Annotated in this window: 57 protein-coding genes (1 of these 57 only partly in view); 37 read left to right on the top strand and 20 right to left on the bottom strand. The window is 69.0% G+C overall.

Annotated elements, in window-relative coordinates; translation table 11 throughout:
- Positions 1-110: the start of a YceI family protein gene (locus MKK58_RS18725; protein ID WP_409565271.1), read on the bottom strand. 520 nt of this gene lie to the left of the window's left edge; the window shows 110 of its 630 coding nt (coding positions 1-110); the start codon lies at positions 108-110; its stop codon lies beyond the left edge, outside the window.
- A 193-nt stretch (positions 111-303) separates the two neighbouring features.
- On the opposite strand from MKK58_RS18725, the gene ruvA reads away from it, so the two are divergent.
- The 3 genes from ruvA to bfr all read left to right on the top strand — a co-directional run bounded on the left by ruvA (position 304) and on the right by bfr (position 2,017).
- A complete protein-coding gene (ruvA, locus tag MKK58_RS18720; protein WP_243913715.1) occupies positions 304-921 on the top strand; it encodes a Holliday junction branch migration protein RuvA in 618 nt (205 codons plus the stop codon).
- Positions 922-1,199: 278 nt separating this feature from the next.
- Positions 1,200-1,457: a bacterioferritin-associated ferredoxin gene (locus tag MKK58_RS18715; protein ID WP_082507666.1), complete on the top strand. Its 258-nt coding sequence runs from the start codon at positions 1,200-1,202 to the stop codon at positions 1,455-1,457.
- Positions 1,458-1,519: 62 nt separating this feature from the next.
- Positions 1,520-2,017: a bacterioferritin gene (bfr, locus tag MKK58_RS18710; protein ID WP_243913713.1), complete on the top strand. Its 498-nt coding sequence runs from the start codon at positions 1,520-1,522 to the stop codon at positions 2,015-2,017.
- A gap of 40 nt (positions 2,018-2,057) precedes the next feature.
- Here bfr and MKK58_RS18705 read toward each other — a convergent pair whose 3' ends face one another.
- The gene (locus MKK58_RS18705; RefSeq protein WP_243913712.1) at positions 2,058-2,642 is read right to left on the bottom strand and encodes a Uma2 family endonuclease; all 585 of its coding nucleotides are present in this window, start codon (positions 2,640-2,642) and stop codon (positions 2,058-2,060) included.
- A gap of 175 nt (positions 2,643-2,817) precedes the next feature.
- Between MKK58_RS18705 and ruvB the strand changes: the two genes are divergently transcribed.
- Both ruvB and ybgC read left to right on the top strand, forming a co-directional pair.
- Entirely contained in the window at positions 2,818-3,873 is a 1,056-nt protein-coding gene (gene ruvB / locus MKK58_RS18700; RefSeq protein ID WP_279578460.1) for a Holliday junction branch migration DNA helicase RuvB, read from the top strand.
- A 37-nt stretch (positions 3,874-3,910) separates the two neighbouring features.
- Complete coding sequence (ybgC, locus tag MKK58_RS18695) at positions 3,911-4,357, top strand: tol-pal system-associated acyl-CoA thioesterase (protein WP_243913708.1); 447 nt, start codon at positions 3,911-3,913, stop codon at positions 4,355-4,357.
- 70 nt (positions 4,358-4,427) lie between these two features.
- On the opposite strand, the gene MKK58_RS18690 is transcribed toward ybgC, so the two are convergent.
- Positions 4,428-5,615, bottom strand: a complete 1,188-nt coding sequence (locus MKK58_RS18690; RefSeq protein WP_243913706.1) for a methyl-accepting chemotaxis protein — start codon at positions 5,613-5,615, stop codon at positions 4,428-4,430.
- A gap of 492 nt (positions 5,616-6,107) precedes the next feature.
- Here MKK58_RS18690 and tolQ point away from each other — a divergent pair, with 492 nt between their 5' ends.
- From tolQ to tolB, 4 genes are all read left to right on the top strand, one after another.
- Entirely contained in the window at positions 6,108-6,824 is a 717-nt protein-coding gene (tolQ, locus tag MKK58_RS18685; protein ID WP_243913704.1) for a protein TolQ, read from the top strand.
- 28 nt (positions 6,825-6,852) lie between these two features.
- Positions 6,853-7,299: an ExbD/TolR family protein gene (locus MKK58_RS18680; protein ID WP_243913697.1), complete on the top strand. Its 447-nt coding sequence runs from the start codon at positions 6,853-6,855 to the stop codon at positions 7,297-7,299.
- A 12-nt stretch (positions 7,300-7,311) separates the two neighbouring features.
- Positions 7,312-8,691 carry a cell envelope integrity protein TolA gene (gene tolA, locus MKK58_RS18675; protein WP_243913695.1) on the top strand — a complete coding sequence of 460 codons (1,380 nt, stop codon included), beginning with the start codon at positions 7,312-7,314 and terminating at the stop codon, positions 8,689-8,691.
- 147 nt (positions 8,692-8,838) lie between these two features.
- On the top strand, positions 8,839-10,173 hold the full coding sequence (gene tolB / locus MKK58_RS18670; RefSeq protein WP_243913693.1) for a Tol-Pal system beta propeller repeat protein TolB: 1,335 nt from the start codon (positions 8,839-8,841) through the stop codon (positions 10,171-10,173).
- Between the two features lie 24 nt (positions 10,174-10,197).
- Here tolB and MKK58_RS18665 read toward each other — a convergent pair whose 3' ends face one another.
- The 6 genes from MKK58_RS18665 to MKK58_RS18640 form a co-directional block, all read right to left on the bottom strand.
- Positions 10,198-10,776 carry a hypothetical protein gene (locus MKK58_RS18665; protein WP_243913691.1) on the bottom strand — a complete coding sequence of 193 codons (579 nt, stop codon included), beginning with the start codon at positions 10,774-10,776 and terminating at the stop codon, positions 10,198-10,200.
- A 172-nt stretch (positions 10,777-10,948) separates the two neighbouring features.
- Positions 10,949-12,181 carry an MFS transporter gene (locus MKK58_RS18660; RefSeq protein ID WP_243913689.1) on the bottom strand — a complete coding sequence of 411 codons (1,233 nt, stop codon included), beginning with the start codon at positions 12,179-12,181 and terminating at the stop codon, positions 10,949-10,951.
- Between the two features lie 44 nt (positions 12,182-12,225).
- Positions 12,226-12,843: a thioredoxin family protein gene (locus tag MKK58_RS18655; protein WP_243913687.1), complete on the bottom strand. Its 618-nt coding sequence runs from the start codon at positions 12,841-12,843 to the stop codon at positions 12,226-12,228.
- 3 nt (positions 12,844-12,846) lie between these two features.
- The gene (locus tag MKK58_RS18650; RefSeq protein WP_243913685.1) at positions 12,847-15,009 is read right to left on the bottom strand and encodes a protein-disulfide reductase DsbD family protein; all 2,163 of its coding nucleotides are present in this window, start codon (positions 15,007-15,009) and stop codon (positions 12,847-12,849) included.
- 181 nt (positions 15,010-15,190) lie between these two features.
- The gene (locus MKK58_RS18645; RefSeq protein ID WP_243913887.1) at positions 15,191-17,017 is read right to left on the bottom strand and encodes an aminopeptidase P family protein; all 1,827 of its coding nucleotides are present in this window, start codon (positions 17,015-17,017) and stop codon (positions 15,191-15,193) included.
- A 23-nt stretch (positions 17,018-17,040) separates the two neighbouring features.
- A complete protein-coding gene (locus MKK58_RS18640; protein ID WP_243913683.1) occupies positions 17,041-17,979 on the bottom strand; it encodes a 50S ribosomal protein L11 methyltransferase in 939 nt (312 codons plus the stop codon).
- A gap of 158 nt (positions 17,980-18,137) precedes the next feature.
- On the opposite strand from MKK58_RS18640, the gene MKK58_RS18635 reads away from it, so the two are divergent.
- From MKK58_RS18635 to MKK58_RS18610, 6 genes are all read left to right on the top strand, one after another.
- Positions 18,138-18,341: a hypothetical protein gene (locus tag MKK58_RS18635; protein ID WP_243913681.1), complete on the top strand. Its 204-nt coding sequence runs from the start codon at positions 18,138-18,140 to the stop codon at positions 18,339-18,341.
- 61 nt (positions 18,342-18,402) lie between these two features.
- A complete protein-coding gene (gene modA, locus MKK58_RS18630) occupies positions 18,403-19,206 on the top strand; it encodes a molybdate ABC transporter substrate-binding protein (protein WP_409565270.1) in 804 nt (267 codons plus the stop codon).
- An 11-nt stretch (positions 19,207-19,217) separates the two neighbouring features.
- Positions 19,218-19,916, top strand: a complete 699-nt coding sequence (gene modB, locus MKK58_RS18625; RefSeq protein ID WP_243913680.1) for a molybdate ABC transporter permease subunit — start codon at positions 19,218-19,220, stop codon at positions 19,914-19,916.
- Between the two features lie 3 nt (positions 19,917-19,919).
- Positions 19,920-21,032, top strand: coding sequence for a molybdenum ABC transporter ATP-binding protein (modC, locus tag MKK58_RS18620; protein WP_243913678.1), 1,113 nt, complete (start codon positions 19,920-19,922; stop codon positions 21,030-21,032).
- Positions 21,033-21,223: 191 nt separating this feature from the next.
- Complete coding sequence (locus MKK58_RS18615) at positions 21,224-21,619, top strand: hypothetical protein (protein WP_243913676.1); 396 nt, start codon at positions 21,224-21,226, stop codon at positions 21,617-21,619.
- A gap of 216 nt (positions 21,620-21,835) precedes the next feature.
- Positions 21,836-22,243: a flagellar biosynthesis repressor FlbT gene (locus tag MKK58_RS18610; protein ID WP_243913674.1), complete on the top strand. Its 408-nt coding sequence runs from the start codon at positions 21,836-21,838 to the stop codon at positions 22,241-22,243.
- 82 nt (positions 22,244-22,325) lie between these two features.
- Here the strand turns inward: MKK58_RS18610 and flaF are convergent, their stop codons facing one another.
- Entirely contained in the window at positions 22,326-22,685 is a 360-nt protein-coding gene (gene flaF / locus MKK58_RS18605; RefSeq protein WP_243913673.1) for a flagellar biosynthesis regulator FlaF, read from the bottom strand.
- A gap of 174 nt (positions 22,686-22,859) precedes the next feature.
- Here flaF and MKK58_RS18600 point away from each other — a divergent pair, with 174 nt between their 5' ends.
- The gene (locus MKK58_RS18600) at positions 22,860-23,126 is read left to right on the top strand and encodes a hypothetical protein (RefSeq protein ID WP_243913672.1); all 267 of its coding nucleotides are present in this window, start codon (positions 22,860-22,862) and stop codon (positions 23,124-23,126) included.
- A gap of 115 nt (positions 23,127-23,241) precedes the next feature.
- Here MKK58_RS18600 and MKK58_RS26875 read toward each other — a convergent pair whose 3' ends face one another.
- The 7 genes from MKK58_RS26875 to MKK58_RS18570 all read right to left on the bottom strand — a co-directional run bounded on the left by MKK58_RS26875 (position 23,242) and on the right by MKK58_RS18570 (position 27,480).
- Positions 23,242-23,376, bottom strand: a complete 135-nt coding sequence (locus MKK58_RS26875; RefSeq protein WP_279578452.1) for a hypothetical protein — start codon at positions 23,374-23,376, stop codon at positions 23,242-23,244.
- A 109-nt stretch (positions 23,377-23,485) separates the two neighbouring features.
- Positions 23,486-23,797 carry a hypothetical protein gene (locus MKK58_RS18595; RefSeq protein ID WP_243913671.1) on the bottom strand — a complete coding sequence of 104 codons (312 nt, stop codon included), beginning with the start codon at positions 23,795-23,797 and terminating at the stop codon, positions 23,486-23,488.
- Positions 23,798-23,955: 158 nt separating this feature from the next.
- On the bottom strand, positions 23,956-24,486 hold the full coding sequence (locus MKK58_RS18590; protein WP_243913670.1) for a metallophosphoesterase family protein: 531 nt from the start codon (positions 24,484-24,486) through the stop codon (positions 23,956-23,958).
- Between the two features lie 20 nt (positions 24,487-24,506).
- On the bottom strand, positions 24,507-25,607 hold the full coding sequence (locus MKK58_RS18585; RefSeq protein ID WP_243913669.1) for an energy transducer TonB: 1,101 nt from the start codon (positions 25,605-25,607) through the stop codon (positions 24,507-24,509).
- Between the two features lie 4 nt (positions 25,608-25,611).
- Positions 25,612-26,100 (bottom strand): protein TolR, encoded by a 489-nt coding sequence (gene tolR / locus MKK58_RS18580; RefSeq protein WP_243913667.1) that lies wholly within the window; start codon positions 26,098-26,100, stop codon positions 25,612-25,614.
- Between the two features lie 148 nt (positions 26,101-26,248).
- Positions 26,249-26,941: a MotA/TolQ/ExbB proton channel family protein gene (locus tag MKK58_RS18575; protein WP_243913665.1), complete on the bottom strand. Its 693-nt coding sequence runs from the start codon at positions 26,939-26,941 to the stop codon at positions 26,249-26,251.
- A gap of 98 nt (positions 26,942-27,039) precedes the next feature.
- Positions 27,040-27,480, bottom strand: coding sequence for a Tat pathway signal protein (locus MKK58_RS18570; RefSeq protein ID WP_243913885.1), 441 nt, complete (start codon positions 27,478-27,480; stop codon positions 27,040-27,042).
- Positions 27,481-28,023: 543 nt separating this feature from the next.
- Here MKK58_RS18570 and MKK58_RS18565 point away from each other — a divergent pair.
- Both MKK58_RS18565 and MKK58_RS18560 read left to right on the top strand, forming a co-directional pair.
- Complete coding sequence (locus tag MKK58_RS18565; protein ID WP_243913663.1) at positions 28,024-28,461, top strand: Hsp20 family protein; 438 nt, start codon at positions 28,024-28,026, stop codon at positions 28,459-28,461.
- A gap of 80 nt (positions 28,462-28,541) precedes the next feature.
- Positions 28,542-28,826, top strand: a complete 285-nt coding sequence (locus tag MKK58_RS18560; protein WP_243913661.1) for a DUF1150 family protein — start codon at positions 28,542-28,544, stop codon at positions 28,824-28,826.
- On the opposite strand, the gene MKK58_RS18555 is transcribed toward MKK58_RS18560, so the two are convergent.
- Positions 28,813-29,598: an alpha/beta hydrolase gene (locus MKK58_RS18555; RefSeq protein WP_243913660.1), complete on the bottom strand. Its 786-nt coding sequence runs from the start codon at positions 29,596-29,598 to the stop codon at positions 28,813-28,815. The two genes, MKK58_RS18560 and MKK58_RS18555, sit on opposite strands and share 14 nt — an antisense overlap.
- 183 nt (positions 29,599-29,781) lie before the next feature.
- Here MKK58_RS18555 and MKK58_RS18550 point away from each other — a divergent pair, with 183 nt between their 5' ends.
- Positions 29,782-31,008: a glycosyltransferase family 4 protein gene (locus MKK58_RS18550; protein ID WP_243913659.1), complete on the top strand. Its 1,227-nt coding sequence runs from the start codon at positions 29,782-29,784 to the stop codon at positions 31,006-31,008.
- A gap of 195 nt (positions 31,009-31,203) precedes the next feature.
- Complete coding sequence (gene infC / locus MKK58_RS18545; RefSeq protein WP_238280755.1) at positions 31,204-31,725, top strand: translation initiation factor IF-3; 522 nt, start codon at positions 31,204-31,206, stop codon at positions 31,723-31,725.
- A 197-nt stretch (positions 31,726-31,922) separates the two neighbouring features.
- On the opposite strand, the gene MKK58_RS18540 is transcribed toward infC, so the two are convergent.
- Together MKK58_RS18540 and MKK58_RS18535 are read right to left on the bottom strand one after the other, a co-directional pair.
- Positions 31,923-34,253 (bottom strand): glycogen debranching N-terminal domain-containing protein, encoded by a 2,331-nt coding sequence (locus MKK58_RS18540; protein WP_243913658.1) that lies wholly within the window; start codon positions 34,251-34,253, stop codon positions 31,923-31,925.
- A gap of 162 nt (positions 34,254-34,415) precedes the next feature.
- The gene (locus MKK58_RS18535) at positions 34,416-35,549 is read right to left on the bottom strand and encodes a glycosyltransferase family 4 protein (protein WP_243913657.1); all 1,134 of its coding nucleotides are present in this window, start codon (positions 35,547-35,549) and stop codon (positions 34,416-34,418) included.
- Positions 35,550-35,973: 424 nt separating this feature from the next.
- Here MKK58_RS18535 and MKK58_RS18530 point away from each other — a divergent pair, with 424 nt between their 5' ends.
- From MKK58_RS18530 to MKK58_RS18450, 17 genes are all read left to right on the top strand, one after another.
- Complete coding sequence (locus tag MKK58_RS18530) at positions 35,974-36,339, top strand: NADH-quinone oxidoreductase subunit A (RefSeq protein WP_238280752.1); 366 nt, start codon at positions 35,974-35,976, stop codon at positions 36,337-36,339.
- Between the two features lie 60 nt (positions 36,340-36,399).
- Positions 36,400-36,987: a NuoB/complex I 20 kDa subunit family protein gene (locus MKK58_RS18525; RefSeq protein WP_238280751.1), complete on the top strand. Its 588-nt coding sequence runs from the start codon at positions 36,400-36,402 to the stop codon at positions 36,985-36,987.
- A 15-nt stretch (positions 36,988-37,002) separates the two neighbouring features.
- Complete coding sequence (locus MKK58_RS18520; RefSeq protein ID WP_243913656.1) at positions 37,003-37,650, top strand: NADH-quinone oxidoreductase subunit C; 648 nt, start codon at positions 37,003-37,005, stop codon at positions 37,648-37,650.
- Positions 37,651-37,666: 16 nt separating this feature from the next.
- A complete protein-coding gene (locus MKK58_RS18515; protein WP_243913655.1) occupies positions 37,667-38,857 on the top strand; it encodes an NADH-quinone oxidoreductase subunit D in 1,191 nt (396 codons plus the stop codon).
- 19 nt (positions 38,858-38,876) lie between these two features.
- Positions 38,877-39,926, top strand: coding sequence for an NADH-quinone oxidoreductase subunit NuoE (gene nuoE, locus MKK58_RS18510; RefSeq protein ID WP_243913652.1), 1,050 nt, complete (start codon positions 38,877-38,879; stop codon positions 39,924-39,926).
- A 1-nt stretch (position 39,927) separates the two neighbouring features.
- Complete coding sequence (nuoF, locus tag MKK58_RS18505) at positions 39,928-41,229, top strand: NADH-quinone oxidoreductase subunit NuoF (RefSeq protein ID WP_243913650.1); 1,302 nt, start codon at positions 39,928-39,930, stop codon at positions 41,227-41,229.
- Between the two features lie 43 nt (positions 41,230-41,272).
- A complete protein-coding gene (gene nuoG, locus MKK58_RS18500; RefSeq protein WP_243913649.1) occupies positions 41,273-43,354 on the top strand; it encodes an NADH-quinone oxidoreductase subunit NuoG in 2,082 nt (693 codons plus the stop codon).
- 12 nt (positions 43,355-43,366) lie between these two features.
- Positions 43,367-44,389 (top strand): NADH-quinone oxidoreductase subunit NuoH, encoded by a 1,023-nt coding sequence (gene nuoH / locus MKK58_RS18495; protein WP_238280745.1) that lies wholly within the window; start codon positions 43,367-43,369, stop codon positions 44,387-44,389.
- Between the two features lie 19 nt (positions 44,390-44,408).
- Positions 44,409-44,897, top strand: a complete 489-nt coding sequence (gene nuoI / locus MKK58_RS18490) for an NADH-quinone oxidoreductase subunit NuoI (RefSeq protein ID WP_055947361.1) — start codon at positions 44,409-44,411, stop codon at positions 44,895-44,897.
- Between the two features lie 182 nt (positions 44,898-45,079).
- Positions 45,080-45,700: an NADH-quinone oxidoreductase subunit J gene (locus tag MKK58_RS18485; RefSeq protein WP_243913648.1), complete on the top strand. Its 621-nt coding sequence runs from the start codon at positions 45,080-45,082 to the stop codon at positions 45,698-45,700.
- 25 nt (positions 45,701-45,725) lie between these two features.
- Positions 45,726-46,031: an NADH-quinone oxidoreductase subunit NuoK gene (gene nuoK / locus MKK58_RS18480; RefSeq protein WP_243913647.1), complete on the top strand. Its 306-nt coding sequence runs from the start codon at positions 45,726-45,728 to the stop codon at positions 46,029-46,031.
- Between the two features lie 138 nt (positions 46,032-46,169).
- The gene (gene nuoL, locus MKK58_RS18475; RefSeq protein ID WP_243913646.1) at positions 46,170-48,260 is read left to right on the top strand and encodes an NADH-quinone oxidoreductase subunit L; all 2,091 of its coding nucleotides are present in this window, start codon (positions 46,170-46,172) and stop codon (positions 48,258-48,260) included.
- Between the two features lie 31 nt (positions 48,261-48,291).
- Positions 48,292-49,815, top strand: a complete 1,524-nt coding sequence (locus tag MKK58_RS18470) for an NADH-quinone oxidoreductase subunit M (RefSeq protein WP_243913645.1) — start codon at positions 48,292-48,294, stop codon at positions 49,813-49,815.
- 13 nt (positions 49,816-49,828) lie between these two features.
- Positions 49,829-51,271 (top strand): NADH-quinone oxidoreductase subunit NuoN, encoded by a 1,443-nt coding sequence (gene nuoN, locus MKK58_RS18465; protein WP_243913644.1) that lies wholly within the window; start codon positions 49,829-49,831, stop codon positions 51,269-51,271.
- Complete coding sequence (locus MKK58_RS18460) at positions 51,237-52,256, top strand: biotin--[acetyl-CoA-carboxylase] ligase (protein ID WP_409565274.1); 1,020 nt, start codon at positions 51,237-51,239, stop codon at positions 52,254-52,256. Before nuoN ends, MKK58_RS18460 begins: the two co-directional genes overlap by 35 nt.
- A gap of 13 nt (positions 52,257-52,269) precedes the next feature.
- A complete protein-coding gene (locus MKK58_RS18455; RefSeq protein ID WP_243913642.1) occupies positions 52,270-53,943 on the top strand; it encodes a ribonuclease J in 1,674 nt (557 codons plus the stop codon).
- Between the two features lie 190 nt (positions 53,944-54,133).
- Positions 54,134-54,210: VOC family protein (locus MKK58_RS18450; protein ID WP_409565273.1), on the top strand; the 77-nt coding region annotated here is incomplete at its 3' end.

Here is a 54,210-nt window from a genome sequence, read left to right as displayed (position 1 = left end):
TGGGTCGGGTCGCTCGACGGTCCGGCCGGTGCCGGCGCGGACTCTTGAGCGGCGAGGGGCCCGGTAATCAGCATCAGGGCGAGGCAGAGGGGCAGCGCGATGGGGCGCATCGGATCGGTCTTCCAAAGGTTCGGGCGTGGGATCGGGACGAGACGGGCCCTTGATTCCACGAACGTTCGGCGGCCTCAAGGCGCCGGGACGGGGCCGCGCGGCAACGCCTGACACGCCGACCCTTCTGGCGCATGGCGCTCGCCCGCACGGGCTTGTAGGCAGGCACCGCGGGCAGGGAACGACGGTGGCGCGATGATCGGCAAGCTCAAGGGCGTGGTGGATTCCTACGGCGAGGATTTCGTGATCCTCGACGTGCAGGGCGTCGGCTACGTGGTCCATTGCTCGGCCCGCACCCTCCAGCGCCTGCCCGGCATCGGCGAGGCGGCGGACCTCGCCATCGAGACCCATGTGCGCGAGGACATGATCCGACTGTACGGCTTCCGCTCCGATGCCGAGCGCGAGTGGTTCCGCCTGCTCCAGACCGTGCAGGGGGTCGGCAGCAAGGTCGCGCTCGGCCTGCTCTCGGTCCTCGAACCCTCCGCGCTCGCCAGCGCCATCGCCCTGGGGGACCGGACCGCGGTCGCCCGCGCGCCGGGCGTCGGCCCGCGCCTGGCCGCCCGCCTCGTCGCCGAGCTCAAGGACAAGGCGCCCGCCTACGCGCCGATCGACCCGGCGGTGATCGCCCTCTCGGGCGCGGTCGAGGATCGCACGGCGCCGCAGCCCGTGACGGACGCGATCTCCGCCCTGGTCAATCTCGGCTACGCGCCGGTCCAGGCTTCCGCCGCCATCGCCACGGTCCTCAAGGGGGCCGGCGAGGGGGCGGAGGCCAAGACCTTGATCCGCCTCGGATTGCGCGAACTGGCCCGCTGAGTCGGGTGGTCGGGCATCTCGCGCTTCGAGAATGGTTCGTGCGCGAGAAAATTGTGCCCTTGAAACACCCGCGCCCGTTGCCAGATCGCCCAAGGGGCGCTAACTTGTTGAAAGGAAAGCAGTTTTCAATTGTTCTAAGGTGATGTTCAAGCGGATGAACAGGCTCGACTTTCGGGCTCGTCATCACCGTCGCCTCAGATTCGACGAAGTGGCCGGGTGGAAACCCCAACCGGCGGCCTCATCCCACGGCACGAGCCTCGCACGCGTCACGGTCCCGCATGATCGTCTGTTCCTGCAACGTCCTGTCCGATCGCGCGGTGCGCGCCTGCCTGCATCGCGGCCCGGATTGTCCCCGCACGCCGGCCCAGGTCCAGGCCTGCCTCGGGTGCAGCCCGAAATGCGGGCGCTGCGCCCGTACCATCCGCGGCATCCTGCAAAACGCCCTCGACGAGGCCGCGCATGCGTGCACCGCGACTTGCGCGAGCTCCTGTAGTTTGGTCAAGGTCCAGACTGCGGAGGAGGGGATCGCCGCCTGAGCGCCCATTCCGGGTGCTGAAGCTCCCCTCCGGCCAAACGTGCCTCAAGGGAGATTGGGCGGATGAAGGGTGATGCGAAGGTCGTCGAGTACCTCAATCGGGGACTGCGCAGTGAGCTCACGGCGGTCAGCCAGTACTGGCTCCATTTCCGCATGCTCAACGATTGGGGATACATCGAGCTCGCCAAGTTCTGGCGCAAGGAATCCATCGAAGAGATGCAGCATGCCGATCGCTTCGTCGACCGGATCCTGTTCCTCGACGGCTTCCCGAACCTGCAGGAACTCGATCCCCTGCGGATCGGACAGAACGTCCAGGAGATCATCGAGTGCGATCTTGCCGCCGAGAATGAGGCGCGCGCGCTCTACCTTGAGGCGGCCAAGTACTGCGATTCGATCAACGACCGCGTCTCGAAGCGTCTGTTCGAGGATCTGGCCGAGGACGAGGAAGGCCATATCGACTTCCTCGAGACGCAGCTGGAGCTGATCTCGCAGATCGGCCTGCCCCTCTACGCGCAGAAGCACATCGGCGGCCTGGAGCCGATCGCGCCGGAAGCCGAATGATCCGATGCCCACCCCGCGGCGCCGCGCGCCGCGGGGGAGCTCAAAGGTCGAGCACCCGCCGATAGATCGCGCGCAGGGGCAGGGAAACGCCGATCGCGGGCAGATCGAGGATCGCATCCGGTCCGTCCAGAACGCGAAAGCCGTTCCAGACGCCGTCCGTGCGGTCGTAGACTTCGAGATGCGCCCGGTCTCGCGCGACGAGGACGTAGTGCTGAAGCGCCGGCAATTGCTGATAGACCCGCCACTTCTCGAAACGATCCCGTGCTTCCGTACCGGGCGAAAGCACCTCGAACAGCACGCAAGGATTGTCGATCGAGGTCGCGCCGGGCTCCAGGTCTCCGCAGACCACGAGAACGTCCGGGAGCATCGCCGCATCGAGCGGGCGGCTCTTCATGTAGAATGTTTCGGTGAAGGCCCGGCATGACGAATTCGCGTCCTCGAACCGGTTGCCGAGTTGGCGCGAGATGTTGTTGACGATCTGTGCGTGCTCCCAGCGTGCACCGACCATCATCCGGACGACGCGGCCGCCGATCAGTTCCCAGCGCTCGTTGCGCGGCTTGTCTGCCAGCAATTCCTCGAAATCGTCGAAATCCATCATCTCGAATTCGGCGGAGGCGTTGCCCATCGTGCGCGTCCCTGGCGACTGGCCGCCGCTTCCGCGACTGTAGCGCGATCCGCGCCGTTGTGCGACATCCGCCCCGAGAACAGATGATGGACGCGGGCCCCGGCCCCCACCGAGAATCCGTGTGAGCAAACCTCCGAGACCCGCCTCCAAGGCGACGGCGCCGAAATCGCCGACCCTGCATCCGCTGCCCGAATCGCTCCTCACCCCCGAGAAGCGCGAGGACGATCTGGAGCAGTCGATCCGCCCCCTCAACCTGTCCGAGTTCATCGGGCAGCGGGCGGCGCGCGCCAACATGAGCATCTTCATCGAGTCGGCCAAGAAGACCGGCTCGGCCCTCGACCACGTGCTGTTCGTCGGCCCGCCCGGCCTCGGCAAGACCACCCTGGCACAGATCGTGGCGCGGGAACTCGGGGTGAACTTCCGCTCCACCTCCGGCCCGGTCATCGCCAAGGCCGGCGACCTCGCGGCCCAGCTCACGAACCTGGAAGAGCGCGACGTGCTCTTCATCGACGAGATCCACCGCCTCAACCCGGCGGTGGAGGAGATCCTGTATCCGGCGATGGAGGATTACCAGCTCGATCTCATCATCGGCGAAGGGCCGGCCGCGCGCTCGGTGAAGATCGAGCTGCCGAAATTCACGCTTGTGGGCGCCACCACCCGCGCCGGGCTCCTCACCACCCCCTTGCGCGACCGCTTCGGCATCCCGATCCGCCTGGAATTCTACGATGTCGACGAGCTCGAACTCATCGTCAGCCGGGGCGCGCGGGTGCTCGGCCTCGGCATGTCGCCGGAGGGCGCCAACGAGATCGCCAAGCGGGCGCGGGGCACGCCCCGCATCGCCGGACGCCTGCTGCGCCGGGTGCGCGACTTCGCCATCGTGGCCGATGCCCCCACCGTGACCCGCGCCATCGCCGACCGGGCCCTCCAGCTCCTCGACGTCGACCCCGCCGGGCTCGACGTGATGGACCGCAAGTACCTCACGATGATCGCGAAATCCTTCAACGGCGGCCCCGTGGGGATCGAGACCATCGCGGCGGCCCTCTCGGAGCCCCGCGACGCCATCGAGGACATCATCGAGCCGTTCCTGATCCAGAAGGGCTTCGTCCAGCGCACCCCGCGCGGGCGCATGCTGACCCCGCACGCCTTCCGGCACATGGGCTTCCCGGAGCCCCGGCGCGAGCCGACCGGACAGTTCGGCCTGTTCGGCGGCCAGGACGATCCGGAGGCATGACCCGCCCCGCCGCCATCCCGCCCGAGGGAGGTTCACCGTGAGCGAAGCCGAACCCGCCGGCATCCACACCCTGCCGGTGCGCGTCTATTACGAGGACACGGACTTTTCGGGGTTCGTCTACCACGCGAGCTACCTGCGTTTCATGGAGCGCGGGCGCACCGAGCTGCTGCGCGGCCTCGCCGGCGACCAGTCGGACCTGCACCGCGACGCGGCCGGGCTGCACTTCGTCGTGCGCCGGATGGCGATCGACTACGTCAGACCCGCCCGCATGGACGATCTCCTGGAGGTCCGCACCTGGACCGCGACCATGAAGGGCGCCTCGATGCACCTCGCCCAGGAGGTCCGGCGCGGGCCTGACCTCCTGGTCAAGGCCGAGGTCGTGGTCGCCTGCGTGCGCGACGGCCGGGCGATCCGCCTGCCCGACAGCCTGCGCCTCGCCCTCTCCCCGGACCGGCGCAATGCACCGCCCGACCCGGGCACCTGACCGCCCACGCGCTGCCGACGAGGGGCACCGCGCGGACCACGCTTCGTCGGATCCTCAGATCTTGGGATCCTCAGATCTTGCGAACCTCCGCGAGGAAGAGCTTCACCGCCGCCGCCACGGCGTCGATCTCACGATTGAGGTCGCCGGTGGCGCGCAGCATGCTCTGCGCCGAGGAGGCGGAATCCGTCGCGCTCGTCGCGACCGCCGCCACGCTGGAACTGACCGTCTCGGTCCGACCCGAGGCTTCGTCGACGCTGCGGCGGATCTCCGTGGAGGTCGCCGATTGCTCCTCGACGGCTGAGCCCACCGAGATCGCGCTCTCGTCGATGCGGGCGATGATGGCGGCGATCCGCTCGATGGTCGAGGCCGTGGAGGTGGTCGCGGTCTGGATCATGGCGACCTGACGGGAGACGTCGTCCGTGGCCCGCGCGGTCTGGGCCGCGAGTTCCTTGACCTCGCTCGCCACCACCGCGAAGCCGCGTCCGGCGGGGCCTGCGCGGGCTGCCTCGATGGTGGCGTTCAGCGCCAGCAGGTTGGTCTGGCTGGCGATCTGGCCGATCATCCCGACCACCTGGCCGATATGGTTCGAGTTCTCGCTGAGCGCCCGCACGCTCGCGACCGCCTGGCGGGCTTCCTCCACCGCCTCGCTGGTGACCGCGCGGGAGCGGTTCATCTGCTGCGTGATCTCCGCGTTGGCGGAATTCAACTCCTCGACGGCCCGGGCCACCGTCCGGACGTTGGCCGAGGTGCCGATGGCGCCGGTCGATGCGGTCGCGGCGGCTTCGGAGGTCTCGCCCGTTTTCTCCAGAACGAGGTTGGCCGAGTCGCGCATGGTGTTCGTCGCGCCGCCGGCTGCGTCGAGGGCTGTCTGGATGGCCGTGTCGAAGGCCGAGATCGCGTCGGTGAAGGGCGTCACGTCCGCCCAGGACAGAACGGCGGCGATGTAGCGGCCCTGAGACATCACGGCCGAGACATGCAGGTCGAGGGTCTTGGGTCCGAGCCGGATCTTGGTGCGCCAGGGCAGGCGCGACGGATCGGCCACGATACTGCGCTGGTGATGGGGGTTCTTGTGGAAGACATCCATCGATGTCCCCACCATCCGATCCGGGTTCACCTCCCGCGGCAGGTACTGCCGAAGTGCGTGCATCGTTTCGATGCTGCGCTCGTTGGCATACGTGATGTTGGCGCTGACGGGATCAAGGACGAGAACGTTGACCGGCAACGCATTGATCACGGCCTCGATGTCGGTCTGCGGCACGACCTCGGGTTGAATCTCATCCGGTGTCCGGCGCAAAGCCGACAACATGGACCGGTGACTTTTCATCGGATTTGTCTTTCTTGTGGCGACAAAGGCCATTACAGACGAGTATGATGATCATCGTTTATAATTAAATAATCGTTAAAGAGAAATCGGATTAGCTGCGCTTAGTTTGGCTGCACTTGATCACGCGGGTGCTGGCCACTGGTACTGCCCGGACGGACGCGGGGTCGCCAGGCTCCCTGAAGCCTGTGCGGATCGCCCGAAGCCAGATCAGCAGGGAGCAAGGACTGAATCTGCAAGGGAATGTTAACCCTGCCGCGCGCTTAACTGCGCTGGAGACGGATGCGTGCGATGCACAAGACCGCCCCATACTTTCGACAGATTCGCGGGCCATTGAGCCTTGAAATCGCTCAAGGTTCCGGTTGAAGCGCGAGGGTCGGGCCGCCGGTTCCGAGACGGCTCCGCGCGGGGTTTTTCGAGGATCATGTCATGAACCCAGCCGATGCCATGCAGGCGATGCCGGCCCCCGACATGACGCTGCTCGGCCTGTTCCTGCAGGCTCACTTCGTCGTCAAGGTCGTGATGCTCGGCCTGATCGGCGCCTCGATCTGGTGCTGGTCGATCATCGTCGACAAGACCCTGTTGTTCCGCCGCACCAAGGCCGAGATGGACGCCTTCGAGGAGGCGTTCTGGTCCGGTCGCTCCCTGGAGGAGCTCTACCGCTCGTTCAACGACCGCCCGGCGGTCGGCCAGGGCGCCCTGTTCGTCGCCGCCATGCGGGAGTGGAAGCGCTCCTTCGAGGGCTCGGGCCGCCAGATCCAGAGCCTGTCCCAGCGCATCGACAAGGTGCTCGACGTGACGATCCAGCGCGAGGTCGAGCGCCTCGAATCCCGCCTGCTCTTCCTCGCCTCCATCGGCTCGGCCGGCCCCTATATCGGCCTGTTCGGCACGGTCTGGGGCATCATGACCGCCTTCACCTCGATCGCAGCCTCCAAGAACACCTCGCTCGCCGTGGTGGCCCCGGGCATCGCCGAGGCGCTGTTCGCCACCGCCATCGGGTTGTTCGCCGCGATTCCCGCCGTGCTCGCCTACAACAAGCTGCAATCGACGGTGGCCAAGAACCAGTCGCGCCTCGAGGGCTTCGCCGACGAGTTCTCCGCCATCCTCTCGCGGCAGATCGACGAGCGCCTGTCGCTCGTCGCCTGAACCCCATCCCGACAGCCGAGGAACGATCATGGGCATGGCCCACGGAGCAGCGCAGGGTGGTGGCGGACGGCGGCGTCGCGGACGCCGCCACGGCGCCATCAACGAGATCAACATGACGCCGTTCATCGACGTCGTGCTCGTGCTGCTGATCGTCTTCATGGTCGCCGCACCGATGATGACCGTGGGCGTGCCCCTCGACCTGCCGCAATCCAAGGCGAGCCCGCTCAATTCCGACACCAAGCCCGTGACGCTCTCGATCCGCCAGTCGGGCCAGGTCTTCCTCGGCGAGAGCGAACTGTCCGACGACGGCATCGTGCCCAAGCTCACCGAGGCCTCGAAATCCGGGTTCGAGGAGCGTGTCTTCGTGCGCGGCGACAAGCGGGTCGATTACGGCCGGGTCGCGCAGGTGATGGCGATCGTGACCGGCGGCGGCTTCAAGAAGGTCGCCCTGGTCACCGAGCCGGACCAGAAGTAGCGGGCGCCGGTGGTGCGAATTCCCTTCAAGCGCAGTGAACCGGGTGTCTGGGTCTCGGCGGCGACGCATGTGGGCCTGCTGACGGTCGCCCTGCTGTCGGTGGCGGCCCCCGCCCTGCCCGACGCGCAGGAGGGCGTGCCCGTCGAGGTGATGACCGAGCAGCAATATTCGGAGCTGACGAAGGGCGAGCGCAACGCCGACGCGCCGCAGCCCAACGCCAAGCCGCGCGCCGACCGTGTCGCCGAGAAGTTCGAGGAGCGCGAGCCCGAGAACGCCAAGGTCGATGCCCCGGCCCCCCCGAAGCGCCCCGCCGACATGAAGGTGGCGAGCGCCGAGGAGATGCCCCTGCGCTCCAGCGAACCCGATCCCCAGGAAGCCAAGGCCGAGGCCGCCAAGGAGGCCGCCAAGGAGGCAGCAAAGGCCGAGGCAGCCGAGAAGGCGGCCAAGGCCGCGGAGGCGAAGGCTGCTGCGGCTGCCGAGGCCAAGGCTGCCGCCGCCGCCGAAGCGAAGGCCGCCGCTGCGGCAGAGGCCAAGGCGGCCGCTGCCGCCAAGGCGAAGGCCGAGGCGGTCAAGCGCGAGCAACTCGCCGAACTCATCGAGAAGCAGGAAGCCGAGGCGGAGGCCAAGGCCGAAGCCGCCGCCAAGGCTGAAGCCGCCAAGGCGGAGGCCCGGGCGGAGGCGGCTCGCAAGGCCAAGGCGGAAGCCAAGGCCAAGGCCGACGCGGAGGCCAAGGCGGAGAAGGAGGCCGAAGCCAAGGCGAAAGCCGTCGCGGAGGCCAAGGCCAAGGCGGAGGCCGAGCACCAGAAGGAACTTGCCGAGGCCAAGGCCGAAGCGGACGCCGAGGCGAAAGCCAAGGCCGATGCGGCCGCCAAGGCGAAGGCCAAGGCGATGGCCGATGCCAAGGCGAAGGCCGATGCGGAGGCCAAGGCCAAGAAGCAGGCCGAGATCGCCGACAAGTTCAGCGCGGGCGACATCCGCTCGCTGCTCGCCTCGAAGGCGCCGTCGCAATCCACCGGCGCCACCGGGCGCGAGGTCCAGCGCACCGCCTCCCTGGGCGCGGCCACCGGCGCTGCCCAGCGCCTGTCGCCGTCCCTGCGGGACGCCCTGGTGGGCATGCTCCAGCAGCAGATCGAGCGCTGCTACGTCGCTCCCCCGGGTGCGACGCAAGGGGTGGTGCTGCCGATGCTCGACATCCGCCTGAACCCGGACGGGACGCTGACCACCGAGCCCCGCATCATGCGCGGTGGTGCCAACGCGGTCGACCGTTCGATCGCCGAGGCGGCCCAGCGCGCGGTGCGCCGCTGCGCGCCCTACAAGATCCCGGCCCAGTACGCGCCGTACTACAACGACTGGAAAGCCATCAACGCGGAGTTCGAATTCTCGCGAGTCTGAGGCTGCGGTCCCGTCGGGACGGCGCGCGCGCTCCCCCGCGCGCCGTCGACCGCGCACGGTGCTTCCACCCGCGGAAACCCCTTTTTCGAACCCACCTTCGATCCTCGCATGTCCACGACCCGCATGCCCACGACCACGGAATCGATCATGCATCGCAGTCTTCCCAAGGGCCGGACCTCCAGGGGCCTGACGTCGCTCCTCGCGCTCCTGGCCTTCGTCCTGCTCGGCCTCACCCCGGCCGCGGCGCAGCTCAACCTGCGCATCGGCGGCGGGTCGTTCCAGCCGATGCCGATCGCGGTCACGGATTTCTCCGGCGATCCGAGCCTCGGGCTCCTCGTCTCCAGTGTGGTGACGAACAACCTGCGTCGCTCGGGCTACTTCACCCCCGTGGAGAAGGCGAAGTTTCCGGAAGCGCCGGGCTTCGATGCGGTGCCGGGCTTCGACAAGTGGAAGGCGGCCGGCGTGCAGGCCCTGATCACCGGCCGCGTCGCGCGCGACGCGTCGGGTAAGCTCAAGGTTGAGTTCCGCCTCTGGGACGTGACCTCGGGCCAGCAGATGACGGGCCAGCAATACGGCACCGACCCGGCCAATGCGCGCCGTACGGGTCACCTCATCTCGGATGCGGTCTACACCAAGATCACCGGCCTCGGCCCCTGGTTCGACAGCCGTATCGCCTTCGTGGACGAATCCGGCTCCAAGGAGAACCGGCGCAAGCGCCTGATGGTGATGGACCAGGACGGCGCCAACGTGCGGGCGCTCACGAACGGCGAGAACGCCGTGGTCGCGCCGCGCTACTCGCCGGCGACCCAGGACATCGCCTTCATGACCCAGACCACCGGCCAGCAGCCGCGCATCCAGGTTATCAACCTCGAGACCGGCGGGCGCCAGGCGCTGGGCAAGTCCGATTCCATGAGCACCAGCCCGCGCTTCTCCCCCGATGGCCGCCGCCTCGTGATGAGCGTGCAGCAGGGCGGCAACGCCGACATCGTCATCATGGATCTGGCCTCGAAGGCGCAGACGCCGATCACCAACGGCAACGCCATCGACACCTCGCCGACCTTCTCGCCGGATGGCAGCCAGATCGTGTTCGAATCGGATCGCGGCGGCTCGCAGCAGATCTACGTCATGAGCGCGTCGGGCTCGACGCCGACCCGCATCTCGTTCGGCGAGGGCTCGGCCTCGCAGCCGGCCTGGTCGCCGCGCGGTGACCTCATCGCCTTCACCCGCCAGCGCAAGGGCGGCTTCGCCATCTGCGTGATGAAGCCGGACGGCTCGGGCGAGCGCGTGCTCACGGAAGGCTTCCACAACGAGGGCCCGACCTTCGCGCCGAACGGCCAGTACGTGCTGTTCTTCCGTGATCCGGGCGGCCAGGGCGGTGGCAAGCTCTACATGGTCGACATCACCGGCAAGGTGGAGCAACCGGTGCCGACCCCGTCCTACGCTTCGGACCCGACCTGGTCGCCGCTGCTGTCGGGAAAGTAGAAGCCGCCGAGCGCGGCGGCAGCCTCAGCCGCGCTCGTAGCCCGTGGTTCGGCGAACGAAGCCGAAGGCCGAACTCAGTGACGCGCCGGCGGCTCCGGTCACGGCCTGAACCGCGCCGACGGCCGCCTGGGCCGCTTCGCTCGCCGTCGTCACCAGGGACGAATCCGCGTGTCCCGGCCCGTCGACCGGCTGCGACACGCGTTGTGCGGCTCGGGCGAACCCCCGTCGCAGCACTTCTCGGTCGTTGCTGATCAGTGCCGGAAGCCGCGGGTCGGCGAGGGCGATCAGCAGGTCTCCATCCTGAAACGTGATTTCCAGCAGGGTCTGAGGTTGGGACTCGTCGGCGGAGATTGAGGTCAGGGCGGTCGCGGCGAGGAGCGCCGTCCCACTCAGGTCGATGTTCGAGGCAAGGGCGAGGCTTCCCTTCAGGCCTTCGAGCACTTGCCCGCCCCAGTTCCGGGCGCCCGCGACGTCTCCGTGAGCTTCCACGGTCAGAATGCTCTCGACGGAGCGCTCGACACCGTCCGGGCTGGTCAGAACCCCGGCCTGATACGTCCCCCTGCCCTTGCCGCAGTTCCCCGCAACCACCTTGATGTCGGCCATGGCATCCTCCCGCCGTATTTCTACCTTTGCGTGCAGGCGGCTATCATGCACAAAAGCTTGGCCATGCGGGACCACAAGGCGCCGGACGCTGAGGCTGGGACCAGGTGCTTGCTGCGGCACGTTTTATCCCTCACGCACCACGAACGTGCCGCGAAAGGGATAATCCCGCGCCTCACTCCGCCGGAACGAGCCGGTCCCGTGCCCGCAGCGCGGGAAACACCCGGCCCCACAGGGCCGCGACAAGCAGGGTGGCGAGGCCGCCCGCCACCACGGCTGGGACGGCGCCGATCAGGGCGGCCAGGGTGCCGGATTCGAACTCGCCGAGTTCGTTCGAGGCGCCGATGAAGACCGAGTTCACCGCCGAGACCCGGCCGCGCATCGCATCCGGCGTCTCGCCCTGGACGAAGGTCTGGCGCACGAAGACGCTGATCATGTCGGCCGCCCCCGTCACGAACAGGCAGGCCATGGAGAGGGGCAGGGAGGTCGAGAGGCCGAAGCCCACCGTGGCGAGGCCGAAGAGACCCACGGCCTGGAGCATGCGCAGGCCCGCATGCCGCTCCAGCGGCCAGTAGGCCAGCGCGATCGCGGTGAGCACCGCCCCGGCCGCCGGCATGCTGCGCAGGACGCCGAGGCCGAGGGGGCCGACATGCAGCACCTCGGCCGCGAAGATCGGCAGGAGCGCGGTGGCGCCGCCGAGCAGCACCGCCACGAGGTCGAGGCTGATGGCGCCGAGCACCACGGGATGCGTGCGGATGTAGGTCAGGCCGGCCGAGAGGGTCTCCCAGGTCACGGGCGGGCGCTCGGTGACGGGGGCGGGGCGGAACCGGATCGCCAGGATGAGGGCGCTGGCGAGCGCGAAGCTCGCGGCGGCCGCGCCGAAGACCACCGCCGGCCCGAGGGCGTAGAGGAAGCCGCCGGTGGCCGGTCCGAGGATCGAGGCGCTCTGCCAGAGCGAGGCGTTCCACGCGATGGCAGAGCCGAACAGGGGACGGGGCACCAGGGTCGGCAGCAGGGCCTGCAGGGCCGGGTTGGCGAAGGCACGGCCCGTGCCGATGACGACCACGAGCAGATAGATCGGCCACAGGGTCGTGGTGCCGAGGTAGGCGGCCAGCAGCAGGCCGAGATCGGCCAGCGCCAGGGTCGCGTAGGCCAGGGCGGCGACGAGGCGCCGGTCGTAGGTGTCGGCGACGTGGCCCGTCACCAGGGCCGAGAGCATGGCGGGCAGGAAGCTCGCCAGGCCCACGAGGCCGAGGGCGAGGGCCGAGCGGGTGATGTCGTAGACGAACCACCCCACCGCCACCGCCTGCATCTGGAAGGCGAGGCCGGTGAGGAAGCGGGCCGATCCGAAGAGGCGGAAGTCCCCGTTGCGGAAGACGGTCCAGCGCGGCGCGGCATCGATGCTCATCGCGCCGTGCTGGGGCAGGGCGGTTTCCGCGTCAAGCGCAAGGATTACGAGGCGTACTTGACCGTGCAGCCATAGGGCTTGGCCGTCCGCACCGTGACGGGCTTGCCGGCGGCGAGTTCGGTCAGGGCCGCCTCGACGTGGTTCCGGGCCGTCTTGAGGTCGGCGGGATCGGCCGAGGGCTTGTCGTCGATGCCGCCCTGGTAGGCGAGGGTGCCGTCCGGGGTGATGATGAACATGTGCGGGGTCGTCTTCGCGTCGTAGGCCCGGCCGATGGTCCCGGTGGGATCGAGGAGCACGGCGCTGGGCGCGGCCTCTCGGGTCTTCGTCAGGCGGTTGGCCTGCGCCCCGTCGACGGCGCCCTGCTCGCCCGGCGCCGAGGAGATGACGCTGAGCCAGACCACGCCCTGGCCGGTCCACTTCTTTTGGAGCGCCTGCATGGCGTGGGCGCCGTAATGCTTCGTCACGAAGGGGCAGTCGTGGTTGGTCCATTCGAGGACGACTGTCTTGCCGGCATAGTCCGAGAGCCGGACCGTCCGGCCGTCGGAATCCTGGGCGCTGAAGGCGGGCGCGGGCTTGCCCACCTGCGGGCCGGCGGCCAGGGCTGGGCCCGTCATAATCGCCGCGAGGCTCGCGGCGAGGAGGAAGCGGCGGGTCTGGGGCATCTGCTATCGCTCCGGTGTCAGGGCGGCGCTCCGGTCCGTGGCCGCCAGGGGCACCGCCTGCAGGGCCTCCAGCACGAGGCCGGGGGTGAGGATCTGCGGCAGGACCGCGGGCTCGCCGGAGCCGGCATAGAGGAGATAGAGCGGCACGCCGCTGCGGCCATGGCGCTCCAGCAGGCGGGTGATCTCGGGGTTCTGGTTGGTCCAGTCGCCCTTGAGATAGGTGATGCCCCGGGCCTTCAGGCCGGCCTGCACCGCTTCGGAGCGCAGGGCCGCGCGCTCGTTGACCTGGCAGGTGATGCACCAGGCCGCGGTCATGTTCACGAAGACCGGCTTGCCCTGCGCCAGGAGCCCGTCGAGGCGCGCCTGGGTGAAGGCGCCGGCATCCGCCTGCGCGGTCTCGGCACCGGCCCGGTCCCGGTCGAGGCCGAGGGTGAGGATCGCCAGGGCGGCGAGGGCCGCCGCGGCGGTGACGCGCGCGATCCAGGTGCCGGCCGGGCCGGCCCCGTGCCCGCGTTCCCAGGCCCAGGCGGCGAGGCCGACCAGCACGAGGCCCACCAGGGCGGCGAGCAGCCCGGCCGAGCCGACCTGCTGCGACAGCACCCAGACCAGCCAGGCCACGGTGGCGTAGATCGGGAAGGCCAGCGCCCCCTTCAGGGTGTCCATCCAGGCGCCGGGGCGGGGCAGGCGCCGCAGGGCCGCCGGCCAGATCGTCAGCGCCAGGAAGGGCAGCGCAAGGCCGAGGCCGAGGCTCGCGAAGACGGCGAGACCCACGCCGGCTTCCTGCGTCAGGGCGAAGCCCACCGCAGAGCCCATGAAGGGGGCGGTGCAGGGGGTGGCCACCACGGTGGCGAGCACCCCGGTGAAGAACGAGCCCTCAAGGCCCGCCCGCCGGGTCAGGCCATCGCCGAGGCCCGCGATGCCGGCACCGAGATGCACGACGCCCGACAGGCTGAGACCCATGGCGAACAGGAGGTAGGCGAGGCCCGCCACCACCAGGGGCGATTGCAGCTGGAAGCCCCAGCCGATGCCGGCGCCCGCCCCCTTCAGGGCGATGAGCAGGCCTGCAAGCGCCAGGAAGGACGCGAGCACGCCGGCCGTGTAGGCGAGCCCGTGCAGCCGGACGCGCCCTGCCGGCTCGCCCGAATGCGTCACGAGGCTGAGCACCTTGATCGACAGGACCGGGAAGACGCAGGGCATCAGGTTGAGGAGGAGGCCGCCCAGGAAGGCGAGGCCGGCCGCGCTCCAAAGGGTCAGGCTCTCGTCCGGGGCCTGAACCGGTACCGGGGCCGACGGGGCGGCGGAGGCGGTGGCGGTGCCGGCCGCGCCCGGCGCCTCGCCGACGGCGTAGGCGCGGCGCACGGGTCCGTCCGGTGTCGCCTCGTCGAAGGTGAGCACCCCCGGCAGGGTCGCGGGCGCCGCCTCGGTGGTGTCGCCGCGGGCGAGGTCGATGTGCAGCCCGTCCGCGTCGCTGCGCGCCTCCTGGGCCGCTGCGTTCTCGATGGCGGTCTCCGCATAGGGGAAGTAGGCGACGGAGGAGGCCGCGAGCCCGGGCGGCGTGGCGAGGTGCACCTGCAGGCGCCCGTTCTCGGCGCCGTAGCGCACCGGCCAGGGGGCGGGCACCGGCAGGGCCGCGCGGGCGGCCTCGAACAGCATCATCGATCCGGGCGCGACCCCCGTGCTGGTGCCGCCCTGCGCCACCGGCAGCGTCAGGCGCAACTCGGCCGAGCCCGGCACGCATTCGCGCTCGCAGACGAGGTAGGTCAGCTTGGCCTGGAGCGTCACCGGCTTGGACGGCGCCAGCGTGGCCGGCGGAGCCACCTGCGTGAGCAGGACGACCTCGCCCTCGTAGCCGAAATTCATCAGGTGGGAGACCGGGATGCGGCTCGGGACCGGCCACTGGATCGCCCCGGCCGAGAATCCGGCCGGCAGCGTCCAGGCGACCTCCGGGGCGAGGCCGGAATCGCCGGGATTGCGCCAGTAGACGTGCCAGTGCGGCCGCATCACCATGCGGATGGCGACCGTGAAGGGCTCGCCGGGCCGGATCGCGGAGGGCTCTCCGACGAGGCTCGCCTTCACGAGGTCCGCCGGCACCTTGAAGCCCTGCGCGGAGGCGGCGGGGAGAGAGAGGCCGAAGAGCGCGAGCGCCAGGGCGAGTAGCCGGATCATCGAGTCCCGTTCGGTGCTGGAAGCGCGCAGGTTACGTCCGTTCCGCGGGAGCGCAAAATCTCGAAGCCGCGAGATCTTGGCGGTGAGACCTTGGCCGCGCGATCTCGCGTCCCCGCCTTTGCGGTTCTCCGGGAGCCTCAGGATCGTCGCGAAAGACGCCCGGCGCTCCGCCCGGGCCGGGTCAGACTGCCGCCACCATCGGCCGGGTCGCCTCTTCGAGCCAGGCGCGCGTCGCCGCGTCGAGATGCGGCCCCAGGGCCTCCCGCACGCGGGCATGGTAGGCGTCGATCCAGGCCATCTCCTCCGGGCTCAGGAGGTCGGGGCGGATCAGGCGGCGGTCGAAGGGGGCGAGGGTCAGGGTCTCGAAGCCGAGTATCGGGCGCTCGCCACCGGGCACTTCGCGGGGCTCGACGAGGACGAGGTTCTCCAGGCGGATGCCGTAGGCGCCGGGCTTGTAGTAACCCGGCTCGTTCGAGAGGATCATGCCGGGTTCCAGCGCCACCGTTCCGGTCTTGGCGATGCGCTGCGGCCCCTCGTGCACCGACAGGAAGGACCCGACGCCGTGGCCGGTGCCGTGGTCGAAGTCGAGCCCGGCTTCCCAGAGCGGCAGGCGGGCGAAGGCATCGATCTGTGCGCCCGTGGTCCCCTTCGGAAACACCGCCCGGGCGATGCCGATATGGCCCCGGAGCACGCGGGTGAAATGGTCGCGCATCGCCACGGAGGGCGTGCCGATCGCCACCGTGCGGGTGATGTCGGTGGTGCCGTCGGCGTATTGCGCTCCCGAATCCACCAGGAACAGCTCGCCGGGAAGGATGCGTCGGTCGGTCTCCCGGCTGACCCGGTAGTGGACGATGGCGCCGTTGGCCCCGCTGCCCGAGATCGTCGGGAACGAGACGTCGCGCAGCAGGCCGCCCTCGGCGCGGAAATCCTCCAGGGCCTCCACGGCGGCGATCTCGGTCAGCGTCTCGCCCTGGGCATCGAGCCAGGCGAGGAAGCGGGTCACCGCGACCCCATCGCGAAGATGGGCGGCGCGGGTGCCGGCGATCTCGGCCGGGTTCTTGACCGCCTTCATGGCGGTGATCGGATCGGGTCCGAGGTCGGCGACGCCGCCGGCCGCCTCGACGCGTTGCTTGAGGGCGAAGGCGGCGGTGGCCGCATCGAGGCGCAGGCGCGCGGCATTTGCCGCCTTGGCCGCAAGGCCGTCCGCGAAGGCGGCGCGCGGATGCAGGTCGGCCAGGGGCGCCAGGGCGGCGCGCAGGTCCGAGCTCAGGTTCGGCGAGGTCAGGTAGAGGGCGGCGCGGCCCGTGCGCGGCACCAGCGCGTAGCCCAGCGCCAGGGGCGTATGGGCCACGTCGCCGCCGCGCAGGTTGAAGGCCCAGGCGAGGTTGTGCGGATCGGAGATCACCAGAGCGGCATCGTCCGCCTCCGCCAGGGCCGCGCGGATGCGGGCGAGCTTGTCCCCGGCGGACTCGCCGGCCAGGTCCGGCGGATGGGCGACGACGGCCCCCGCCGGCGGCTCAGGCCGGTCGGTCCAGACCGCGTCGACGGGGTTCGCCTCCACCGCCTGCAGGCGCGCGCCGGCCTTGGCCACCGCGCGCTCCAGGCGTGCCACGCTGTCGGGGGTGTGCAGCCAGGGATCGTAGGCCAGGACCTGCCCGGGCTTGATGTGGGCGCCGATCCAGGCCGCCACGCTGGTCTCGGCGAGCGGCACCGGGGTGATGATGGTGGTGTCGACCTGGTCCGGTGCCTGGAGGGTGTAGCGCCCGTCGACGACGAGGGCGGCCTCCTCGGCCAGGATCACGGCGGTGCCGGCCGAGCCGGTGAAGCCGGTGAGCCAGGCGAGGCGCTCGGCCTGGGGCGGCACGTACTCGGACTGGTGCTCGTCGGCGCGGGGCACCACGAAGCCGTCGAGGCCGGCAGCGCGCAGGGCCTCGCGCAGGGCCCGGATGCGGGCGGCCCCCTGGCGGTGGCTCGGATCGTCGAAGGTCTGGAAGCGGGCGCGGGTCATGGCGCTCAAGCGTTACGCCGGGCTCAGAAGGGCCGCAACCGCGTCCGGCGCGGGCGCGGTGCCGCGCCGCCGCGCTTCAGCACCAGCGTCGCCCAGCCCTCGATCAGCCCGTGCCGGGCGAGGTGGAAGCCGCGATGCCGGTAGGTGGAGAGCACGCCCGGCACGTCGCGCTCGATGAGGCCGGACAGGATCAGCACGCCGTGGTCGGCGACCACCGCCGTGAGCGACGGGGCCAGCCCCTTCAGGGGCCGCGCCAGGATGTTGGCGAAGACCACGTCGAAGCGGCGCGGCCGGTCGGCGCGGGGGTGGCGCACGCCCGGCCCCTGGTAGAGCCGGAGCACCGGACCGAGGCCGTTGAGGCGGGCATTGCCGATGGCGGTGGTCACCGCTTCCGGGTCGAGGTCGCCGGCGATGACCGGCGTGTGCAGGTATTTGGCCGCCGCGAAGGCCAGGATGCCGGTGCCGGTGCCGACGTCGAGCACGTGGGCCGGACGCCCCTGCTTGAGGATGTTCGCGAAGGCCTTGAGGCAGCCGAGCGTGGTGCCGTGATGGCCGGTGCCGAAGGCGAGCGCGGCCTCGATCTCGATGGCGAGGTCGTTGGCCCGGACCGTGTCGCGGTCGTGGCTGCCGTGGACGAGGAAGCGGCCGGCCCGCACGGGCTTCAGGCCCTCCAGCGAGGCACGCACCCAATCCTGCTGGTCGATGGTCTCGAAGGTGGCGACGTCCGCCTGCGCACCGACCACGGGGCGGATCAGGTCACGGATCATGTCCTCGTCGGGCGCGTCCGCGAAGTAGGCCTCGAGCCGCCAGGTCCGGCCGTCCTCCGCCTCGAAGGCGGCCACCGCCGTCTGGGTCGGGTCGAACATCTCGCCGAGGAGGTCGGTCATCGCCCGCGCCGAGCCCTCGTCGGTGAGGAGGCGCAGCACGTGGGTCGGGCGGTGGGGAGGCAGGCCTTCGAGCATGGTCGGGGCTCTACCATTCGCGCGACCCTGCCGCCACCACGCATCCGCGACGTCCCGCCGCCACGCTGCGCTCAAGCTTGCCCGGAACCGAGCCGCGGGATCCGCGTTTGTTGTCGCTTCTCCAGCCTCATTTCGATGTCGGAGCGTGCGTTGTGCGTATGAAAATCAGAAGAACCGGCGGTCGAACGCCGGTCGTCCTCGCAGGGAAGTCCAAGGCCCGCCGGCGCCTCGCGCGCGAGCGCGGGGTGTTTTCCGATGCCGAGACGCTGACGGGACCGATGCCGGGACCGATGCTCGTCCTCCTCAGCCGCCTGCACCGCTCCGAGCGCCCACCTCTGGACGAGGAGGAGCGCGGCGCCTGATCGCATCGGCGCCGATCCGTGCTATGGCGGGCGCTCCGGCAGAAAATGTAAGAGCAGGGCGATGAATCAGACGAGACGGATGTTGCTCGGCGCGGTCCTGGGCGTGGTTTGCGGCCTCGGGCTCGCCCGTGGCATCGCCCCTGCGCAGGCCGAATCGCCCGTGGTGGTGTTTGCGGCCGCGAGCCTGAAGAACGCCCTCGACGAGGCGAGCGCCGCCTGGACGAAGGAGACGGGCAAGACCGCCCGGATCTCCTACGCGGCCTCCAGTGCGCTGGCCAAGCAGATCGAGGCCGGGGCGCCGGCCGACCTGTTCGTCTCCGCCGACCTCGCCTGGATGGATTACATGGCGGGCAAGGACGGCCTCAAGCCGGGCACCCGCTCGAACCTCCTGCGCAACGCTCTCGTGCTGATCGCCCCCAAGGATTCATCCCTGGCCGTGGATCTCAAGCCCGGCCTCGACCTCTCCAAGGTCCTGGGCGACGGGCGCATCGCCATGGGCAACGTCGAGGCGGTGCCGGCCGGCAAGTACGGCAAGGCGGCCCTCGAGCATCTCGGCGCCTGGGAGGGTGTTAAGGGCCGTGTCGCGCAGGCCGAGAACGTGCGTGCCGCGCTCCTCCTGGTGGCGCGGGGCGAGGTGCCGCTGGGCATCGTCTACGCCACCGACGCGGTCTCCGACCCGAGCGTCCGCGTGCTCGCCACTTTCCCGTCCGACAGCCATCCGCCGGTGATCTACCCCGTGGCGCTGACCCGGGATTCGACCAACCCCGACGCGGCGGCGCTGCTGGCCTATCTGCGCAGCCCCACCGCCCGGGTGTTCTTCGAGCGCCAGGGCTTCACGGTGATCGGTGCCGAGAACCGGACCTGACCTTCGCGACCGTGAGCCCCCTCGGCCTGACCCCGGAGGAGTGGACCGCCATCGTCCTCAGCCTGCGCGTGGCCGGTGTGGCGACGCTGGCGAGCCTCGTCCCGGGTCTCGCCGTCGCCTGGCTCCTGGCGCGGAAGCGCTTTCCCGGCCGCTCGCTCCTCGACGGGCTCGTCCACCTGCCGCTCATCCTGCCGCCGGTGGTGACGGGCTACCTTCTGCTCCTCGCCTTCGGCCGGCGCGGGACCTTCGGGGCGGCACTGGCCGAACTCGGCATCGTGTTGTCGTTCCGCTGGACTGGGGCGGCGCTGGCCTGCGCGGTGATGGGCTTCCCCCTGATGGTACGGGCGATGCGCCTCTCCCTGGAGGCTGTGGATGCCCGCCTGGAGCAGGCCGCCGCCACGCTGGGCGCCGGTCCGCTCGCCGTCTTTCTCACCGTGACCCTGCCGCTGGCGTTGCCGGGTGTGCTCGCGGGCGCCGTCCTGGCCTTCGCCAAGGCGATGGGCGAGTTCGGCGCGACCATCACCTTCGTGTCGAACATCCCCGGCGAGACCCAGACCCTGCCCTCCGCGATCTACACCCTGACCCAGGTGCCCGGCGGCGAGGCGGGGGCCCTGCGCCTCACCCTGGTCTCGGTGGCACTCTCGATGGCCGCGTTGCTCGTCTCGGAACTCCTCGCCCGGCGCCTCGGGCGCCGGCTCGGCGCGGGCTGAGGCATGGCGATCACCGTCGACCTTGCCCTGGCGCGCGGCGCCTTCCGCCTCGACGTGCGCTTCGCCGCTCCCGGCGGGCTCACCGCCCTGTTCGGGCGTTCGGGCTCGGGCAAGTCCACGGTCATCGCCTGCATGGCGGGGCTCACGCGGCCGGACCGGGGGCGGATCGCCCTCGGCGACGAGACCCTGCTCGACACGGAGCGCGGCCTGCATGTGCCTGCCCATCGCCGACGCATCGGCACGGTGTTTCAGGAGGCCCGGCTGATGCCCCACCTCTCGGTGCGGCAGAACCTCGCCTACGGCCGCTGGTTCGCCCGGGGACGCGGGGATGCCGCCGGCCTGGAGCCGGAGGCGGTGATCGCGCTCCTGGGCATCGGCCACCTCCTCGACCGGCGCCCCGCCGGCCTCTCGGGCGGCGAGGGCCAGCGCGTGGCGATCGGCCGGGCGCTGCTGTCGCGACCGCGCCTGCTCCTCATGGACGAGCCCCTCGCCGCCCTCGATGCCGAGCGCAAGGCCGAGATCCTGCCGCTGATCGAGCGCCTGCGCGACGCGGCCGGCATCCCCATCGTGTATGTGAGCCACGCGGTCTCCGAGGTGGCGCGCCTGGCCGACACCATCGTGGTGCTGGAGGAGGGCCGGGTCGCCGCCGCCGGGCCCGCCGAGGCGATCCTGCGCCGGGGCGATCTCGGGGCCTTCCACGCGGCGGAGGCCGGCGCGCTCCTCGATATGGTGGTGGAGGCCGAAAGCCCGTCCGCGGACCTGACCCGGCTTTCCGGCCGCGCCGGGCAACTCCTGGTGCCCTGCATCGCGCTGGCGCCGGGCACCGCCGTGCGGGTGCACGTGCCGGCCCGGGACGTACTCCTCGCCCTCGAAGCACCCTTGGGCCTGAGCGCCCGCAACCGCCTCGCCGGCCGGGTGCGCGGCCTCGCCCCCCTCGCCGAGGGCACGATCCTGGTGGAGGTCGACTGCAACGGCGCGGTGCTCGCCGCCCGCCTGACCCGCGCCGCGATCCAGGACCTGGGCCTCGCACCGGGAACGCCGGTCTTCGCTGTGATCAAGAGTGTGGCCTTCGATCCTCACGGGGTCGGACGCGGCGCGCCGGCCGTCGACATCTGAGGCCCGTCGCCGGCCTCCGCCATGGGCGAAGGATTCGGCGCAGGGCAATCGTTAAAAAGCGACCCATCGCCTTGGCGATCCGTTCGGAACGTCCCGAGGAATGAGGGTCGAACGCCCCAAACCTTAAGATCCGATTCACGCCCCGCGCCTTGTCTGGTTTCAAATGCAACGATCGACCACGCGAGCGTGCGATGTACATCCCCAGCCTGGGCGCAGCGCCGCCCGTCCGCACCATCGGTGCGACGCCCGCGCCCATCTCGCCGGTACAGCCCGTCTCGGCACCCGCACCCCTGGCGCCGGCCGTGCAGGTCGATATCCGGGATCGTGAGCGGGCGGGCGACCCCCGTGCCGGAACCGAGCGGAAGCCCGAGCTTGCCGATGAGCCCCGCATCTCCGCCGCCGCGCCCGAACCCCGCATCCGGATCGATCGCGACACCAAGGCGGTGGTCTACCAGGAGGTCGATCCGGGTTCTGGCGACGTCGTGGTGCAACTGCCCGATCCGGTCGTGCTCAAGGCCCGCGCCTACGCGGAAGCCGCCGAGGCCCGCGCCCGGCCGGCGGCCCGTCCCCTCGACCGCACCGCCTGACGCGCGGGGCGGCCTCGAATTCCGCTGGTCACCGGCCGGAGGCGGCGGCCAGCCCCGCCGTCCCGTGAACGGGAGCTCCGTGGCATGGCCGCAACGCTGCCTTATCCCGCTGTAGCGCGAATGGAATCAAGGCTTTAGCTGCTCACGCCCGAGGTCGATTCACGATCCGTTAACCCTGTTGAGCGATGACCGGGGTGCCGCGTTCCGAGACCCGCCATGCCCCTGAAGATCGAACTCAAGCCGGGGGAACGCCTGCTCATCGGAGGGGCGGCCATCCGCAACGGGCCGCGCCGGTCGAGCTTCGTCATCGAGACGATGACAAACTTCCTGCGCGGCAGCGACATCATCCTGGAGAGCGAGGCCGACACGGCCTGCAAGCGGCTCTTCCTGACCCTGACGGTGCTCTACCTCGCGGGACCGACCGTGGAGGCGGAGGATCTGTTCGTGCGGCAGGCCAACGCCTTGATGGCAGCCGCGCCCAGCATGGCACCCTACCTGCGCGACATTCACGACCTGCTCGCGGACGGAGAGCGCTACCGCGCGCTCAAGCGCTGCCGGGACCTCATCCAGTACGAGCAGAGCCTGAGCGAGCGGCTGACCGCATCCGCGGATTCAGGGGCCTGAGCGGACAAGGAAAAGCCCGCCACGCGTGAGAGCGGCGGGCTTTCCTCGGGGGGATGGGGTCGAAGCGCCGGAACGGACCGGCCTACTGGCGCAGGCCGGCGGCGATGTTCTGGTTGATGCTGATGAGGGCTGTGAGCTTCTCGGCGCTCGGCTCGATCAGCGTGTCGATCATCCGCTTGAAGACGAAGGTGGAGAGTTCGGCGATGCTGGTCTTGATCTCGACGGGCAGCGGGCTGTCGGGGGCGGTCGCGCCGCCGGCGATGATCGTCCAGACCTTCTGGTTGAAGTTCAGAGCCTCGTTGAGCGCCGGGGCCTGGTTGGCCCAGTCGGACTGGATCGCCTGGAGGCGGCCCGCAGCCTTGATCAGCACCGCGGCTTCCGCTTCGCGCGGCGACAGCGCGGTCTGTGCGACGCGGGCATAGGCGCTGGCTCCGTACGACATCGCTGGTCATTCCCCTGGGACACGAGAGGCCCGAATCGGGCCGGCGAGGGGACCTTAGCCATTTCATTGTTAACGCATCGTAAGACGCTGCCGTGCCGTAATCATGCCGAGAAATGCGACGAGGGAAGGCGCGCGATCCCGCCGATTCTGCGGGACACGCCGGATTCCACCACCATGATGAACTTCGTTCTCGGCACCATCGCGGGCGGTCTGCTGGCGGGGATCGTCACGATCTCGGCCGTGCGCCAGCCGGCCATCCAGGCCCGGCTCGGATTGTTTCCGGTCTCCACCGCACTGATGCTGCCGGCGGCCAAGACCGCCGATGCGGCTCCACGATCCGAGGCGGCATCTCGCCCGGACTCCCATTGCCAGCCGGTGGCGAGCGTCGGGCAGCCGGACATGCTGTTCTCGAAGCGCCGATTCTGGTTCGTCGCTCCCTGAGCACCCTCGCGGTGGCGTGCCAACGCGAGGGTGCTCAGGGCCTTGGTGTGTCGCAGATTTTCGTCGCAAAACCGGCCGCCACTTTGCGAAATCTGCTTCGGGAGGCGCTGCCGCCTCAGACGCTGCTGATCAGGAACATCACCATCGTGGTCGCCACGGTGGTGCTGAGGAAGCCGCACAGGGCCGCCGCGAAGGAGGGGCCGGTGGCGACGCTGCGGTCGAGGGCAGGGGCGGCGAGGGTGGTGTTCATCGGAGCTGACCTTGGGAGCTGATTTCGGCGCCGGCGAATCATCGGCCGGGTGTGAGATGAGGGTGGAACGGACCCGGACGGGAGGGCGTGCGGGGCCGCACGCACCCGTTCAGTCGCAGCGATTGACGGACTTGGCGGTCCGGAGGGCCCGGGACTCGCTGCGCAGGTCGATGGCGACGACGCCGGCCCCGCAATCCTCGAACGCGTCGCGGGCATCGGCGTAGCGGTCGCCGATCTCGTCGAGGGTGTCGCAGGCACGATCGTGGTTGCCGAGGCGCGCTTCCTGGCGGAACTGATAGCGCAGCGCGTTGGCCTCATCGATCTTGCGCTGGGCATCGAGGCAGGCCGGGGCGGCGAGAGCCGGGGCCGCGACGGTCAGGGCGAGGCCGGCGGAAACAGCGAGGCGAAGAACGTGACGCATGGGAACACCTGAGTTGTGGACACCTGAGTGGCCAGACCGCAGATAGAATTCGCTAAGCATTCTGCAGTGTCCGCAAGCTTAGATCGGTTTGGTCCGCGTCTGTGGCGGACCCGAGCCGGCCAGCTTGCGTTCAGGTTCTGGAAACGGCAGACCCGCCGCTAAGGTTCCACTTTTTTGTGCGCTGCCCGCCTCCGCCGCCTTGACGCCAGGATCGTCTCCAGACTGACCGGCGCGGCGCCCTGCGCATCGACCCCGACATCGTATTGCCGGGGAATCGGCGTCAGCCGGTTGTGCGAATGGCCGTGCAGGTTGAGGGCGCCGCGCCCGATCCCGTTCCACGTTCTGAACGCGTAGTGGCAGAGCACGAGGCGCCGTGCGTCGACGGTGATCTCGGCGTAATGTGCCACGGAGGCCCAGCCCGGTGCCCGCAGCGTGCCGGGCCTGTCGTTGTTGCCGACGATGAGGTGTTTCACGCCCGGCAGGGCCGCCAGGATCTCCGCGACGCGCGCCTCCGGAGGACCGAGGGCGAAGTCGCCGAGGTGCCAGACCTCGTCGTCCGGCGCCACCACGGCCGTCCAGGCGGCGATCAGCGCGGCGTCGTGCGCGGCGAGGTCGGGATAGGGCCGCTTGTCGATCCGCAGGATGCGCGGATCGCCGAAATGCGTGTCGCTGGTGAACCACACCGCCATCGCGGGTCCCCCGCCCGCGCTCAGCGGCCGGGGCTGAAGCGCAGCGGGACGGTGACGGCGAGGCTATTGACGTTCACACCGGCCGGGGCGGCGGGCAGCGAACCGCGCACGGTGGCGAGCGCCGCGCTGTCGATGGCGCCGATCCCGCTGCTGCTGGCCAGGCCCGCGCTCATGACTTGCCCGGAGCGGGAGACGGTGAAGCGCACCACCGCGACGCCGCCGCTGGTGCCCGCTGCCGCGTTGGCGTTCATGCGGCCCCGGATGGCGGAGCTGAGCATGCCCTGCCAGGCCCGCAGGGCGTTCGGGTCGTTGCCGGCGGCCGCCGCGCCCGCGCTGCTCTGGCGGGAGGCGGAGGCGGAGTTCTGGCGAGCGCGTCCCTCGGTAGCGGCCGCCGCCGCGCGGCGAGCGGCCTCCTTGGCGGCCTTCGCCTTGGCGTCCTTGGCGGCCTCGCGCCGTGCCTCGGCGATGGCTTCGCGGCGCTCCTCCTGCTCGGCCTTCAGGCGAGCTTCGCGGTCGGCCTTGCGCTTGGCCTCGCGCTTGGCCTCGAGGATCTTGGCCATGTCGGGCTTCGGCTTCTCCACCTCCACGGGCTTGGGGGCCTCCGCCACGGTGGGCGGGGGCGGCGCCAGGGGGAGCGCCTCCGGCGCGGTCGAGGTGATGACCTGATCCTCCGGTGGCGGCTCCGTCACGGCCTCCATCGGCGGCGTCACCGGCGCCTCGGGGGGCTCGGCCATGGTTGTGGCCTCGGGAGCGACCGGGGTCGCGTCCGGCGGCGGCGGACGCGTGGCCTCCGGGGGCGCCACCTCGGTGGTCTCCAGCGGCTTGACCTCCGGCGGGGCCTCCGGCGTCTCCACCGGGTTCGCCTCCGGCGGGGCCGGGGCCGAAGGGGCGGTCTCCATCGGGGCCTGCGTGTTCGCTTCCGTCATCTGCGGGGCGAGGTCGATCGTCACGACGTTCTCGCCGGGGGGCGCCGTCGGCGTCGTGCCGAACAGCGCCATGCCGACGAGAGCCGCCACGTGCAGCGCGAGGGCGACGAGGAAGGCGTAGGCGAGGCCCGAGGGGCCGCGGCGCTCCGGGTCGGCGGTCGTCTCCAGGGCGGTGACGGGATGGTGGGCGTTCATGGGCTTACCGCGGCGTTCCACCGGCCGGGGCCGCGGCCGGCGCTGCGGGCAGTGCGCCGCCGGGCGACTGGGCGATCAGCGAGACCTTGGTGAAGCCGGCCTGGCCGACGATCCCCATCACTTCCATGATCCGGCCGTAGGGCACCTCGCGGTCGCCCCGCACCAGCATCACCTGGTTCGGATCCTGCGCCGCAAGGGCGCGCAGACGCGGCAGGATGGCGTCGGGCAGCAATTCCTCCTTGGCGAGGTAGGGCTTGCCGTCCTTGTCGATGGAGATCTCCAGGGGCTTCTTAGCCTGCGCCACCTTCTGAGCCGTAGTCTTCGGCAACTGCACCGGCACGCCCGTGGTCATCAGGGGCGCGGCCACCATGAAGATGATGAGCAGCACGAGCATCACGTCGACCATAGGGGTGACGTTGATCTCGGACATCGGCGCCGCGTCGAGGCCATCCTCGTCGTCGCCGCCGCCGGCGCGGATCGAACCCATTGCCATCGTGGAACGGCCCTCCGGGGCCTCGGGCGAGCGGCTTCGGACCGCCCCGCCGCACAGGTTGCTTGTCGAATCGCCCGGCGCACGAGGGGGCGCCGGGGCTGGGGCCGTCAGCCCCGTCGATGAGAGGATGCGATGGCCCGCGGGCGCATCACTCGGCGGCGGCCGCGCGTCCGTGCACGGCCCGGTCGCGGGCGAGGCGGTTGCCCAGGATGCCGATGGAGGAGACGAAGCTCGACTGCACCCGGCCGACATCGTTGATGAGCTTGTTGTAGGCCATCACCGCCGGGATCGCGACGATGAGGCCGATGGCGGTGGCGAACAGGGCCTCGGCGATGCCGGGCGCCACCACGGCCAGCGAGGTGTCCTGGCTCTTCGCGATGGACGAGAACGAGTTCATGATGCCCCAGACCGTGCCGAACAGGCCGATAAAGGGGGCCGTCGAGCCGGAGGTGGCGAGCAGCGGCAGGCCCGTCTGCAGGCGCTTGATCCGGCCGGTGAGGGCCGCCCGCATGGCGCGCTCGATGCGGTCGCGCCGCTCGGCGCGGGTCTCGGTGGCATCCTGGTCGCGCCAGGCCTCGACCGCCGCCCCGGTGATGTGGGCGTCGATCCCGCCGCCCGAGGATTCGAGTGCGCCGCCGGAGCGGACCAGGGCGTCGAAGGCCTTGGCCTGGCGCTTGGCGGCCGAGATGCGCACGATCTTCTCGAACACCACGGTCCAGCACGCGATCGAGGCGATCACCAGCAGGATCATCACGCCCTTCACGATCGGGTCGGCCTGGAGGAAGAGGCCGAGGAAGGAGAAGTCGTGGGCGACTTCGGCCGGTGCGGAGGTCGGATCCATGGCGATCTCTCTCGATTGACGGGTTGCGCGGCGCGGGCGTCGGGGTCTGGTGGGGCGCGGGTGCCGGCCCTACGGGGGCCGGCGCTTCGCGCGAGGGGTCAGCGTACGAAGGCGGCCGTCGTCTTGCTCTCGGGCTCGATGCGCTCGAGGCAGCTCTCGCGGCTGGCCTCGCCCCCCTCACAGGCGAGGACGTCGTTGAGGAGGACGCGGCCGATCTTCGGACAGGCGAGGGCGGGGAAGTCGAACAGGCGGACCATGGTCTTGCGGTCCTGGACCGGGCCGAGCTCCACGGCGAGGCGCTTCTGAGCGACGCCCTCGGTGTCGAAGGCGAAGAGGTCGACCTTCAGGGATTTCAGGGCCGGGCCGCGGCTGTTGTCGACCAGCAGATAGGTCCTGCATGCGTCGCCGGCCGGCTCCAGGCGGTTGAGTTCGAGCTTGATGGCGGGCCCCTTGGCCTCCGGTACCCCGGCCTTGCCGTCCTGGGCGCGGGCCGCACCGCCGAGAGCCGCGAGGGACCACAGTGCCGCCAAGCCAGCCAGGCCCGCGACGGCGAGACCCGACCGGACCCCGCGGGTTCCGGTCGCCTGAATCGCGTTCGATGCCAAATGCTGCTCCCCGATCACGCCGTGCACTCCACGTCCGTTGCTGCCACCGTCATCGCGCCGCCCTCGGGCGACCGCCGCGATTCGGGCTCGACCAACGCCGACGGCCGCGGTCGAAGGACCACGATTTCCGCGACGCATCATGCGCGGTGGGCATATCCGAGGTGGCCTGCGCAGATCAAGGTCAGTGCCGAATATCAGAGGAATTCCAAACTGTTACTGCGGGCGCCTGTCCGGCTAAGCTTCGCCTCTGACAAAATCTCCCGAACGAACTTGCCGAATAATCCCGGTCCGGCAGGGGGTTCGCGCCGGCGGGGGCCCGCCGGCGCGAACCCTTGATGCGGTCCGCTCCCGCCTCCATATCGCGATGACCGGTGGGAAGCCTCCGGCAGGGGTGCTGCGCAGGCGGGCCCCGATCACCACAGTGCCTTGCTGAAGTGCCTCGCTCTCGTTCGGGCTTCGCTGGAAGGACATGCGTTCGTGACGACTCGGCCCTCTCCGTTTGGACACCCGTTCCTTCTCGGCTTCGACGAGATCGAACAGGCCCTCGATCGCGTGTCGAAGGCCGCCAACGACGGGTATCCACCCTACAACATCGAGCGGCTCGCGCGCACGGAAAACGAGCCCGAGCGCCTCCGCATCACCCTCGCGGTGGCCGGGTTCACCCGTGACCAGCTCGACGTGATGCTGGAGGAGAGCCAACTCGTCGTGCGCGGGCGGCAGATCGACGACAAGTCGCGCCAGTTCCTCCATCGCGGCATCGCCGCGCGCCAGTTCCAGCGGGCGTTCCTGCTCGCGGACGGCATGGAGGTGATGGGCGCCGACCTCTCGAACGGCCTGCTCTCCATCGATCTCACCCGGCCGGAGCCGGACCGGATCGTCCGCAAGATCGCCATCGCGTCCCGCGACGAGGCCTGAATTTCCGGGCTTTCACGGGCTTTTCGAAACCGCCGGAAACAGGTTTCGGCGTACCGCTCTGCCACTAAGGAGGGCAGTTCATGACCGATTTCAGCATCAATCCGATCACGCAGGCCGATCTCGACCCGGCGGAGTTCAACGTGGCCGATCTCGCGGCCCTCGGCGAGGGTCACATCGCCTACGTGCGGCCGATCAGCTCGGACGAGGTGAAGCGCATCTTTCCCCAGGCCCCCGATCTCACCCCGGGCCTCGACCTGTTCGCCCTCCTGTCCGCCAGCGGCGCCCCGATCCTCCTCGCGGATTCCCGCGACGCCATCGTGGCCAACGCGGCCGCCAACGACCTCCACACGGTCAGCCTGCACTAAACTCCGCCACCGCCCCGAGCAGCCGCGCCAGATCCTGCGGCCGCGAGAGGCGGTGGTCCCCATCCGCGATCAGGGTGAGGACCGTTCCGGCCGCCGGTAGGCGCTCCACCACCTTGAGGGCGTGCGCGTAGGGCACGTCCGGGTCGTCCATGCCCTGGAGGATATGCACCGGGCAGCCGGGATCGAGGGGCGCTCCGAGCAGGTTGTGCGTCCGCCCGTCCGCGATGAGTTCGCGCGTGATGGGGACCGGGTTCGGGTCGTACTGGCTCGGCCGCATCCAGGCCCCTGTGCGCTCGATGGTCTCTCGGATCTCCGGCGTGAAGCGCGCCCACATCAGGGCGTCGGTGAAGTCGAGGGCCGGGGCGATGAGCACGAGGCCGGAGGGCGGCGGCAGCCCATCGCACGCGAGCGCCCGGGCTACCAGGCAGGCGATCCACCCACCCATCGAAGATCCGACCAGGATCGGGCGCTCGGGCGCATGGGCGGCGATGACCGCGCGGGCATCGGCGAGCCAGGTCGAGATCGTGGCCTGCGCGAACACCCCCTCCGATTCGCCGTGGCCGGTATAGTCGAACCGTACGAGCGCCCGCCCGTGGCGCGCCGCCCAATCATCGAGGGCGATCGCCTTGGTGGCGCCCATATCGGAGCGGAAGCCCCCGAGCCAGACCAGGGGCGGCCCATCCCCCGCACGACGCCGCACCGCGATCCGCCGGGCCTGCGGGCCCTCGCCGACCGTGATGAACTCGGGAGCCTCGCCCGGGGACGCATCCATTCGTTAACCCTCGCGCCGTGTTGCATCGAACTTGAAGCATCGGCTTCGCATTTCGTTTACCCGGCCGTAAAGCGCGGCGTTCAAGCTCACGGCCATGACCGATCACCCAGACGGACAAAGCGACGCTCGGGACGGCAGCCCGAACCATTCCTTCGTGCGCCCCGTCGTTCCGGGGCCGAACTCGTGAACGGCGACGTTCGCGGCGGCTTCCCGAGCGATCGGGCGCCGCTCTCCGGCACCACCATCCTGCAGATCATCCCCGAACTCGACGCGGGCGGGGCCGAGCGCACCACCGTGGACGTCGCCGCCGCCCTGGCCGCCGCCGGGGCGCGGGCACTGGTGGCCACCGAGGGCGGGCGCCTCGTCGGCGAGCTTCAGGCCAAGGGCGGCATCTGGCTGCCCTTCCCGGCGGCCTCGAAGAACCCGCTCGCCATGGCGCTGAATGTCGGGCGCCTCGCGCGCCTGTGCCGCCGCGAGGGCGTGCAGATCGTCCATGCCCGGTCCCGGGCCCCCGCCTGGGTGGCGCTGGGCGCGGCGCGGCGCCTGAAGGTGCCCTTCGTCACCACCTATCACGGCAGCTATTCCGGCCGCACCGGCGTCAAGGTGCTGTACAATTCCGTGATGGCGCGCGGCGACGTGGTCATCGCCAACTCGCACTATACGGCTGACCTGATCCGCAGCCTGCACGCGGAGCAGGCGGGCGACCGCGTCCGGGTGATCCATCGCGGCACCGACCTCGCCCTGTTCACCCCCGGCGCGGTCCCCCCGGCCCGGGTCGAGGCTCTGCGCCGGGCCTGGGGCGTGGCGCCCCATGAACGCGTGGTGCTGCTGGCCGCGCGGCTTACCGGATGGAAGGGCCAGCGGGTGCTCATCGAGGCGGCGGCGCTGATGCGCGACCGGGGGCTGTCCGACGTCGCCGTCGTGCTCGCCGGGGATCCGCAGGGCCGCGTCGCCTACGAGCGCGAACTCGACGCCCTCATCGCCGCGCGCGGCTTGTCCGGCATCGTCCACCGGGTCGGGCATTGCACCGACATGCCGGCGGCGTTCCGGGCGGCCTCCGTGGTGGCGGTGCCCTCGGTGGAGCCCGAGGCCTTCGGACGCTCGGCGGTGGAGGCCCAGGCGCTCGGGACGCCCGTCGTGGTCTCGGATCTCGGCGCCGTGCCGGAGACCGTGCTGGCCCCGCCGGAGGTGCCGGCCGCCCAGCGGACCGGCTGGCGCGTGCCCCCCGGGGACGCCGCCGCCCTGGCGGACGCTCTCGCGGAGGCGCTGAGCCTCGGCGCCAGCGCCCGCGATGCCATGACCCGGCGCGGGCGCGCGCATGTGGAGGCGCATTTCTCCCTCGAGGGCATGGTCGGAGAGACGCTGGCCGTCTACGCCGAGCTCATCGCCAGCCGGGCGCCCCGGTCCTGAGCCGGAGAGGTCCCGCGGCGTTTGAACCAAACCCCGTCGGCCGTGTTGACTTGGGCGAGAGTTCAGTCAAGGTGTCGCACCGAATTTCGTGCGCGGCGGGTGGCCAGGATCGACCTCGAGTGAGGTTGGGATTCGTGGGCTGCCGTTTCGTCGTTTCATCAGGAGATCAAAGCCATTCGTAGACCAATGAGAGCTATGCCGGCCCCGCAGAAGGACGGGCCGCGCGCCAACCGGGATATCCGTGGCGTTCGCGAAGTGCAGCTCATCGACGATACCGGGCAGAACCGTGGCGTCGTCGCCTTCTTCGACGCCATCGCGATGGCCGAGGAAGCCGGCCTCGATCTCGTGGAGATCGCGCCGAACTCCGTCCCTCCCGTCTGCAAGCTCCTCGATTACGGCCGCTTCCGCTTCAACGAGCAGAAGAAGCAGAACGAAGCGCGGAAAAAGCAGAAGACGGTCGAGGTCAAGGAGATCAAGCTCCGGCCCGGCATCGACAAGCACGACTACGACACCAAGATGAAGGCCGTGATCCGGTTCTTCGAGGAGGGTGACAAGGTCAAGGTGACCCTGCGCTTCCGCGGCCGCGAGATGGCCCACCAGGATATCGGCCTGCGCCTGCTCGAGCGGGTGAAGAACGAGACCCAGGAGATCGCCAAGGTGGAGAGCGAGCCGATGCTCGAAGGCCGCCAGATGATCATGATTTTGGCGCCGCGCTGACGCGGCGATTTCCAAGGTCGCATTTCACGCCACGCGCCGTCCTCCTTCGGGAGGGCGGCGTTTTTCGTTTTCGAGCCCGGGCAGGGATGCGGCGACGCCCCTGACCCTCTGGCCCCTCCCATCTGGGGGAGGGGAGAGGCGTGGCATCGTCGCCGAGGTCTCAGGCCCCGCCCGGACCTCGGCTCAAAGCGTCATCCCTACTTCAGCAGCGAGATCTGCGCATCTCCGGTCCGGCGCAGGACATTGACCGTCACGTCCTCGCCGTAGCGCTGCAGGCGCAAGTCCACCCGCGAGGTGCCGAGCTTCAGGTTGAAGATCGAGACCCCGTCCAGGAAGGACGGCAGGATCGGGTTGCGGAAGCGGACCCGGTTGCGGTCGTGGTCGATCTCCAGGCCGAGGCAGGCCGCCAGGAACGCGAAGGGGGCGGCCGCCGCCCAGGCCTGCGGCGAGCAGGCCACCGGGTAGGAGACGGGGCCGCGCTGGTGGCGGCGCATGAAGCCGCAGAACAGCTCCGGCAAGCGCTTCTGGTCCTGGTAGAGGGCGGTGTCGAACATGCCCTGGAAGATCCGTGCGGCCTCCGGCTTGAGGTCGTAGCGGGCGAGCCCGAGGGCAATCAACGCGTTGTCGTGCGGCCAGATGGAGCCGTTGTGATAGGACATCGGGTTGTAGCGCGCCTCGCCCCGGGCGATCGTGCGCACGCCCCAGCCGTTGAAACCGTCCTTCGACAGGAGGTTGGCGGCCACACGCGCGGCCCGCTCCGGCAGGGCGATGCCGGTGAAGAGCGCGTGTCCGGCATTGGACGAGCGCACGGCGCATTGCCGCTTCTCGCCGTCGAGCGCCAGCGCGTAGGTGCCGATCTCCTCGCACCAGAAAGCCTCGTCGAAGCGCTCGCGCAGGGCGCGGGCCTCCTGGCCGAGGCGGTGGGCGAGGTCGTCGTGGCCGAGCAGGGCGGCGAGCTTGGCGGCCCCGTTCTTGGCCGCGTAGACGTAGCCCTGCACCTCGCAGAGGGCGATCGGCCCCTTGGCGAGGTTGCCGTCGGCATGGAAGATCGAATCGTGGCTGTCCTTCCAGCCCTGGTTCTCCAGGCCCTTGTCGGTGTCGCGGGCGTATTCCACGAACCCGTCGCCGTCGCGGTCGCCGTAGCGGTTCATCCACTCCAGGGCGAGCTCGAGGGCCGGCCAGATCGCCGCGATGGTGTCCCGGTCGCCGGTGACGGAATAGTATTCCCAGGCCAGCATGACGAAGAGCGGCGTGCCGTCGATCGTGCCGTAATAGTGCCGGAACGGGACCTCGCCGAGCATCGCCATCTCGCCGCGCCGCGTCTCGTGCAGCACCTTGCCGGGCTGTGCGTCGGCCGCCGGATCGACGGCCTTGGCCTGGGTCGAGGCGAGGTAGCGCAGGACGCCCTTGCCGAAGTTCGGGTCGATCCACAGGGCCATCATCGCGGTGATGATGCCGTCGCGCCCGAACACCGTGGAGTACCAGGGGATGCCGGCGAAGGGGTAGATGCCCTCCGGCGTGCGGCTCGCCAGCATGTAGAGGTCGGCGGTCGCCCGGCAGGCGGCCTCGTTGAACTGGTCGTTCGACGAGATGATCGTGGTGATGCCGGCGGTGAGCTGGCGCAGGTCGCGGCGCGAATCGCGGTAGGCGCGGGCGAAGATCACGCCCTCGGCGAGGCCTTTCGGGTGGCGGGCGGAGGCCGTGCTGCCGGCTGCGTGGGACAGGCCGGCGGCCGCATCCTCGCCGACGCGCTCGGCCGCCGGCGCGCTGGTGAAGGCACGGTGCGATTCGAACACCACCCGCAGGAACAGCGAGGCGCGCCCGCCCGGTGGCAGGGAGACGACGAACTCGGCCCGGCCGGGCTCGATGTGCTTGGGTTTCGGCCCGAAATGCAGGCTGGTGGTGCGCACGACCTCGTCGAGGCCGACATAGCGGAACTGGACCTCGGATTCGCTGGCGACCTGCACGCTGCGCTTGCCGCGCACCGGGCGATCCATGCCACGCACCTCGAAGAGATCGCGGAAATCCGCATCGAAGGTGACGGCGACCTTCAGGTGCCAGTGACGCGAATCGTAGTTGCGCAGGCCGATCCGGTCGTAGCAGGCGCCCCGGAACAGGAACTTGGTGCGCTCTATGGCGATGAGCTCGCGCGGAATCGTGGTCTCGTCATGGGCGTCGATACGGATGTCGGGCGTCGTCATGTCGACGCTCAGCGCGCCGTTGTCGTCCTGCATCACCGAGGAGAGCAGCAGCGGGCGCTGATCCTCGATGGTGACGTGCATGCGGGAGAGGTAGCGGGTGTCCTGGAAGTAGAGGCCCTCGGGCCCGGGCAGCACGCCGATGTCGCCGTAGCTGTCGAGGACCGCGAAGGCCTCGCCGTACTTCAGCGAGCGCAGCGGGCGCTCCACGAGCGAGGTCTGGGCCTCGATATGGTACTGCGGCAGAACTTCGTCGGCGTCCTGGAAGCCATGGGGAATCCGCGCCTCGGGCGCGGTCTCGGAGGTCGCCTTGAGAGTGTCCGCTGCCATGCCTGCGCGTCTCCGGAGATGGGGGTCGAATCGAAAAGGGCCGCCGGTCGCAAAATTGCGGCGCGGCGGCCCTCAAAGGCAGAGGTAGTGCGGCAATCTTGCGGCGCCAGCCCGAACCGGCACCGAGCAAGAGCGATGCCGGACGGCCCGGCGGACCGGTCGTCAGGCCGGCATGGCCGCGACGGAGATCGACGGCAGGGACGAGCCGTTCATCTCGCCGTAATGCGAGGAGAACGCCCCGGCATGCGGCAGTTTGATGATGTCGGCGGAGCCAGCGAGCAGCTGCTCGTAGGCGGCCACGTACTTGCGCACCATGCACTCGGCGGTGAACTGGGACTCGAAGTGCTTGCGCACGCCGGCCCGGCTCATGGTCTTGACCTTGGCGACGGCTTCCACAGCATCGTCCATCGAGTCGCAGAGAACGCCCGATACGCCATCGGCGATGACTTCCGGCACGGAGCCGTTGCGGAACGCGATCACCGGCGTACCGGCCGACATCGCCTCGATCATGACGAGGCCGAAGGGCTCCGGCCAGTCGATCGGGAAGGCCAGCGCCAGGGCGTTGCCGAGGAAGTCCTTCTTCTGCTCCTCGTTGATCTCGCCGATGAACTCGACGAGGGGATGGTGGATCATCGGCTCGATGACCTCGTCCCAATAATCCTGGTCCGCCTTGTCGACCTTCGCGGCGATCTTGAGCTTGACGCCCGAGCGGATCGCCATCTCGATGGCGCGGTCGGGGCGCTTCTCCGGGGAGATGCGGCCGAGGAACGCGAGGTAGCCGCCCTTGGCCTCCGGGTAGAAGGGGCAGTTCTGCGCCGGCAGTCCGTGATGGATGGTCGAGAGCCAGTTGACATTCTCGGGCATCGGATCACGCTGGTTGTCCGAGATCGACACCAGGGGCATGCCCGTGAAGGTCCGGTAGACCGGCATGAAGTCGGGCACGTCCAGGCGACCGTGCATCGTCGTGAGGCACTTGTGGTTCAGATCCTCGAACATCGGGTACTGAAGCAGGTCGATGTGGAAGTGCAGGATATCGAATTCGTGGGCCCGCTTGTGCACGTGGTGCAGCATGGCGAGATGGCTCGCGGTGTGGTCCCGGTAGCCGAGGAGGCGCAGGCCCTCCGGCGTGCAGGCCGCCAGCTTGGCCGAAGTCTCTGAATCGCCGCTCGCGAACAGGGTCACGTCGTGGCCCTGGCGGACCAGCTCCTCCGTGATCCAGGACACCACGCGCTCGGTGCCGCCGTAGAACTTCGGGGGTACCGCCTCCGAGAGCGGAGCAATCTGAGCAATGCGCACGAAGCGTCTCCTGTGAGGTCGAATTGTTGCGCCGACCTAACGCGATCCGGCCTGAGTGGGACATGAACGAAACAGACAGCCAAGGTTATGGTTCCCGAGGTTCGGGGTCCGCCAGCCCTGCCTGACACTTCGTCCCAGATGTCCCCGATATCCCTGGTTCGCGCTGTCTGGTATACCAGCTGGGCCGCTGATCGGTCCTGCAAGAAGCCGGCCGCCGTTTCCCCTGCGCGGATCGGTCGTGTTGTGCGGAACGATAGGAGAACTACCTGAGGCGCATGGCCGAATTTGTGCGACGCACGACGCCCTTGTTTCACCTCGGGGGGTCGTCTAAGCCTCGCGCCCGTGCAGTCTGGCATTGGAGCAATTCCATGTGGCCGGCCGTGCCCTGGGCGCCCCGCATGCCCGCGAACACGAGAGGTCCAGCATGACCGGCCTGATGGCAGATTACCTGCCGCTCATCGTCTTCATCGGCGTGTCCATGTTCATCGCCGTGGCGCTCCTCGTGGCACCGTTCCTCGTTGCCTATAACAGCCCCGATCCCGAGAAGCTGTCGGCCTACGAGTGCGGTTTCAATGCGTTCGATGACGCGCGCATGAAGTTCGACGTACGCTTCTATCTCGTGGCGATCCTGTTCATCATCTTCGATCTCGAAGTCGCGTTCCTGTTTCCCTGGGCCATCACCTTCGGGGAACTCGGCTGGTTCGGCATGTGGTCGATGATGGCCTTCCTCGGCGTTCTGACCGTCGGCTTCGTCTACGAGTGGCGCAAGGGCGCCCTCGAATGGGACTAACGCCCCCGAATCGCGCAATCCTCGAAGTCCGACCGTCCGAAGCCTGATCCCGAGAAACCGATGGCCTTCAGCCCCGACCTCTCCCGCGCCCCGGCGATCGCACCGGCCCCCAAGGGGATCATCGATCCCAATACGGGCCTGCCCGTGGGTGCCAACGACCCGACCTTCCTGTCGATCAACAGCGAACTCGCGGATCGCGGCTTCCTCGTCACCTCCACGGACGATCTCATCAACTGGGCCCGCACCGGCTCGCTGATGTGGATGACCTTCGGCCTCGCCTGCTGTGCCGTCGAGATGATGCAGATGTCTATGCCGCGCTACGATTGCGAGCGCTTCGGCTTCGCGCCGCGTGGGAGCCCGCGCCAGTCCGACGTGATGATCGTCGCCGGCACGCTCACCAACAAGATGGCCCCGGCGCTCCGCAAGGTCTACGACCAGATGCCGGAGCCGCGCTACGTGATCTCGATGGGCTCCTGCGCCAACGGCGGCGGCTACTATCACTATTCCTACTCGGTGGTGCGCGGCTGCGACCGGGTGGTGCCGGTGGACATCTACGTTCCGGGCTGCCCGCCCACGGCCGAGGCGCTGCTCTACGGCGTGCTCCTACTCCAGAAGAAGATCCGCCGAACCGGCACGATCGAGCGCTGAGGGAGGACGTACCGCATGACAAACGGCATCAGCATTCTCGCCCATACGGCGCCCGAATCCGGCATCGGCGCCCTTCAGCGAATCGGCGACCACGTCGCCGGCGCCCTGGGGCCCGCCATCGTCTCACGCACCATCGCGTTCGGTGAACTGACCCTCGTGGTGCAGGCCAGCGATATCGTCTACGCGCTGACCTACCTGCGCGACGACCCGGCCTGCGCCTTCCGCTGCTTCATCGACATCTGCGGGGCCGACTATCCGTCTCGCGAAAAGCGCTTCGACGTGGTCTACCACCTGCTCTCCCTGCGCCATAACACCCGCATCCGCGTGAAGGTGCAGACCGACGACCAGAGCCCGGTGCCTTCCGTCATCGATGTGTTCCCGGCGGCCAACTGGTTCGAGCGCGAGACCTACGACCTCTACGGCATCCTGTTCTCGGGCCACCCGGACCTGCGCCGGCTGCTCACCGATTACGGTTTCGAGGGGCACCCCTTGCGCAAGGACTTTCCGCTCACTGGCTTCGTCGAGGTCCGTTACGACCAGGACGAGGCGCGCGTGGTCTACGAGCCCGTGAAGCTCACCCAGGAATTCCGGAACTTCGACTTCCTCTCGCCATGGGAGGGCACCGAGTACGTGCTCCCGGGCGACGAGAAGAAGTCGGCCTGAGCGGCGGAGCGAGGCCATGACCGAGCACAATATCCGCAACTTCGCGATCAACTTCGGACCGCAGCACCCGGCGGCGCACGGCGTGCTGCGCCTCGTGCTCGAACTCGACGGCGAGATCGTCGAGCGGGTCGATCCGCATATCGGCCTGCTTCATCGCGGCACCGAGAAGCTGATCGAGCACAAGACCTACCTTCAGGCGACGCCCTATTTCGACAGGCTCGACTACGTCTCGCCGATGAACCAGGAGCACGCCTTCTGCCTCGGCATCGAGAAGCTGCTCGGCCTCCAGGTTCCGCGCCGCGCGCAGCTGATCCGCGTGCTGTTCTGCGAGATCGGCCGCATCCTCTCGCATCTTCTCAACGTCACCACGCAGGCGATGGATGTCGGCGCGCTCACGCCCCCGCTCTGGGGGTTCGAAGAGCGCGAGAAGCTGATGATCTTCTACGAGCGCGCTTCGGGGGCGCGTCTCCACGCCAACTACTTCCGGCCCGGCGGCGTGCACCAGGACCTGCCGCCCGTGCTGATCGACGACATCGAGGCGTTCTGCGACCCCTTCCTGCAGGTGGTCGACGATCTCGACAACCTCGTCATGGGCAACCGCATCTTCAAGCAGCGCAACGTCGACATCGGCATCGTCACCGTGGACGAGGCCATGGCCTGGGGCTTCTCGGGCGTGATGGTGCGCGGCTCCGGCATCCCGTGGGACCTGCGGAAATCGCAGCCCTACGAGTGCTACGAGGAGATGGAATTTGACATTCCCGTGGGCAAGAACGGCGACACCTACGATCGCCAGGTCATCCGCATGGAAGAAATGCGGGAATCCGTGAAGATCATGAAGCAGTGCTGCGCCAAGCTGCGCGAGCCTGCCGGCCAAGGTCCGATCGCCGCCACCGACGGCAAGATCGCGCCTCCGCCCCGCCGCGAGATGAAGCGCTCGATGGAAGCGCTCATCCACCACTTCAAGCTCTACACCGAAGGTTTCCACGTGCCGGCCGGTGAGGTCTATGCGGCCGTCGAAGCGCCCAAGGGCGAGTTCGGCGTCTACCTCGTCTCCGACGGCACCAACAAGCCTTACCGCTGCAAGATCCGCGCTCCGGGATTCGCCCATCTCCAGGCGATGGACTGGATGTGCCGCGGCCACATGCTGGCCGACGTGTCCTGCGTGCTCGGCACGCTGGACATCGTGTTCGGCGAAGTGGACCGGTGAGGATCAAGGTTCAGAACTGATGGCCAACCGCAGACTCGCCCCCGCCTCCGAACAGCCCGCCGCCTTCGCGTTCTCATCCGAGAACGCCGACTGGGCCAAAGGGCAAATCGAAAAATACCCGGAGGGGCGTCAGGCCTCGGCCGTGATCCCGCTGCTGTGGAAGGCGCAGGAGCAGAACGGTGGCTGGCTGCCGCAGAAGGCCATCGAAGCGGTGGCCGACGAACTCGGCATGCCGCATATCCGGGTGCTCGAAGTCGCGACCTTCTACACGATGTTCGCCCTGGAGCCGGTGGGCAAGTTCTGGATCCAGCTCTGCGGCACGGTACCGTGCGATTCCTGCGGCGCCCGCGGGTTGAAGGATTACCTGCACCATCGCCTCGGCGCGCCGGGCCACGTGAGTGCCGACGGCAACTTCTCCTGGCTCGAGGTCGAGTGCCTGGGTGCCTGCTGCAACGCGCCGATGGCGCAGATCAACCAGGATTACTATGAGGACCTGACGCCGGATCTCCTGGGCAAGCTCATGGACGATCTGGCCGCCGGACGTCCCGTGAAGATCGGTTCCCAGGTCGGCCGGACCTCTTCCGAACCCCTCGGGGGCGCCGACACGTTGACCGACGCGACCCTGTTCGATGGCTCGCGGGTGGGTGCGTGGCGCAAGCGCTTCGAGCAGAAGGACGAAGAGAACGAGGCCGGCAAGGCGGAGGCTGCGTCCTCAGAGCAGCGCGCCGCCTCCGATCCGAAGCCCGCCCGTCCGGATGCCGGTCGCGCAGTGGGTACGTCTGCCACGGATGCCCCGGCCCAGCGCGCGGCCGCCGGCGAGACGCCTGTGAAGGCCGGCGACAAGGTGGATGCCGCCGACCGCACGGAATCGACGGCCCAGCCGAATAAGTCGGCCCCCGCCGCGCCCGAGACCATCGCGAAGGCCGAGGCGGCCGGCGCCGAAGCGGGTACGCAGTCGGCGCTGCCTCGCAACGAACCGCCGCCGCAGCCGGTGAATTCGGGCGCCAGCGCCGATGCGCCGGCACCTGCTTCCGCTCCCCACCCGTCCGACCCCAAGAAGGGGAACTGACATGCTCGCCGATCAGGATCGCATCTTCACGAACCTCTACGGCCTGCACTCGCCGGGCCTGGACGCGGCCAAGCAGCGCGGTGCCTGGGACGGCACGAAGTTCCTGCTCGAGATGGGCCGCGACTGGATCATCGACGAGATGAAGCAGTCGGGGCTGCGCGGGCGCGGCGGCGCCGGCTTTCCCACCGGCCTCAAGTGGTCGTTCATGCCCAAGAAGTCCGATGGGCGCCCGCACTACCTCGTCGTCAACGCCGACGAGTCGGAGCCGGGCACCTGCAAGGACCGGGAGATCATGCGGCACGATCCGCATCTCCTGATCGAGGGCTGCATGCTCGCCTCCTTCGCGATGGCGGCCCATGCCTGCTACATCTACATCCGCGGCGAGTACGTGGCTGAGAAGCACGCCCTCCAGCGCGCGGTGGACGAAGCCTATGCGGCGAGACTCGTCGGCAAGGACAACGTCCACGGTTACCCCTTCGACATCTACGTCCACCACGGCGCCGGTGCCTACATCTGCGGCGAGGAGACGGCGCTGCTGGAGAGCCTCGAGGGCAAGAAGGGCATGCCGCGCCTGAAGCCCCCGTTCCCGGCGAACATGGGCCTCTATGGCTGCCCGACGACGGTAAACAACGTCGAGTCGATCGCGGTGGCGGGCACGATCCTGCGACGGGGCGGCGCCTGGTTCGCCGGCCTCGGCGGCAAGAACAACACCGGCACCAAGCTGTTCTGCGTCTCCGGGCACGTCAACAAGCCCTGCAACGTCGAGGAAGAGCTCGGGATCACCTTCCGCGAACTCGTCGACAAGCATTGCGGCGGCATGCGTGGCGGCTGGGACAACCTGCTCTGCTCCATTCCCGGCGGCTCCTCGGTGCCCCTGGTGCCGGCCGAGCAGATCATCGACGCCAAGATGGACTTCGACACGCTCAAGAACCTCGGCTCCGGCCTCGGAACGGCGGCGGTGATCGTCCTCGACCGGTCCACCGACATCGTCTCGGCGATCGCCCGCATCGCGTACTTCTACAAGCACGAATCCTGCGGCCAGTGCACGCCCTGCCGCGAGGGCACGGGCTGGATGTGGCGCGTGATGCTGCGCATGGCCGAGGGGCGCGCGCAACGTCGCGAGATCGACATGCTGCTCGACGTGACGAAGCAGATCGAGGGCCACACGATCTGCGCCCTCGGCGACGCGGCGGCCTGGCCGATCCAGGGGCTCATCCGGCACTTCCGGCCGGAGATCGAGAAGCGCATCGACCGTTACAGCGCCAATCCTCATTCCGATCCGGTGCCGATGGCGGCGGAGTGATCCGCGCCTCGCATCAACCCGAATTCGAACCTGAGACCCACGCATGACCAAGATCGTCGTCGACGGCACCGAGGTCGATGTTCCGGCGGAGTACACGCTGCTCCAGGCCTGTGAGGCGGCGGGCGCGGAGATTCCGCGCTTCTGCTTCCATGAGCGGCTGTCCATCGCGGGCAATTGCCGGATGTGTCTTGTCGAGCTGAAGGGCGCCCCGAAGCCCGTGGCCTCCTGCGCCTACGCGGTCAAGGATTGCCGGCCCGGCCCCAACGGCGAGCCGCCGGAGGTGCTGACGCGCTCCGGCCAGACCAAGAAGGCGCGCGAGGGGGTGATGGAGTTCCTCCTCATCAATCACCCCCTCGACTGTCCGATCTGCGACCAGGGCGGCCATTGCGACCTGCAAGATCAGGCGATGGCCTACGGCGTCGACTCGACCCGCTACGGCGAGAACAAGCGCGCGGTGGAAGAGAAGTACATCGGTCCGCTAGTGCGGACCGCCATGAACCGCTGCATCCACTGCACGCGCTGCGTCCGCTTCCTCGCGGAGGTGGCCGGCGTACCGGACCTCGGCGCCATCGGGCGCGGCGAGGACATGGAGATCACGAGTTACCTCGAATCCGCCATGGGTTCGGAGTTGCAGGGCAACGTGGCCGACCTCTGCCCCGTGGGCGCCCTCGTCCACAAGCCGCAGAGCTACGAGGTCCGGCCCTGGGAGTTGTCGAAGACCGAGTCCGTCGACGTGATGGATGCGGTCGGCTGCGCCATCCGGGTCGATGCCCGCGGCCGCGAGGTCATGCAGATCGAGCCGCGCGTTCATGAGGGCATCAACGAGGAGTGGATCTCCGACAAGACCCGCCACGCCGTGGACGGCCTGCGCACCCAGCGCCTCGACCGGCCGTATCTGCGCGAGAACGGCCGCCTTCGCCCCGCCTCCTGGGGCGAGGCCTTCGCTGCCATCGCCGCCAAGGTGAAGGGCACCGACCCGAAGCGCATCGGCGCCGTGGTCGGCGACCTTGCGGGTGTCGAAGAAATTTACGCCCTCAAGGCGCTCATGACGTCCCTCGGGGTAACGAACCTCGATTGCCGACAGGCCGGCGAGGCCATCGATCCGGCCTGGGGCCGGGCTGCCTACACCCTCGGCACCAGCATCGACGGAATCGAGGAAGCGGACGCGATCCTCCTCGTTGGCACGAATCCGCGCCTGGAGGCCTCCCTCCTCAACGTCCGCATCCGCAAGCGCTGGCGCATGGGGCCGCTGGCGGTCGGTCTCATCGGCGAGGCGGTCGACCTCACCTATCCCCATACCTATCTCGGTGCCGGCCCCGAGACCCTGGCCGATCTCGCCTCCGGCCAGCACAGCTTCGGCGAGGCGCTGAAGGCGGCGAACCGGCCCCTGATCATCGTCGGCACGGGCGCGCTCGCCCGGCCGGACGGCGCTGCGATCCTCGCCGCCGCGTCGAAGCTCGCCAAGGACATCGGCGCGGTCATGCCCGAGTGGAGCGGCTTCGGCGTGCTCCAGACCGCGGCCGCCCGCGTCGGCGCCCTCGATCTCGGCTTCGTGCCGGCAGAGGGCGGCCTCGATTTCGCCGGGATGACCCAGGCCGGCGCTCTCGACGTGGTCTTCAGCCTCGGCGCCGACGAGGTCGAGATCGGGCCGGGCGCCTTCGTGGTCTACCAGGGCACCCACGGGGACCGGGGCGCCACCCGCGCCGACGTCGTCCTGCCGGGGGCCGCCTACACCGAGAAGAGCGCCACCTACGTCAACCTCGAGGGCCGCGTGCAGACCACCAACCGCGCCGGCTTCCCGCCGGGCGACGCCCGCGAGGATTGGGCGATCCTGCGGGCCCTGTCCGACGTGCTGGGTAAGCGCCTGCCGTTCGATTCGCTGAGCGCCCTGCGCCGGGCGCTCTACGCCGAGCATCCGCACTTCGCCGCCCTCGACGCCATCGCGCCGAGCGATGCGGTCACCACCCTGGAGACCCTGTCGGGCCTCGGCGGCGAGCCCACCCGCACCGGTTTCGTCGCGGCGGTCCCGGACTTCTACCTCAGCAACGCGATCGCCCGCGCCTCGCGCGTGCTCGCCGAGTGTTCGAGCCTCGCCCGGGTGCGCGGCCTCGAAGCGGCCGAATAAGGATCTCCTGCGATGACCTTCTGGGAAATCCTCGGCACCGTCCTGCTGCTTGCGCTCAAGAGCTTCGTGCTCCTGGCGCTGCTCCTCGTCTTCATCGCCTATGCCTTGCTGGCCGACCGCAAGATCTGGGCGGCGGTGCAGCTGCGTCGCGGCCCCAACGTGGTCGGGCCCTGGGGCCTGTTCCAGTCCTTCGCCGATCTCCTGAAGTTCGTCCTGAAGGAGCCGATCATCCCGGCCGGCGCCAACAAGGCGCTGTTCCTGCTGGCGCCCCTGGTCTTCGCCACCCTGGCGCTCGCCGCCTGGGCGGTGATTCCGCTGGCCGAGGGCTGGGCCATCGCCGATCTCAACGTCGGCATCACCTACATCTTCGCGATCTCGTCGCTCGGCGTGTACGGCGTCCTCATGGGCGGCTGGGCCTCGAACTCGAAATACGCCTTCCTGGGCGCGCTGCGCTCGGCCGCGCAGATGATCTCCTACGAGGTCTCTCTCGGGTTCGTCATCATCTGCGTCCTGCTCTGCGCCGGCTCCCTCAACCTTTCGCGCATCGTCATGGCGCAGGACACTTCGCTCGGCATCCTCGGCTGGTACTGGCTCTGGCTGTTCCCGATGTTCGTGGTGTTCTTCATCTCGGCGCTCGCCGAGACGAACCGCCCGCCCTTCGACCTGCCGGAGGCCGAATCTGAGTTGGTCGCGGGCTACATGGTCGAGTATTCCTCGACCCCGTACCTGCTCTTCATGCTGGGCGAGTACGTGGCCATCATGACCATGTGCGCGCTCGGCACGGTGCTGTTCCTCGGCGGATGGCTCTCGCCGATCCCGTTCGCGCCCTTCACCTGGGTGCCGGGCCTGATCTGGTTCGCCCTCAAGGCCAGCTTCCTGTTCTTCATGATCGCCATGGTGAAGGCCATGGTGCCCCGCTACCGCTACGACCAGCTCATGCGCCTCGGTTGGAAGGTCTTCCTGCCGCTCTCGCTCGTCTCGGTCGTCGTCGTCGCCTTTGTCCTCAAGCTCACCGGCCTCGCGCCGGGCGCCTGACATCACGGAGATCCGAGCCATGAAGCTCGATCAGGTCGCTAAGGGTCTGCTGCTCAAGGAGTTCGCGTCCGGGTTCGTCCTGGCGATGAAGTACTTCTTCAAGCCCAAGGCCACGATCAACTACCCCTTCGAGATGGGCCATCGCGGCCCGCGCTTCCGGGGGGAGCATGCGCTCCGCCGCTATCCCAACGGCGAGGAGCGCTGCATCGCGTGCAAGCTCTGCGAGGCCATCTGCCCCGCCCAGGCGATCACCATCGAGGCCGGCCCGCGCCGCAACGACGGCACGCGCCGCACGACCCGCTACGACCTCGACATGGTCAAGTGCATCTATTGCGGCATGTGCCAGGAAGCCTGCCCGGTGGATGCCATCGTGGAGGGGCCGAACTTCGAGTTCTCGGTCGAGACCCGCGAGGAGCTCCTCTACGACAAGGAGAAGCTCCTCCTGAACGGCGACCGCTGGGAGCGCGAAATCGCCCGCAACCTCGCGGTTGACGCGCCCTATCGCTGAGTGCGGGCCGTCCGCGGAACGCGGATGAGACAGAGCGCCGATTCCGTGCCCACGGATACGGTGCCGAGGCGCCGAGGCGGTTGTGCGCCGCAGGGGCGGGTTCTATAGACGGGCGGCCGGTGGGCCGTGGCACAATTTCGGCAGAAGGGGCCGTCCTCGGGACGGCTGATCTCTAGAATCGCATGAGCGCAGCCGCTGCCTTCTTCTACCTGTTCGCAGGTGTGACCATCGCCTCGGGCTTCATGGTGATCGCCTCGCGCAATCCCGTGGCCTCCGTGCTCTTCCTCATCCTCGCCTTCGTGAACGCCGCCGGGCTGTTCGTGATGATGGGCGCCGAATTCCTCGCGATGATCCTCGTGGTCGTCTACGTGGGCGCCGTCGCGGTGCTGTTCCTGTTCGTCGTGATGATGCTCGACGTCGACTTCGCGCAGCTGCGCCAGGGCTTCCAGCAATACCTGCCCATCGGCGCGCTGATCGGCGCCGTCTTCCTGATCGAACTCCTGCTCGTTGTGGGATCGTGGACCATCGATCCCGGCCTCGTGCAGACGCCCCTCAACCCGGTGCCCCCGGCCGAGGCCGTGACCAACACCCAGGCGCTCGGCCGGGTGCTGTACACGGACTACGTCTTCTTCTTCCAGCTCGCCGGCCTGATCCTCCTCGTCGCGATGATCGGCGCCATCGTGCTCACCCTTCGCGACCGTCCGGGCGTCAAGCGCCAGAACATCTCGGTGCAGAACGCGCGCACGCAAGGCATGGCGGTGGAGACCCGCAAGGTACCCTCGCGCCAGGGCGTCGAAGTCTGATGGCCGATACCGGGAGACACCGCCGATGATCGGCCTGAGCCACTACCTGACAGTCGCGGCGATCCTGTTCACCCTGGGGGTGCTCGGCATCTTCGTGAACCGGAAGAACGTCATCGTCATCCTGATGTCCGTCGAGCTGATCCTGCTCGCGGTAAACATCAACCTCGTCGCCTTCTCCACGCACCTCAACGACATCACCGGACAGGTCTTCGCCCTGTTCGTGCTGACCGTGGCGGCGGCGGAAGCGGCCATCGGCCTCGCCATCCTCGTCGTGTTCTTCCGAAACCGCGGCTCCATCGCGGTCGAGGACGTCAGCATGATGAAGGGCTGAGCGGGAGGCCCATCCCCTTGACGCTCGGCGTCGCGCTCCGCGCGAAGCCGTTGCGGTGACACGAACCACAGGGCGCCGCCCCGGCTCCCGCGCCATGCGCGGATCCGAGCGCGTCCCAGGAGGCCGGACAAGCCAGCGATGTATCACGCGATCGTCTTCCTCCCGCTCGTCGGTGCGCTGCTCGCCGGCCTGTTCGGCCGCCAGCTCGGCCCGAAGCTCAGCGAGGGCATCACCACCGGGCTCCTCGCTTTCTCGGCTCTGCTCTCCTGGGGCGCCTTCCTGGAAGTGCCCGGCAGCGAGCACGCCACCCGCGTCCAGGTGGCGACCTGGTTCACCGCCGGCGACCTCGTGGTCGACTGGGCCTTCCGCATCGACACCCTGACGGTGATCATGCTGGTGGTCGTGACCTCGGTCTCGACCCTCGTGCACCTCTACTCCATCGGCTACATGGAGGAGGATCCGCATCGGCCGCGCTTCTTCGCCTACCTGTCGCTGTTCACCTTCGCCATGCTGATGCTGGTGACGGCCGACAACCTCGTGCAGATGTTCTTCGGTTGGGAGGGCGTCGGCCTCGCTTCCTACCTGCTGATCGGGTTCTGGTACGAGAAGCCTTCGGCGAATGCGGCCGCCATGAAGGCCTTCATCGTCAACCGCGTCGGTGATTTCGGCTTCTCGCTCGGCATCTTCCTCGTCTTCGTCCTCACGGGCTCGATCGCCTTCGACGGCATCTTCGCCCGCGCGCCCGAGATCAAGGACGCGACCTTCCACTTCCTCGGCTACGATTGGAGCGCCTGGACGCTCGCCTGCCTGCTGCTGTTCATGGGCGCCATGGGCAAGTCGGCGCAGTTCCTGCTGCACACCTGGCTGCCCGACGCGATGGAGGGGCCGACCCCCGTCTCCGCGCTCATCCACGCCGCAACCATGGTGACGGCCGGCGTGTTCATGGTTGCGCGCCTGTCGCCGCTGTTCGAACTCGCGCCGAACGCCCTCATCGTCGTCACGGTCATCGGCGGCATCACGGCGTTCTTCGCGGCCACGATCGGCCTCGTGCAGAACGACATCAAGCGCGTGATCGCCTACTCGACCTGCTCGCAGCTCGGCTACATGTTCGTGGCCCTCGGCGTCGGTGCCTATTCGGCCGCCGTGTTCCACCTCTTCACCCACGCCTTCTTCAAGGCGTTGCTGTTCCTCGGCGCCGGCTCGGTCATCCACGCGATGCACCACGAGCAGGACATGCGGAACATGGGGAATCTCCGCCGCTACATCCCCTTCACCTCCGCGATGATGACCATCGGCACGCTCGCGCTGATCGGCTTCCCGTTCACGGCCGGCTACTACTCGAAGGACGCGATCATCGAGGCGGCCTACGCCTCCACGCGGCCGGGCCACACGCTCGCCTTCCTGTGCACCGTCGTCGCCGCGCTGATGACGTCGTTCTATTCCTGGCGCCTGTTCTTCATGACCTTCGAGGGGCCCGCCCGCTGGGCCCATCACGGCGCGGCCCATCACGACGACCACCATGCGGCGGCACATGCATCGGCCCAGGCCGACGGCGCGCCGGGCCATCACGAGGGCGTCGCCCACGACGATCACGGCCACGACGTCGAGCCCGCCTCTCACAGCGCCATCGAGCACCACGATCATGCGCACACCCCGCATGAGAGCCCGCTGGTGATGACGATCCCGCTCGGCATCCTGGCTTTCGGCGCGCTCTTCGCCGGCCTGATCTTCAAGAACCGCTTCATCGGCGAGGGCATGGACAAGTTCTGGGGCCACGCGCTCGGCCACGGTCCCGACAACCACATCATGCACGACATCCACTCCGTGCCGGCGCTGGTGGCGTATTCGCCCTTCATCATGATGCTGATCGGCTTCGTGCTGGCCTATTGGATGTATATCCGCCGGCCCGAACTGCCCGGCCAGCTCGCCGCCCAGCAGCCGAGCCTGTACCGGTTCCTCCTCAACAAGTGGTACTTCGATGAACTCTACGACCGGATCTTCGTCCGGCCGGCCAAGGATTTCGGCAAGTTCCTCTGGAAGGAGGCCGACGGCCGGGTCATCGACGGCATGGGTCCGGACGGCATCGCCACCCGCGTCCTCGACGTGACCCGCGGCGTGGTCCGCTTCCAGACCGGCTACGTCTATCACTACGCCTTCGTCATGCTCGTCGGCGTCGCCGCCCTCATCAGCTGGTACATGCTGACCGGCTTGCCCAAGGTCGCCCATTGATGGCCGCTGTCACGTATCGGAGCGCCTGCTGATGTTCGGCCTCGGAATCCTCTCCGGCCTCCTCATCGTGCCGCTCTGCGGCGCGGCCTTCATCCTAACCCTCGGCGAGGAGACCGAGGCCTCGAAACGCAACGCCCGCTGGGCCGCGCTGATCACCACGCTGGCCACCTTCCTGCTCTCGCTGGTGGCCTGGGGCCGCTACGACGCGACGACCGCGAGCTTCCAACTCGTCGAGACCCATGCCTGGCTGAGCGAGACCACCCGGTTCAAGCTCGGGGTCGACGGCTTCTCGATGCCGCTGATCCTGCTGACCACCTTCCTGATGCCGTTCTGCATCGGCGCCTCGTGGCTCTCGGTGAACACCCGGGTGAAGGAGTATTTCGTCGCCTTCCTCGTCCTCGAGACGACGATGATCGGGGTGTTCTGCGCCCTCGACCTGGTGCTGTTCTACCTGTTCTTCGAGGCCGGCCTGATCCCGATGTTCCTCATCATCGGCATCTGGGGCGGCAAGCGGCGCATCTACGCCAGCTTCAAGTTCTTCCTCTACACCCTGCTCGGCTCGGTGCTGATGCTGCTCGCCATCATGGCGATGTACTGGCACGCCGGCACCACCGACATTCCGACCTTGCTGCACACCCGCTTCCCGGTCGGCATGCAGACCTGGCTCTGGCTCGCCTTCTTCGCCTCCTTCGCGGTGAAGATGCCGATGTGGCCGGTCCATACCTGGCTGCCCGACGCGCACGTGGAGGCGCCCACCGCCGGCTCGGTGATCCTGGCGGGCATCCTCCTGAAGATGGGCGGCTACGGCTTCATCCGCGTCTCGCTGCCGATGTTCCCGGACGCCTCCCACGCCTTCGCGCCGATGGTGTTCGCTCTCTCGGTGATCGCGATCATCTTCACCTCGCTGATCGCGCTGATGCAGACCGACATCAAGAAGCTCATCGCCTACTCCTCGGTGGCGCATATGGGCTTCGTGACGCTGGGCCTGTTCACGATGAACGAGCAGGGCATCCAGGGCGCGCTGTTCCTGATGATCTCGCACGGCATCGTCTCGGGCGCGCTCTTCCTCTGCGTCGGTGTGGTCTACGACCGGATGCACACCCGCGAGATCGCCGCCTATGGCGGCCTCGTGAAGCGGATGCCGCTCTACGCGGCGGCCATGATGGTGTTCACCATGGCCAATGTCGGCCTGCCCGGCACCTCCGGCTTCGTCGGCGAGTTCCTGGCCATGATGGGCGCCTTCCGGGCCAACCCGACGGTGGCCTTCTTCTCGGTCTTCGGCATCATCCTCTCGGCCGGCTACGCCCTTTGGCTCTATGCCCGGGTGATCTACGGAAAGCTCGAGAAGCCCAACCTGCAGGGCATCCTCGACCTGGATCTGCGCGAAAAGATCATCATCGCGCCCCTCGTCGCCCTGACGATCTACTACGGCGTCCACCCGGCCCCCGTGCTCGACACCTTCGCGCCCTCGACGGAAGCGTTGATGCAGAGCATGCGGACCGCGCTCTCGAACACGCAGACCGCTGCGGCCACCCTGCCGCCCGCGTCGCGCTGAAGGCTTTGACCCGATGAACGCCGCTCAGATCGTCCTGCCCGCGCTCGGACCCGCCCTGCCGGAGCTGATCCTCAGCCTCGGCGTGCTGGTGCTGATCCTCTATGGTGCGTTCCGGGGCGAGCGCTCCGCCGAAGGCGTCAACGTCGGCGCGCTGATCCTGCTGGTCGTCGCGCTGTTCGCGGTGATGTCCCAGTCGGGCGCCAAGGTGACGACGCTGAACGGCTCCTTCATCGTCGACAACTTCTCGAAGGTGATGAAGGCGCTGATCCTGATCGGCTCGGCGGCCACGATCCTGCTGTCTCGGGACTACTTCCAGCGCGCCCGCATCGACCGGTTCGAGTTCCCGATCCTGCTCGTGCTCTGCACGATCGGCATGATGGTGATGGCCTCGGCCAACGACCTCATCTCGCTCTACCTCGGACTCGAGTTGCAGTCGCTCGCCGCCTACGTCATCGCGGCCTTCCACCGGGACAATCTAAAGTCGACGGAAGCCGGGCTGAAGTACTTCGTCCTCGGCGCCCTCTCCTCGGGCATGCTCCTCTACGGCGCCTCCCTGGTCTACGGCTTCACCGGCACGGTCTCGTTCCCCGGCATCGTCGCGGCGCTCGACGGCACGGCGGGCCTCGGCATCGTGCTCGGCATCGTCTTCGTGGCGGCCGGCGTCGCCTTCAAGCTCGCGGCCGTGCCGTTCCACATGTGGACGCCCGACGTCTACGAGGGTTCGCCGACGCCGGTGACCGCCTTCTTTGCCTCGGCGCCCAAGATGGCCGCCATGGCGATGACGGTGCGGCTCTTCATCGGCGCCTTCCCGGACGTGACCGCCGTCTGGCAGCAGATCATCGTCTTCGTGGCCATCGCCTCGATGGCGCTGGGCTCGTTCGCCGCCATCGGCCAGCGCTCGCTCAAGCGCCTGATGGCCTACTCGTCCATCGGCAACGTCGGTTACGCCCTGGTCGGTCTCGCCGCCGGCTCGCAGGAAGGCATCCGCGGCGTCGTCGTCTACATGATCATCTACCTCGCGATGACGCTGGGCGCCTTCGCGGTGCTGCTGTCCCTGCGGCGCGGTGGCGAGATGTTCGAGACCGTGGACGATCTCTCCGGGCTTTCGCGCACGCATCCGATCCTGGCCTTCTGCCTCGCCGCGATGATGTTCTCGCTGGCCGGCATCCCGCCGCTCGCCGGGTTCTTCGCGAAGTACTACGTCTTCGCCGCCGCCATCAAAGCGGACCTCGTGGCGCTGGCGGTGATCGGCGTCGTCACCAGCGTGGTCGGAGCCTTCTACTACCTGCGCCTCGTCAAGGTGATGTACTTCGACGAGCCGGTCGCCGCCTACGAGCCGATGCCCCCGGGCCTGCGCATCGTCCTCGGCCTGGCGAGCGTGGTGGTGGTGCTGTTCTGGATCGTGCCGGCCCCGCTCGTTGGTGCCGCCGGTGCCGCCGCCAAGTCGCTGTTCTAGACCCTTGGACGGCTACGGCCTCGGCACCCTGGCGCGGGGGGAGGGCCACCGCCTCCACGTCCATGACCGCCTCGGCTCCACCAACACCGAGGCCCTGGATCTCTTCCGTGCAGGCGAGGCGGGGCCCCTCTGGATCGTCGCCCGGCGTCAGGATTCGGGCCGGGGCCGGCGCGGCAATGCCTGGCTGTCCGAGGCCGGCAACCTGACCGCGAGCCTGCTCTGGCCGGTGGACGCGATCGATCCGGCGCAAGTGCCGACGTTGGGTTTCGTCGCGGGCGTCGCGCTTGTCGCGGCGCTGAAGCGGGCGACCGAGGGCGGTTCGCTGGCCCTGGTGGGTGGCGGTTCGGCCGATCAAGGACGTCGCGGGTCCCCTCTCCTGAAAGGAGAGGGACAGGGTGAGGTGCGTGACCTCTCCGGAAATGGACCACACCTCACCCCAGCCCTCTCCGTCCAGGAGAGGGAGGCGCCGAATCCGGAAATCCGCAGTGATGTGGATGGCGCTTTATGCGCCTCAAAGTTCTTCGACCTCAAATGGCCGAACGACGTGCTGTCTTCGGGTGCCAAGCTCGCAGGGCTCCTGCTGGAGGCGGAGAGCCGGCCCGGCGGCGGCCGCGCGGTGGTGATGGGCTTCGGCGTCAACGTCGCTGCGACGCCACAGGGCTTGCCTTATCGCGCGACGTGCCTCAGGCAGAGAGGGTACGACACGCGCGCCGAGGATCTGTTCGTCCAGCTGACGGATACGATCGTCGACGCCGCGCGACTTTGGGATGGTGGCCGCGGGTTCTCAGGGATCCGCGAGCGCTGGATCGCCGACGCGGCCGGGATCGGTGCGCCGGTCTCCGTGCGGACAGGCGACACTCTCGTACACGGAATTTTCGAGACGATCGACGAGGCCGGGCGGCTCGTGGTCCGATCGGAGGATGGAACGCGACGGACCGTGACGGCGGGCGAGGTGCATTTGGGAACGGCCGCGACGGCGGCTTGAGGTTTTACGGACAATGACGACAGGGCAAGACGAACTCGTCTTCGTGCCGCTCGGCGGCGTGGGCGAGATCGGCATGAACGCGGCGCTCTACGGCTTCGGGCCGCCCAAGCGCCGCAAATGGATCATGGTCGATTGCGGAATGGGCTTTGCCGGCGAGGAGGGATTCCCCGGCATCGACCTGATGTTCCCGGATCTCAGCTTCATCGAGGAGCGCAAGGACGACCTCCTCGCCATCTTCATCACCCACGCGCACGAGGACCATATCGGCGCGATCGGTGAGCTTTGGCCCAAGCTCAAGGCGCCCGTCTACGCGACGCGCTTCGCCAAGAACCTGCTCGAGGCCCGCCGCCTCAGCGAGCCGGGTGCGCCCAAGGTCATTCTCAAGGAGATCCAGGCCGGCCGCCGCGTCCAGGTCGGGCCCTTCGAGATCGAGTACGTTCCGGTCTCGCACTCGATCCCCGAGTCGAACGCCGTCGCCATCCGCACGCCGCACGGCCTGCTGCTTCACACCGGCGACTGGAAGCTCGACCCGACCCCGATCCTCGGCGACGTGACCTCGGAGGCCACCTTCCGGGCGCTCGGCGACGAGGGCATCCTGGCGATGATCAGCGATTCCACCAACGTCGTGCGCGAGGGCCGCTCTCCGAGCGAGGCCGAGGTCGCCGCCACCCTCCGCGAGCTCATCGCCGACGCCCCCCACCGGGTCGCGGTGACCACCTTCGCCTCCAACGTCGCCCGCATGCGCGCGGTCGCCGAGGCGGCCCAGGCCTGCGGCCGCGAGGTCATCGCGGTCGGGCGTGCCATGGACCGGGTCATCGGCGTCGCGCGCGAGTGTGGCTTCCTCGACGGCCTTCCGGAATTCCGCTCGTCGGACAGCTATGGCTACCTGCCCCGGGACAAGGTTGTCGCGCTGCTCACGGGCTCGCAGGGCGAAGAGCGGGCGGCCCTCGCCCGCGTCTCCCGCGACGACCACCCCGACATCACCCTGGCGGCCGGTGACCGCGTCATCTTCTCCTCCCGGGCCATTCCCGGCAACGAGCGGGCGGTGGGTGCGATCATCAACGACCTCATCAACGCCGGCATCGAGGTGGTCACCGACCGCACGAAGCTCGTCCACGTCTCGGGCCATCCCCGGCGCGACGAGATGGCGGAGATGTACGCCTGGACCCGTCCGCAGACGGCGATCCCCGTGCACGGCGAGGCCCTCCACCTGGACGAGCACGCGCGCTTCGCCAGGGCCCAGGGCGTGCCGAATATCGTCAAGGCCCGCAACGGCAGCGTGGTGCGCCTCGCCCCCGGCACGCCGGAGATCGTCGACCACGTCAAGGCCGGGCGCCTGTTCAAGGACGGCAACGTCCTGATCGACGGCAAGGACCGGGCCATCCCCGAGCGCCGCAAGCTTTCGCAGGCCGGGCTCGTGTCGGTGGCCATCGCCATCGACGTTCAGGGCGAGATCCTGGGCGAACCCGCCATCGACATCATCGGCCTGCCCAATCGCGGCCGCACCGGCCAGCCGATGCTGGACGTGGTGGTCGATTCCGTCTCGCGCACGCTCTCGGGGCTGTCGAAGCCCAAGCGCAAGGACGCCGAGGCGGTCGAGAAGGCCGTCGACCGGGCGATCCGCTCGGCGGTGAACGAGGTCTGGGGTAAGAAGCCCGCCTGCCACGTGCAGGTGGTGGAGGTCTAGTGCTGAAACCCTCCCCCCTCTGCGGGGGAGGGTGCCTGCGGAGCAGGCGGGAGAGGGGGAAGCCTTCTTCGGAAGCGGCGCTCCCCTCATGCGGGACTTCGTCCCGGCCCGACCCGCTTCGCGGGCCACCCTCTCCCGTAGGGGGGAGAGGGATTGTTTGCGTCGCGGATTTTTCGAAGGGGAGCAAACCATGATCGGACGCCTGAATCACGTCGCCATCGCGGTCCGCGATCTCGACGCCGCCTGCGCCATCTACCGGGACACCCT

Origin of the sequence: Methylobacterium sp. J-078 (assembly GCF_022829285.1) — a bacterium.
Classification (GTDB): Bacteria; Pseudomonadota; Alphaproteobacteria; order Rhizobiales; family Beijerinckiaceae; genus Methylobacterium.
The sequence above is the reverse complement of the archived record's forward strand: the minus strand, read 5'-3'. Positions and strand labels throughout refer to the sequence as shown.

What these genes read in the sequence shown, in the direction of transcription:
- modA (WP_409565270.1), top strand. Translation starts at nt 18,403, where the DNA reads ATGAATCAGACGAGACGGATGTTGCTCGGCGCGGTCCTGGGCGTGGTT.
- MKK58_RS18640 (WP_243913683.1), bottom strand. Translation starts at nt 17,979, where the DNA reads ATGCTCGAAGGCCTGCCTCCCCACCGCCCGACCCACGTGCTGCGCCTC.
- tolR (WP_243913667.1), bottom strand. Translation starts at nt 26,100, where the DNA reads ATGGCAATGGGTTCGATCCGCGCCGGCGGCGGCGACGACGAGGATGGC.
- MKK58_RS18650 (WP_243913685.1), bottom strand. Translation starts at nt 15,009, where the DNA reads ATGATCCGGCTACTCGCCCTGGCGCTCGCGCTCTTCGGCCTCTCTCTC.
- modC (WP_243913678.1), top strand. Translation starts at nt 19,920, where the DNA reads ATGGCGATCACCGTCGACCTTGCCCTGGCGCGCGGCGCCTTCCGCCTC.
- MKK58_RS18715 (WP_082507666.1), top strand. Translation starts at nt 1,200, where the DNA reads ATGATCGTCTGTTCCTGCAACGTCCTGTCCGATCGCGCGGTGCGCGCC.
- nuoK (WP_243913647.1), top strand. Translation starts at nt 45,726, where the DNA reads ATGATCGGCCTGAGCCACTACCTGACAGTCGCGGCGATCCTGTTCACC.
- MKK58_RS18610 (WP_243913674.1), top strand. Translation starts at nt 21,836, where the DNA reads ATGCCCCTGAAGATCGAACTCAAGCCGGGGGAACGCCTGCTCATCGGA.
- MKK58_RS18455 (WP_243913642.1), top strand. Translation starts at nt 52,270, where the DNA reads ATGACGACAGGGCAAGACGAACTCGTCTTCGTGCCGCTCGGCGGCGTG.
- tolQ (WP_243913704.1), top strand. Translation starts at nt 6,108, where the DNA reads ATGAACCCAGCCGATGCCATGCAGGCGATGCCGGCCCCCGACATGACG.
- MKK58_RS18660 (WP_243913689.1), bottom strand. Translation starts at nt 12,181, where the DNA reads ATGAGCATCGATGCCGCGCCGCGCTGGACCGTCTTCCGCAACGGGGAC.
- nuoE (WP_243913652.1), top strand. Translation starts at nt 38,877, where the DNA reads ATGGCCAACCGCAGACTCGCCCCCGCCTCCGAACAGCCCGCCGCCTTC.
- MKK58_RS18540 (WP_243913658.1), bottom strand. Translation starts at nt 34,253, where the DNA reads ATGGCAGCGGACACTCTCAAGGCGACCTCCGAGACCGCGCCCGAGGCG.
- MKK58_RS18665 (WP_243913691.1), bottom strand. Translation starts at nt 10,776, where the DNA reads ATGGCCGACATCAAGGTGGTTGCGGGGAACTGCGGCAAGGGCAGGGGG.
- MKK58_RS18705 (WP_243913712.1), bottom strand. Translation starts at nt 2,642, where the DNA reads ATGGGCAACGCCTCCGCCGAATTCGAGATGATGGATTTCGACGATTTC.
- ruvA (WP_243913715.1), top strand. Translation starts at nt 304, where the DNA reads ATGATCGGCAAGCTCAAGGGCGTGGTGGATTCCTACGGCGAGGATTTC.
- MKK58_RS18635 (WP_243913681.1), top strand. Translation starts at nt 18,138, where the DNA reads ATGAAAATCAGAAGAACCGGCGGTCGAACGCCGGTCGTCCTCGCAGGG.
- nuoL (WP_243913646.1), top strand. Translation starts at nt 46,170, where the DNA reads ATGTATCACGCGATCGTCTTCCTCCCGCTCGTCGGTGCGCTGCTCGCC.
- MKK58_RS18525 (WP_238280751.1), top strand. Translation starts at nt 36,400, where the DNA reads ATGGCCTTCAGCCCCGACCTCTCCCGCGCCCCGGCGATCGCACCGGCC.
- MKK58_RS18470 (WP_243913645.1), top strand. Translation starts at nt 48,292, where the DNA reads ATGTTCGGCCTCGGAATCCTCTCCGGCCTCCTCATCGTGCCGCTCTGC.
- MKK58_RS18680 (WP_243913697.1), top strand. Translation starts at nt 6,853, where the DNA reads ATGGGCATGGCCCACGGAGCAGCGCAGGGTGGTGGCGGACGGCGGCGT.
- bfr (WP_243913713.1), top strand. Translation starts at nt 1,520, where the DNA reads ATGAAGGGTGATGCGAAGGTCGTCGAGTACCTCAATCGGGGACTGCGC.
- MKK58_RS18645 (WP_243913887.1), bottom strand. Translation starts at nt 17,017, where the DNA reads ATGACCCGCGCCCGCTTCCAGACCTTCGACGATCCGAGCCACCGCCAG.
- MKK58_RS18520 (WP_243913656.1), top strand. Translation starts at nt 37,003, where the DNA reads ATGACAAACGGCATCAGCATTCTCGCCCATACGGCGCCCGAATCCGGC.
- nuoG (WP_243913649.1), top strand. Translation starts at nt 41,273, where the DNA reads ATGACCAAGATCGTCGTCGACGGCACCGAGGTCGATGTTCCGGCGGAG.
- nuoH (WP_238280745.1), top strand. Translation starts at nt 43,367, where the DNA reads ATGACCTTCTGGGAAATCCTCGGCACCGTCCTGCTGCTTGCGCTCAAG.
- nuoI (WP_055947361.1), top strand. Translation starts at nt 44,409, where the DNA reads ATGAAGCTCGATCAGGTCGCTAAGGGTCTGCTGCTCAAGGAGTTCGCG.
- MKK58_RS18615 (WP_243913676.1), top strand. Translation starts at nt 21,224, where the DNA reads ATGTACATCCCCAGCCTGGGCGCAGCGCCGCCCGTCCGCACCATCGGT.
- MKK58_RS26875 (WP_279578452.1), bottom strand. Translation starts at nt 23,376, where the DNA reads ATGAACACCACCCTCGCCGCCCCTGCCCTCGACCGCAGCGTCGCCACC.
- MKK58_RS18515 (WP_243913655.1), top strand. Translation starts at nt 37,667, where the DNA reads ATGACCGAGCACAATATCCGCAACTTCGCGATCAACTTCGGACCGCAG.
- MKK58_RS18655 (WP_243913687.1), bottom strand. Translation starts at nt 12,843, where the DNA reads ATGCCCCAGACCCGCCGCTTCCTCCTCGCCGCGAGCCTCGCGGCGATT.
- MKK58_RS18560 (WP_243913661.1), top strand. Translation starts at nt 28,542, where the DNA reads ATGACCGATTTCAGCATCAATCCGATCACGCAGGCCGATCTCGACCCG.
- MKK58_RS18530 (WP_238280752.1), top strand. Translation starts at nt 35,974, where the DNA reads ATGACCGGCCTGATGGCAGATTACCTGCCGCTCATCGTCTTCATCGGC.
- MKK58_RS18485 (WP_243913648.1), top strand. Translation starts at nt 45,080, where the DNA reads ATGAGCGCAGCCGCTGCCTTCTTCTACCTGTTCGCAGGTGTGACCATC.
- nuoN (WP_243913644.1), top strand. Translation starts at nt 49,829, where the DNA reads ATGAACGCCGCTCAGATCGTCCTGCCCGCGCTCGGACCCGCCCTGCCG.
- infC (WP_238280755.1), top strand. Translation starts at nt 31,204, where the DNA reads ATGCCGGCCCCGCAGAAGGACGGGCCGCGCGCCAACCGGGATATCCGT.
- tolB (WP_243913693.1), top strand. Translation starts at nt 8,839, where the DNA reads ATGCATCGCAGTCTTCCCAAGGGCCGGACCTCCAGGGGCCTGACGTCG.
- nuoF (WP_243913650.1), top strand. Translation starts at nt 39,928, where the DNA reads ATGCTCGCCGATCAGGATCGCATCTTCACGAACCTCTACGGCCTGCAC.
- flaF (WP_243913673.1), bottom strand. Translation starts at nt 22,685, where the DNA reads ATGTCGTACGGAGCCAGCGCCTATGCCCGCGTCGCACAGACCGCGCTG.
- MKK58_RS18575 (WP_243913665.1), bottom strand. Translation starts at nt 26,941, where the DNA reads ATGGATCCGACCTCCGCACCGGCCGAAGTCGCCCACGACTTCTCCTTC.
- MKK58_RS18600 (WP_243913672.1), top strand. Translation starts at nt 22,860, where the DNA reads ATGATGAACTTCGTTCTCGGCACCATCGCGGGCGGTCTGCTGGCGGGG.
- MKK58_RS18585 (WP_243913669.1), bottom strand. Translation starts at nt 25,607, where the DNA reads ATGAACGCCCACCATCCCGTCACCGCCCTGGAGACGACCGCCGACCCG.
- MKK58_RS18590 (WP_243913670.1), bottom strand. Translation starts at nt 24,486, where the DNA reads ATGGCGGTGTGGTTCACCAGCGACACGCATTTCGGCGATCCGCGCATC.
- MKK58_RS18595 (WP_243913671.1), bottom strand. Translation starts at nt 23,797, where the DNA reads ATGCGTCACGTTCTTCGCCTCGCTGTTTCCGCCGGCCTCGCCCTGACC.
- MKK58_RS18555 (WP_243913660.1), bottom strand. Translation starts at nt 29,598, where the DNA reads ATGGATGCGTCCCCGGGCGAGGCTCCCGAGTTCATCACGGTCGGCGAG.